The sequence below is a fragment of the Mycoplana rhizolycopersici genome (assembly GCF_013378445.1).
GTDB lineage: Bacteria > Pseudomonadota > Alphaproteobacteria > Rhizobiales > Rhizobiaceae > Mycoplana > Mycoplana rhizolycopersici.
This window is the reverse complement of the sequence record NZ_JABXYK010000011.1, coordinates 57,672-114,507: the sequence shown is the minus strand read 5'-3', so window position 1 is coordinate 114,507 and position 56,836 is coordinate 57,672. Positions and strand designations below refer to the sequence as shown.

53 protein-coding genes and 1 riboswitch (2 of these 54 only partly in view) are annotated in these 56,836 nt (G+C 64.9%); of the genes, 37 read left to right on the top strand and 16 right to left on the bottom strand.

Annotated elements, in window-relative coordinates; translation table 11 throughout:
• From HV823_RS17965 to HV823_RS17955, 3 genes are all read left to right on the top strand, one after another.
• Positions 1-456: the end of a trimethylamine methyltransferase family protein gene (locus HV823_RS17965; protein ID WP_176951115.1), read on the top strand. Its footprint begins 1,119 nt before the window's first position; the window shows 456 of its 1,575 coding nt (coding positions 1,120-1,575); the start codon falls outside the window, past its left edge; it ends in the stop codon at positions 454-456.
• Between the two features lie 107 nt (positions 457-563).
• Complete coding sequence (locus HV823_RS17960; protein WP_176951114.1) at positions 564-1,256, top strand: 4Fe-4S dicluster domain-containing protein; 693 nt, start codon at positions 564-566, stop codon at positions 1,254-1,256.
• 275 nt (positions 1,257-1,531) lie between these two features.
• A complete protein-coding gene (locus tag HV823_RS17955) occupies positions 1,532-2,275 on the top strand; it encodes a phosphodiester glycosidase family protein (RefSeq protein ID WP_176951113.1) in 744 nt (247 codons plus the stop codon).
• A 64-nt stretch (positions 2,276-2,339) separates the two neighbouring features.
• Here the strand turns inward: HV823_RS17955 and HV823_RS17950 are convergent, their stop codons facing one another.
• The 7 genes from HV823_RS17950 to HV823_RS17920 form a co-directional block, all read right to left on the bottom strand.
• Entirely contained in the window at positions 2,340-2,681 is a 342-nt protein-coding gene (locus HV823_RS17950) for a hypothetical protein (RefSeq protein ID WP_176951112.1), read from the bottom strand.
• 126 nt (positions 2,682-2,807) lie between these two features.
• On the bottom strand, positions 2,808-3,686 hold the full coding sequence (locus tag HV823_RS17945) for an amino acid ABC transporter substrate-binding protein (protein WP_176951111.1): 879 nt from the start codon (positions 3,684-3,686) through the stop codon (positions 2,808-2,810).
• A gap of 344 nt (positions 3,687-4,030) precedes the next feature.
• Positions 4,031-5,050, bottom strand: a complete 1,020-nt coding sequence (gene bmt / locus HV823_RS17940) for a betaine--homocysteine S-methyltransferase (RefSeq protein WP_176951110.1) — start codon at positions 5,048-5,050, stop codon at positions 4,031-4,033.
• Positions 5,051-5,345: 295 nt separating this feature from the next.
• Entirely contained in the window at positions 5,346-6,398 is a 1,053-nt protein-coding gene (locus HV823_RS17935) for a quaternary amine ABC transporter ATP-binding protein (RefSeq protein ID WP_176951109.1), read from the bottom strand.
• Complete coding sequence (locus HV823_RS17930) at positions 6,391-7,299, bottom strand: ABC transporter permease (RefSeq protein ID WP_176951108.1); 909 nt, start codon at positions 7,297-7,299, stop codon at positions 6,391-6,393. The genes HV823_RS17935 and HV823_RS17930 overlap by 8 nt, the downstream gene beginning before the upstream one ends.
• 254 nt (positions 7,300-7,553) lie before the next feature.
• Complete coding sequence (locus tag HV823_RS17925) at positions 7,554-8,552, bottom strand: glycine betaine ABC transporter substrate-binding protein (protein ID WP_176951107.1); 999 nt, start codon at positions 8,550-8,552, stop codon at positions 7,554-7,556.
• Positions 8,553-9,287: 735 nt separating this feature from the next.
• Positions 9,288-9,431, bottom strand: a complete 144-nt coding sequence (locus tag HV823_RS17920; protein ID WP_097141042.1) for a hypothetical protein — start codon at positions 9,429-9,431, stop codon at positions 9,288-9,290.
• A 226-nt stretch (positions 9,432-9,657) separates the two neighbouring features.
• Between HV823_RS17920 and HV823_RS17915 the strand changes: the two genes are divergently transcribed.
• The 9 genes from HV823_RS17915 (at position 9,658) to cobO (ending at position 21,464) form a co-directional block, all read left to right on the top strand.
• Entirely contained in the window at positions 9,658-11,118 is a 1,461-nt protein-coding gene (locus HV823_RS17915) for a cobyric acid synthase (protein WP_176951106.1), read from the top strand.
• Between the two features lie 193 nt (positions 11,119-11,311).
• A complete protein-coding gene (locus tag HV823_RS17910; protein ID WP_176951105.1) occupies positions 11,312-13,123 on the top strand; it encodes a peptidoglycan-binding domain-containing protein in 1,812 nt (603 codons plus the stop codon).
• 93 nt (positions 13,124-13,216) lie between these two features.
• Positions 13,217-13,533: riboswitch (cobalamin riboswitch) on the top strand.
• Between the two features lie 44 nt (positions 13,534-13,577).
• On the top strand, positions 13,578-13,754 hold the full coding sequence (locus tag HV823_RS17905; RefSeq protein WP_097141039.1) for a CbtB domain-containing protein: 177 nt from the start codon (positions 13,578-13,580) through the stop codon (positions 13,752-13,754).
• Positions 13,755-13,766: 12 nt separating this feature from the next.
• Positions 13,767-14,546, top strand: a complete 780-nt coding sequence (locus HV823_RS17900) for a CbtA family protein (protein ID WP_176951104.1) — start codon at positions 13,767-13,769, stop codon at positions 14,544-14,546.
• On the top strand, positions 14,543-15,070 hold the full coding sequence (gene cobU, locus HV823_RS17895; RefSeq protein WP_176951103.1) for a bifunctional adenosylcobinamide kinase/adenosylcobinamide-phosphate guanylyltransferase: 528 nt from the start codon (positions 14,543-14,545) through the stop codon (positions 15,068-15,070). Before HV823_RS17900 ends, cobU begins: the two co-directional genes overlap by 4 nt.
• 4 nt (positions 15,071-15,074) lie before the next feature.
• Complete coding sequence (gene cobW, locus HV823_RS17890) at positions 15,075-16,124, top strand: cobalamin biosynthesis protein CobW (RefSeq protein WP_176951102.1); 1,050 nt, start codon at positions 15,075-15,077, stop codon at positions 16,122-16,124.
• A gap of 228 nt (positions 16,125-16,352) precedes the next feature.
• Positions 16,353-20,426, top strand: a complete 4,074-nt coding sequence (gene cobN / locus HV823_RS17885; RefSeq protein WP_176951101.1) for a cobaltochelatase subunit CobN — start codon at positions 16,353-16,355, stop codon at positions 20,424-20,426.
• Positions 20,423-20,812 carry a GFA family protein gene (locus HV823_RS17880; RefSeq protein ID WP_176951100.1) on the top strand — a complete coding sequence of 130 codons (390 nt, stop codon included), beginning with the start codon at positions 20,423-20,425 and terminating at the stop codon, positions 20,810-20,812. Before cobN ends, HV823_RS17880 begins: the two co-directional genes overlap by 4 nt.
• 10 nt (positions 20,813-20,822) lie before the next feature.
• Positions 20,823-21,464, top strand: a complete 642-nt coding sequence (cobO, locus tag HV823_RS17875) for a cob(I)yrinic acid a,c-diamide adenosyltransferase (protein ID WP_176951099.1) — start codon at positions 20,823-20,825, stop codon at positions 21,462-21,464.
• A gap of 24 nt (positions 21,465-21,488) precedes the next feature.
• On the opposite strand, the gene HV823_RS17870 is transcribed toward cobO, so the two are convergent.
• The 3 genes from HV823_RS17870 to HV823_RS17860 all read right to left on the bottom strand — a co-directional run bounded on the left by HV823_RS17870 (position 21,489) and on the right by HV823_RS17860 (position 24,838).
• Positions 21,489-22,274 (bottom strand): TSUP family transporter, encoded by a 786-nt coding sequence (locus HV823_RS17870; RefSeq protein ID WP_176951098.1) that lies wholly within the window; start codon positions 22,272-22,274, stop codon positions 21,489-21,491.
• Positions 22,275-22,350: 76 nt separating this feature from the next.
• Positions 22,351-23,799 carry a GntP family permease gene (locus tag HV823_RS17865; RefSeq protein ID WP_176951097.1) on the bottom strand — a complete coding sequence of 483 codons (1,449 nt, stop codon included), beginning with the start codon at positions 23,797-23,799 and terminating at the stop codon, positions 22,351-22,353.
• 1 nt (position 23,800) lies between these two features.
• Positions 23,801-24,838: a patatin-like phospholipase family protein gene (locus HV823_RS17860; protein WP_176951096.1), complete on the bottom strand. Its 1,038-nt coding sequence runs from the start codon at positions 24,836-24,838 to the stop codon at positions 23,801-23,803.
• A gap of 317 nt (positions 24,839-25,155) precedes the next feature.
• On the opposite strand from HV823_RS17860, the gene HV823_RS17855 reads away from it, so the two are divergent.
• The 5 genes from HV823_RS17855 to cbiB are packed head-to-tail and all read left to right on the top strand — an operon-like array spanning position 25,156 to position 29,784.
• Positions 25,156-25,653, top strand: a complete 498-nt coding sequence (locus tag HV823_RS17855) for a cobalamin biosynthesis protein (RefSeq protein ID WP_176951095.1) — start codon at positions 25,156-25,158, stop codon at positions 25,651-25,653.
• Positions 25,653-26,495, top strand: coding sequence for a uroporphyrinogen-III C-methyltransferase (gene cobA / locus HV823_RS17850; protein WP_176951094.1), 843 nt, complete (start codon positions 25,653-25,655; stop codon positions 26,493-26,495). Before HV823_RS17855 ends, cobA begins: the two co-directional genes overlap by 1 nt.
• On the top strand, positions 26,492-27,799 hold the full coding sequence (locus HV823_RS17845; RefSeq protein ID WP_176951093.1) for a cobyrinic acid a,c-diamide synthase CobB: 1,308 nt from the start codon (positions 26,492-26,494) through the stop codon (positions 27,797-27,799). The genes cobA and HV823_RS17845 overlap by 4 nt, the downstream gene beginning before the upstream one ends.
• Complete coding sequence (gene cobD / locus HV823_RS17840; protein WP_176951092.1) at positions 27,796-28,800, top strand: threonine-phosphate decarboxylase CobD; 1,005 nt, start codon at positions 27,796-27,798, stop codon at positions 28,798-28,800. Before HV823_RS17845 ends, cobD begins: the two co-directional genes overlap by 4 nt.
• A gap of 3 nt (positions 28,801-28,803) precedes the next feature.
• Positions 28,804-29,784: an adenosylcobinamide-phosphate synthase CbiB gene (gene cbiB, locus HV823_RS17835; RefSeq protein ID WP_176951091.1), complete on the top strand. Its 981-nt coding sequence runs from the start codon at positions 28,804-28,806 to the stop codon at positions 29,782-29,784.
• A gap of 145 nt (positions 29,785-29,929) precedes the next feature.
• On the opposite strand, the gene HV823_RS17830 is transcribed toward cbiB, so the two are convergent.
• Together HV823_RS17830 and HV823_RS17825 are read right to left on the bottom strand one after the other, a co-directional pair.
• Complete coding sequence (locus tag HV823_RS17830; protein ID WP_176951090.1) at positions 29,930-30,655, bottom strand: Crp/Fnr family transcriptional regulator; 726 nt, start codon at positions 30,653-30,655, stop codon at positions 29,930-29,932.
• A 123-nt stretch (positions 30,656-30,778) separates the two neighbouring features.
• Positions 30,779-30,985 carry a hypothetical protein gene (locus tag HV823_RS17825; RefSeq protein ID WP_176951089.1) on the bottom strand — a complete coding sequence of 69 codons (207 nt, stop codon included), beginning with the start codon at positions 30,983-30,985 and terminating at the stop codon, positions 30,779-30,781.
• A gap of 69 nt (positions 30,986-31,054) precedes the next feature.
• Here HV823_RS17825 and HV823_RS17820 point away from each other — a divergent pair, with 69 nt between their 5' ends.
• The 6 genes from HV823_RS17820 to HV823_RS17795 all read left to right on the top strand — a co-directional run bounded on the left by HV823_RS17820 (position 31,055) and on the right by HV823_RS17795 (position 36,777).
• The gene (locus HV823_RS17820; RefSeq protein ID WP_097141023.1) at positions 31,055-31,333 is read left to right on the top strand and encodes an acyl carrier protein; all 279 of its coding nucleotides are present in this window, start codon (positions 31,055-31,057) and stop codon (positions 31,331-31,333) included.
• 130 nt (positions 31,334-31,463) lie between these two features.
• Entirely contained in the window at positions 31,464-31,940 is a 477-nt protein-coding gene (locus HV823_RS17815; protein ID WP_176951088.1) for a 3-hydroxyacyl-ACP dehydratase FabZ family protein, read from the top strand.
• A gap of 14 nt (positions 31,941-31,954) precedes the next feature.
• Positions 31,955-33,157, top strand: coding sequence for a beta-ketoacyl-ACP synthase (locus HV823_RS17810; RefSeq protein WP_176951087.1), 1,203 nt, complete (start codon positions 31,955-31,957; stop codon positions 33,155-33,157).
• A gap of 10 nt (positions 33,158-33,167) precedes the next feature.
• Entirely contained in the window at positions 33,168-34,454 is a 1,287-nt protein-coding gene (locus tag HV823_RS17805) for a beta-ketoacyl-ACP synthase (protein ID WP_176951086.1), read from the top strand.
• Positions 34,455-34,798: 344 nt separating this feature from the next.
• Complete coding sequence (locus tag HV823_RS17800) at positions 34,799-35,827, top strand: zinc-binding dehydrogenase (protein WP_176951085.1); 1,029 nt, start codon at positions 34,799-34,801, stop codon at positions 35,825-35,827.
• 5 nt (positions 35,828-35,832) lie between these two features.
• Positions 35,833-36,777 (top strand): lipid A biosynthesis lauroyl acyltransferase, encoded by a 945-nt coding sequence (locus tag HV823_RS17795; protein WP_425487675.1) that lies wholly within the window; start codon positions 35,833-35,835, stop codon positions 36,775-36,777.
• A gap of 49 nt (positions 36,778-36,826) precedes the next feature.
• On the opposite strand, the gene HV823_RS17790 is transcribed toward HV823_RS17795, so the two are convergent.
• Complete coding sequence (locus HV823_RS17790; RefSeq protein WP_176951084.1) at positions 36,827-37,318, bottom strand: hemerythrin domain-containing protein; 492 nt, start codon at positions 37,316-37,318, stop codon at positions 36,827-36,829.
• 197 nt (positions 37,319-37,515) lie between these two features.
• Here HV823_RS17790 and ccoN point away from each other — a divergent pair, with 197 nt between their 5' ends.
• The 4 genes from ccoN to ccoP are packed head-to-tail and all read left to right on the top strand — an operon-like array spanning position 37,516 to position 40,937.
• On the top strand, positions 37,516-39,147 hold the full coding sequence (gene ccoN / locus HV823_RS17785; RefSeq protein WP_176951083.1) for a cytochrome-c oxidase, cbb3-type subunit I: 1,632 nt from the start codon (positions 37,516-37,518) through the stop codon (positions 39,145-39,147).
• 10 nt (positions 39,148-39,157) lie between these two features.
• Complete coding sequence (ccoO, locus tag HV823_RS17780; protein ID WP_176951082.1) at positions 39,158-39,889, top strand: cytochrome-c oxidase, cbb3-type subunit II; 732 nt, start codon at positions 39,158-39,160, stop codon at positions 39,887-39,889.
• Positions 39,890-39,901: 12 nt separating this feature from the next.
• Positions 39,902-40,054, top strand: a complete 153-nt coding sequence (locus tag HV823_RS17775) for a cbb3-type cytochrome c oxidase subunit 3 (protein ID WP_097141014.1) — start codon at positions 39,902-39,904, stop codon at positions 40,052-40,054.
• Between the two features lie 4 nt (positions 40,055-40,058).
• A complete protein-coding gene (gene ccoP, locus HV823_RS17770) occupies positions 40,059-40,937 on the top strand; it encodes a cytochrome-c oxidase, cbb3-type subunit III (RefSeq protein ID WP_176951081.1) in 879 nt (292 codons plus the stop codon).
• Positions 40,938-41,006: 69 nt separating this feature from the next.
• Here the strand turns inward: ccoP and HV823_RS17765 are convergent, their stop codons facing one another.
• The gene (locus tag HV823_RS17765; protein ID WP_176951080.1) at positions 41,007-41,363 is read right to left on the bottom strand and encodes a VOC family protein; all 357 of its coding nucleotides are present in this window, start codon (positions 41,361-41,363) and stop codon (positions 41,007-41,009) included.
• Entirely contained in the window at positions 41,363-41,776 is a 414-nt protein-coding gene (locus HV823_RS17760; RefSeq protein WP_176951079.1) for an SRPBCC family protein, read from the bottom strand. Before HV823_RS17760 ends, HV823_RS17765 begins: the two co-directional genes overlap by 1 nt.
• Positions 41,777-41,953: 177 nt before the next feature.
• On the opposite strand from HV823_RS17760, the gene ccoG reads away from it, so the two are divergent.
• From ccoG to gndA, 5 genes are all read left to right on the top strand, one after another.
• The gene (gene ccoG / locus HV823_RS17755; protein WP_176951078.1) at positions 41,954-43,537 is read left to right on the top strand and encodes a cytochrome c oxidase accessory protein CcoG; all 1,584 of its coding nucleotides are present in this window, start codon (positions 41,954-41,956) and stop codon (positions 43,535-43,537) included.
• A complete protein-coding gene (locus HV823_RS17750) occupies positions 43,534-44,037 on the top strand; it encodes a FixH family protein (protein WP_176951077.1) in 504 nt (167 codons plus the stop codon). The genes ccoG and HV823_RS17750 overlap by 4 nt, the downstream gene beginning before the upstream one ends.
• Positions 44,034-46,340, top strand: a complete 2,307-nt coding sequence (locus tag HV823_RS17745; RefSeq protein WP_176951076.1) for a heavy metal translocating P-type ATPase — start codon at positions 44,034-44,036, stop codon at positions 46,338-46,340. The genes HV823_RS17750 and HV823_RS17745 overlap by 4 nt, the downstream gene beginning before the upstream one ends.
• Complete coding sequence (gene ccoS / locus HV823_RS17740; RefSeq protein ID WP_176951075.1) at positions 46,337-46,525, top strand: cbb3-type cytochrome oxidase assembly protein CcoS; 189 nt, start codon at positions 46,337-46,339, stop codon at positions 46,523-46,525. The genes HV823_RS17745 and ccoS overlap by 4 nt, the downstream gene beginning before the upstream one ends.
• A 178-nt stretch (positions 46,526-46,703) precedes the next feature.
• Positions 46,704-48,140: an NADP-dependent phosphogluconate dehydrogenase gene (gene gndA / locus HV823_RS17735; RefSeq protein ID WP_176951074.1), complete on the top strand. Its 1,437-nt coding sequence runs from the start codon at positions 46,704-46,706 to the stop codon at positions 48,138-48,140.
• Positions 48,141-48,460: 320 nt separating this feature from the next.
• Here gndA and HV823_RS17730 read toward each other — a convergent pair whose 3' ends face one another.
• Positions 48,461-49,492 carry a LacI family transcriptional regulator gene (locus HV823_RS17730; protein ID WP_176951186.1) on the bottom strand — a complete coding sequence of 344 codons (1,032 nt, stop codon included), beginning with the start codon at positions 49,490-49,492 and terminating at the stop codon, positions 48,461-48,463.
• Between the two features lie 421 nt (positions 49,493-49,913).
• Here HV823_RS17730 and HV823_RS17725 point away from each other — a divergent pair, with 421 nt between their 5' ends.
• From HV823_RS17725 to HV823_RS17705, 5 genes are all read left to right on the top strand, one after another.
• Entirely contained in the window at positions 49,914-51,149 is a 1,236-nt protein-coding gene (locus tag HV823_RS17725) for an ABC transporter substrate-binding protein (RefSeq protein WP_176951073.1), read from the top strand.
• A 114-nt stretch (positions 51,150-51,263) separates the two neighbouring features.
• Complete coding sequence (locus HV823_RS17720; protein WP_176951072.1) at positions 51,264-52,169, top strand: carbohydrate ABC transporter permease; 906 nt, start codon at positions 51,264-51,266, stop codon at positions 52,167-52,169.
• Positions 52,162-53,103, top strand: coding sequence for a carbohydrate ABC transporter permease (locus HV823_RS17715; protein WP_425487674.1), 942 nt, complete (start codon positions 52,162-52,164; stop codon positions 53,101-53,103). Before HV823_RS17720 ends, HV823_RS17715 begins: the two co-directional genes overlap by 8 nt.
• Before the next feature lie 4 nt (positions 53,104-53,107).
• Complete coding sequence (locus HV823_RS17710) at positions 53,108-54,199, top strand: ABC transporter ATP-binding protein (RefSeq protein WP_176951071.1); 1,092 nt, start codon at positions 53,108-53,110, stop codon at positions 54,197-54,199.
• 249 nt (positions 54,200-54,448) lie between these two features.
• Positions 54,449-56,836, top strand: the 5' portion of a protein-coding gene (locus HV823_RS17705; RefSeq protein WP_176951070.1) for a beta-mannosidase. The gene runs 93 nt beyond the window's last position; only the first 2,388 of its 2,481 coding nucleotides appear in the window; it begins with the start codon at positions 54,449-54,451; its stop codon lies off the right edge, out of view.

Genomic DNA, 56,836 nt, shown 5'->3' with positions numbered 1-56,836 from the left:
GCCAACACGCTGAACATGACGCTGCTCGCCGGCACAAACTTCGTGCTGCATGCGGCCGGCTGGCTGGAGGGCGGCCTGGTCAGCTCCTACGAGAAGTTCATGATCGACCAGGACCAGCTCGGCATGATGCAGAAGATGGCCGAGGGCATCGACCTGTCTGCGGACGCGCAGGCGCTCGACGCGATCCGCGAAGTCGGCCCCGGCAGCCACTATCTCGGCTGCGCGCATACGCAGGCGAACTTCCAGACCGCGTTCTACCGCTCGCCGCTTGCCGACAACAACTCGTTCGAGCAGTGGGAAATCGAGGGCAGCAAGCGCATCGAGGAGCGTGCCAATGCGCTCTGCCGCACCTGGCTTGACCAGTACGAGGCGCCCTATCTCGACCCGGCGATCGACGAGGCGCTTTTGGAATACATGGCCAAGCGCAAGGATTCCATGCCCGACGCCTTCACCTGAAAGGCTCCCGAACGCGCCAGGGAGCAAGGCGGAGCATCGGCAGTGGCGGACATGATCCAGAAGGAAGTCTGGCGTCCGCACTACGAACTGCAGGGACCGAAGCCGAAATGACGGCGGAACGCCCCTCAAGCGAAACGATCCGTGCGGCCTTGCGGCCGCACGGTCTTTTTTTGCGCGGCGTCGTGAATTTTACCGCGGACGAGGCCGCACCAGCGCTCGGCGACGGCCGGCCGGCCGCATGCGTGGCGCTCATAGGCAATGTCGGAAGCTCGATCTGGCCGCACTTCCGTGCCTGGCAGGACGGGGCGCCGGACCGCGGCGGCGCCGATCCGCTGGACGCCTGGTCCAAGTCGGTGATCGGACCGATTTCGGTTGCGCTCGGTGCTACCGCCTACTTTCCCTCCGACCCGCCATGGCAGCCGTTCCAGCAGTGGGCGATGCGGACAGAGGGCCTGCGCGCCTCGCCGCTCGGCATTTTAATCCATCCCGTCTACGGCCTCTGGCACGGCTATCGCGGCGCGCTCGCTTTCGCCGATGCGATCGAGACCGAGGGGGAGGTGGCCGGCCCGCATCCCTGTGACGGCTGTCGCGATCGGCCCTGCCTCAACCGGTGTCCGGCCGGTGCCGTGACGGCCGCAGGCTTCGACGTCGCGGGTTGCCGGGGGTACCTGGGCACGGAGGCCGGTCGCGAAGCCTGCATGATAGCGGGTTGCCTCGCTCGAAATGCCTGTCCGGTCGGTGCCGTACACCGCTACTGCGACGATCAGTTGCGCTTCCACATGGCGGCACTCCGCCTCTGATTGCGGCGGAGGTTTGAAGATGCGAGGCTGGCGGGCCATCTGGAACTTCTCATCGGGAGAGATGTCATGAAGAGCATAGGGCCAGACCCACGGGAGAAGGCGGAACGGCACCGCCGGCCGCCTGACGCAGCGATCTTAAAGGATCCCGCAGGCGCAGACGCCCCCTCGCCATTGTTCGCGATTGAGGCGCGTCGCCAGTCGGAAGCGCTGCGGGACAGCAGCTATGCGGGCGACGACCAGGCCTTCGTCGCGCCGATCTTGGAGTTAGGCACCCCATGAAGCGCCGTCTGCTCGGCCTCGCGCTCGCCGCCTCGTCGCTCGTTGCAGGCCCGGCGTCCGCCGCCTGCGAGGAAATCCTCCATCTCGCCGACCGCTACATCGTCTGCACCTATGATCCGGCGCGCGAGACGATCCGCGTCTACGGCGTACCGGACGGTTCGAGCGAGGCACTGACCTATGGCGCGGTGCGCGACCTTCTGCGGCAGGACCGCGAGTTCCTCGTCTTCGGGATGAACGGCGGCATGTATCATCCGGGCTATGGTCCGGTCGGGCTGCTGGTCGAATACGGGCGCGAGCGCCATCCCTTGAACCGGGACGCGGGCGAGGGGAACTTCTTCCTCAAGCCGAACGGCGTTTTCTACGTCGGAAAGGGCACGGCAGGCGTGATGGAAACGGAGGCCTTCGCAAAGGCGCGGCCGGAGGTGCAGTTCGCCAGCCAGTCGGGGCCGATGCTGGTGGTCGACGGCCGCATCCATCCGCGGTTCCTGGCCAATAGCGACAGCCTCTATGTCCGCAATGGCGTCGGCATCCTGCCGGACGGGCGTGTGGCGTTTGCGATCTCCCGCGGGGTGGTGCGGTTCCACGACTTCGCCACCCTGTTTCGCGATGCGCTCGGCTGCCGCAACGCGCTGTTCCTCGACGGCAGCATCTCCAGCCTCTATGCGCCGGAGGTGCGGCGAAACGACCGCTTCGCCCACATGGGTACGGTGATTGCGGTCGCGGGCGGACTGCCCTACTGAGGCGTTTCCCCTTTTGGGCCCGGGTCGCGGGAACCGCTGGCGAGGGCTTTAGGCCCGCAAAGTCTCAGACCTTGGGAAATGCCCGCTCCAGGCCGCCGGAACGGGTGAGCCCGGCGCGAAAGGCCTGATGGGCGGCATGCTGGCTGGAGCGCGCGGCCTCCATCAGCCGCATCTGCAGGCGCGCCGGCGCCGTGTTGCCAAGCCACTCGCCAAGCCGTTCCAGCTTCAGTGAATTCAGGAACTTGCCTTCCGCCGCACGTGCCAGATGGAGGTCGAGCCCGGCCAGCAGGCTCTCATCCTGCGATGGGTTCTCCATCAGCAAGAGCAGAAATGGCTGCTCGGCTTCCCCATGGGTTGCAAGCTTCTCGGCGATCTTCTCCCGATCGGGAAAGGCGGCTGCGTTCATGCGCGCGGCTCCAGCGAATCTGTGTGGGAGTCCCGGATAGTGGAGGGCGAGGGGGTGTGCAAGCGCAGAAAGCAAGGGATGGGGGACGATGTCGCCCGCTGCCCTCTCTCTTTCTCCGCGGTGAACCTATGGCACGTGCTGCATGATGATCTGCGTATGCAGCATCGGGGCCTCGGCTCCGAAATAGCTCTCCAGCAGTGGCAGGAAATCGTCCGACATGTAGAAATCCGTCAGCGCGCGGTCCGCCAGCAAGCGGAAGTCGGCGTCGTTGCGACGCAACGCGATGGCATAGGGTTCATGCGTGAACATGCGATCGCCGACCGTAAGCGAGGACGGATCGCGCGCCCGCTTCGCCAGGCTGATGAGCAGCGCCTGGTCTGCGATGTAGGCATCGATCTTGCGGCCCTCCAGCGCCTTGAGGCCGTCCTCGTGCGTGCTGAAATCGGTTAGCTTCGTCTCCGATTCCTGGATCGCCAGTGCCTCGCGAAGCGTCGCCGCCGTCGTTGTGTTTGCGCGCATACCGATGACGTTTGTGGCAACGCGCTCGCTGACGGCGTGGACGGCGGGGCCGTCGAAAAAGAGCGTCTGGAGGTAGCCGGGCGAATCCTTGCGCAGCAGGGCGCTCGCCCCGGTCAGGAAGATCGGTTGTGAGAAGTCGACAGCTTCCCGCCTCGTCAAATTCACGGTGATGGAACCGCAAAGCAGGTCGAGCTCTTCATTCTTCACAGCATCGAAGCCATTGGCGAGCGTGGTCTCGACATATACGCGCTTCAGTTCCGGAAACTGATGTTCGATCTCGTCGACGATTTCGCCGCACAGGTCGATGGCATATCCCACCGGTTCGGCCCCCGGCTGGCTCGATGAGAATGGCGCCTGGCCCGAGATGTAGCCGATGCGCACCGTTCCACGCGAGGCAATCGTATCGAGCGTTGCGGCGGCGGCCGCGAAAGCAGAAAGACAAAGGGCAAGGTTTGCCAGCAGAAGCCGCCTCATGCGCTTGGCCATATGTGTCTGCGGGGCACCTGCATGATCCTTGTCTCCGCATAGGGTGTAGGTCTCAAAGGCGTGCACGCAGATTATGGGCCGATCCCCATTTGTCAACCGACAAGGCTCGGCGGAGAGTCAACATGGCATTGTGGATCGCGCATCCTCAAGCCTGGGGAGCAATCGAGTTGCTGCGCGTGAACATCACGCAGACTTGGTGACGATGGACCGATTGCGGAGCGGACGGACAACCGCTGCAGGGCGTACACGCCTGCCACAAGCGCGCTAACGTCCAACTCGATGAGGAGATGGCGCGCCGGGCCGGCGCGGCGGCCCGGTTGTCTCCCGCCGGGAATGTGGAAGGCTCAGCCCCTGCCGCGGCGGCCACGTTCGCGGGCGGGGGCGGGGGCGCCCTCGTTTGCGGTCTTGTTGCGCAACGGACCGATCACCTCGACGATCGTCTCCAGCGTCGGGCGCTGGCGCGGTTCGTGGGCGTCGAGCGCTTCGCGCATGGCAGCGAGGTGTTCGCAGGAGGTGCCGCAGCAGCCACCGATGATGCGGGCGCCGGCGTCGCGGGCAAGTCTTGCATATTCGGCCATCAGCGGCGGCGTGCCGGAATAGTGGATCTCGGCACCGCGGTACTCAGGGATGCCGCAATTGCCCTTGACGACGATCGTCGCGGCCGGGTCGGCGCCGGTCATGTCGAGCAGCGAGGAAAGGATGTCGGAGGCGCCGACGCCGCAATTGGCGCCGACGGCGAGCGGACCGGCACCGATGTCGCCGGCGACGCCGTGGATGTCCTTCGGGTGCAGGCCCATCATCGTCTTGCCGGCGGTATCGAAGGAGCCGGTGTAGACGAAGGGCAGGCCGACCTTCACGGCGGCCTCGGCGGCAGCGCGGATTTCTTCGGCCGAGGACATGGTCTCGATCCACGCTACGTCGGCGCCGCCGGCCTTCAGGCCCTCGATCTGCTCGGCGAAGGCGGCGACGGCATCCTCATAGGTCAGTGCGCCGAGCGGAACCAGCAGTTCGCCGGTCGGGCCGACGGAACCGGCGACGATTACCTTGCGCTGTGCCTTGTCGGCGACGGCGCGGGCGATCTCGGCTGCGCGCTTGTTCAGCGCGAAGACGCGGTCCTGCGCATGGTGCAGTTTCAGCCGGTGGCGGGTGCCGCCGAAGGTGTTGGTCAGGATGATGTCGGCACCGGCATCGACGAAGTCCTGGTGCAGCTTGGTGATGTTCTCCGGCTTCGCCTCGTTCCAAAGCTCCGGCGCCTCGCCGGCTTCCAGCCCCATGGCGAACAGCGACGTGCCGGTGGCGCCGTCGGCGAGCAGGAACGGCTTCTCGGCAAGAAGGGCGGCAAGCGCATTGGTGTTTGTCGTCATCGGGTCAACTTTCCTGTCACGCGGTCCAACCGGCAGGCGGTCGAAGGCAGAGGTCCTCATTGGGAACGAGGATATAAAGATTTCTTTATGTCCATGCAAGGCCAGTGGTGATCCGGCGGAATGCAGAGGGCGGTGGCGCAGGAGGCGAGCCTGTTTCCATGCAGCGGAAGCCAGCGATCCATTTCCGTGCAACAGTGATTCCGTTGGCGCCGCAGACGCGGCGCGGCTGGATCGCGGATCAGGTCCGCGATGACGGCAGCGGGGCCGGCCGGGCCGACCCCGGCCTAACGAAACCTTACGCTGCCTGCTGCGTCTCGGCACCGTGACCGGTCGGGGTCACCATGGCGGCGATGATCGTATCGAGCGAGACCGTGCCGACCGGCCGGCTCGCCTCGTCGAGCACATGGGCGGTCGACTGGCCTGCTGCCGTCATCGCGCGGGCCGCGGCTTCGAGAACCGTGCCCTTGGCGACGGGCATGCCTTCCGGATTGCCGGCCAGCGGCTTCATGATCGTCTCGACATTGATGACACGGCCGCGGTTCACCTCCTTGACGAAGGCGGTAATGTAGTCGTCGGCGGGGTGGAGCACGATCTCCTGACCCGTGCCCTGCTGGACGACGCCGCCGTCGCGCAGGATGGCGATCTTGTCGCCCAGTCGCAGCGCCTCGTCGAGGTCGTGCGTGATGAAGACCACGGTCTTCTTCAATTCCTTCTGCAGGTCGAGCAGGACCGTCTGCATGTCGACGCGGATCAGCGGGTCGAGCGCCGAATAGGCCTCGTCCATCAGAAGGATTTCGGCATCGTTGGTCAGCGCCCGGGCCAGGCCGACACGCTGCTGCATGCCGCCGGAAAGCTGGTTCGGATAATGGTTCTCGAAGCCGGTAAGCCCGACGCGCTCGATCCAGTAGCGGGCGCGCTTCTCGCTTTCGGCTGCCGGAACGCCCTGGATCTCCAGCCCGTAGACGGTGTTTTCGACCACAGTCCGGTGCGGCAGCAGCGCGAATTTCTGGAACACCATCGCCGTCTTGTGCCTGCGGAATTCGCGCAGATCGCGGTCGTTCATGCGACAGACGTCGACGCCGTCGTAGAGCACCTCGCCGGAGGTTGGTTCGATCAGCCGGTTGATGTGGCGGATCAGCGTAGACTTGCCCGAGCCGGAAAGCCCCATGACCACCATGACGCCGCCGGCCGGCATGGAGATGTTGATGTCCTGCAGGCCGAGGACATGGCCGTACTTCGCATTCAGTTCGGTCTTGGAAAGTCCGGATTTCACCTGGTCGATATAGTCGGCGCCGCGCGGGCCGAAGATCTTGTACAGGCTTTTGATTTCGATGGCGTGACTAGCCATGGACTACCTCCGAATGCTTCTGCAGGCGCTTGCCAAAGGCCTGGCTGGTACGGTCGAAAATGATGGCGATGGCGACGAGCGCAAAGCCGTTGAGAAACCCGACGGTGAAGAACTGGTTGTTGATCGCGCCGAGCACGTTCTTGCCGAGCCCCCCGACGCCGACCATCGAGGCGACGACCACCATTGCCAGCGACATCATGATCGTCTGGTTGATGCCGGCCATGATGGTGGGGAGCGCCAGCGGGATCTGGACGTTCTTCAATTTCTGCCAGCCGGACGAGCCGAAGGCGTCGGCGGCCTCCAGAACTTCCTTGTCAACGAGGCGAATGCCGAGATTGGTCAGGCGGATCATCGGTGGAACGGCGTAGATGACGACGGCGATCATGCCCGGCACCTTGCCGATGCCGAAGATCATCACGACGGGGATCAGGTAGACGAAGCTCGGCATGGTCTGCATCACGTCGAGGGTCGGATTGACCACGGCCTGAACCCGGTCGAAGCGCGCCATCAGGATCCCGATCGGGATGCCGAGCACCACGGCGACGATCGTACAGACGGTGGTGATCGCGAGCGTCACCATTGCGTCGTTCCACAATCCGAACAGGCCGATGAAATACATGGCGACGGCGGTGCCGATCGTGACCTTCACGCTGCGGCTGCCGAGATAGACGATGACCAGCATCGCAACCAGGATGATCGGCCAGGGCGAGGTGACGAATAGGCGCTCGATGAAGTTCAGGAACACCTGGAGCGGCTGGACCACAGCGTCGATGATCGTGCCGTAGGAGCGGACGAAGCCGCGGAAACCGTCGTCGATCGTCTTGCGGCCTGCGCGAATGGTAGCGTCGCTCAGCGCGGGAAACTTGCAGAGCAGTGCCGGCAAGCTGTCGCACAATGCCATATCAATCCCCTTTGTCTGCCGATTGTCGACTCCGGATCGCTTCCGCCGCCTTGTGCGCGCTTTCACCTCCGGGCCGTTGTTCTTGTTTTCGTTCCGGCCTTTTTTATATTCTTCACATGAAGCCGGCGGCATTCATGTGCTGTTTGCGACCTTGCTTTCTCTATTAGCAAATCGAAGCGGAAACCCGTTCCTGCCTTCGTCGCGTCACAATGAAAAAGGGCCGGCGGGTTATCGCCGGCCCTCGATCAGACCTGTCAGAGAGACGCCTTGACCTTCTCGGCGACTTCGGGCGAAACCCATTTCGTCCACAAGTCGGGATTGTTTTCGAGGAAGTACTTGGCGCCGTCCTCGTTGGTGCCCTGGTTATCGATCATCCAGGCCAGAACCTTGCCGACCGTCTGGTTGTCCCACTGGCGCGTATTCATGTAGTCCATCGCCACGCCCGCCTTGTCGGCGAAGGCTTTTGTGACGACCGTGTAGACGTCGGAGACCGGATAAGCGTTCACCTTCGGGCTCGGGCAATCCGGGATCGCCGTGCAGGCGTCCCATTCCTTCTTGTCGTGCTCGACGCCGAAGGAGAGCTTGGTCATCTCGTACTTGCCGAGAATGGCGGTCGGCGCCCAGTAGTAGCCGAGCCAACCGGTCTTCTTTTCGAAGGCGTTGGCGATCGAGCCGTCAAGGCCGGCGGCGGAGCCGGTGTCGACCAGGTCGAAGCCGGCCGCTTCGGCGTTCAGCGCATTGTAGAGATTGGCGGTGGAAACCTGGCAGTTCCAACCCGACGGGCAGTTGTGGACGGCGGCACGAGAAGCGTCTTCCGGTGCGGGGAAAAGCTCGGGATGTTTCAGTGCATCCTGAACGGTCTTGATTTCCGGGTGGGCGTCGGCGAGGAACTTCGGAATCCACCAGCCTTCGACGCCGCCTTCCGACAGCAGGGGGGCCGCCTGGATGAGGCTTCCGTCCTTGACCGCCGCGTCAAGCGCTGTGCGGAACGAGTTCACCCACAGTTCCGGCGCTACGTCCGGCTCGGCTTTTTCCGACATCGAGGTGAAGGTGGGCATGGTGTCGCCGGTGACGAGCGTCACCGTGCAGCCGTAGCCGTTTTCGAGAATGATCTTGTCGACATAGGCCGCGACGCCGGCCGAAGCCCAGTTCATCTCGGCGATGGATACACTGCCGCAATCGGCAGCCTGTGCGGAACCTGCCCCGGCATAGAGGCCGACGGCGAGGACGGTAGAAGCGAGCAGCGTCTTCATGGTTGTGCGATCTCCCAGTCTTGATGCGGTTATCTGTTCCGGACGGTGAAGAAGCCGTACGCCTTCCTTGCTGCCCGATCGATACGTTCGGCAGGCTGGGGTCGAAGAACCGGGTCGGGCAAGTCGAAACCCTGCTTGCAGCGACGTGAGTTATTGTCGGCCGGCAGCGGAACCCTGTCACCGCCTCGCCTGTTTCATCGCTGGGGGCAGCGTAAGGATTCCCGCAAAGAAATCAACCGTGCAGCGCTGCAGCAACGAATTTGGGTGCCGCCAGCAGGAGGGCAGGCGCCGGTAATTCAGGCACCAGCTCGATCAAAAAATGAGCTTTTGCTCACAGATGGGCGTTGCGGAGCAGGTTGAAGGCGCGGTGTCGCCGGCGGGTTTTCGGATCGGGACATTTGCTGTCCTGAAAGCGGCGGTTGTGCCGATGGCGGATTTTTCGAAGATCGCGCGAAAAAAATCACAATTCATCTTTGTTTAAGGTCTTAATAACGATCCGGTAACGATGTGCAGCTATCACTTTCGTCGTGGCAGGTGATCCCTGCCCATCCCCGGAAAAGGTAGTGCGTACCGGGGCCGATTTTCGACGATGCGCGATTTTGCATCCGAGAGGCCGTGGAACGCCCGTGCGGGTGCCCGCGGCTTTTTTGTTTCCGCTGCCAACATCTTTTTCGCCGGCAGAAACAGCAACGCCCCCGCAATGCGAGGGCGCTCGAAGACGGCATTTCCGTTCGCTCAGCCGACGTTGCGCGTGCGGATCAGGCTGATCGGGCCTAGCGGCGCATCGTCGACGACATTGCGGACGCGCGAGTGATGGCGGGGAGCCAGACCGTTCCATGCGATCTGGACGAAGTTGGGCTTGCTGAAGATGAACAGCATGGTGTTTTTCCCTGGTTGGGCGGCGACGGTTCGGCCCGTGGCTCACATGCCGGCGATATAGGCCCGGCCCGCGGTGAAATCGCATTCGCCAACGCCATGGCGTGTCGCAAATGGAATATGTGTACTGGTGCTCTTGTCGATCCCCTCCTGAACGGCTGCGCATTGCGGCGGCATCACGGCGCTTTCAGGGCTTTGCGGTGTACGGGCGCGATGCTAATTGAGGCGCATGACTCGGAAAATCATGCTGCAGGGAACCGGCTCGGATGTCGGAAAAACGGTACTGGTGGCCGGACTGTGCCGCATTGCCGCGAACCGTGGCCTGAAGGTCCGCCCTTTCAAGCCGCAGAACATGTCCAACAATGCCGCCGTATCCGACGATGGCGGCGAGATCGGGCGGGCGCAGTGGTTGCAGGCCATGGCTGCGCGCGTACCGTCTTCCGTCCACATGAACCCCGTGCTGCTGAAGCCGCAATCCGACACCGGCAGCCAGATCGTGGTGCAGGGGGAGGTCTACGGCCAGGCGCGGGGCCGCGATTATCAGGCGCTCAAGCCGAAGCTGCTCGGCGCGGTGATGGAGAGCTTCGAAATGGTCTGTTCCGACGCGGACCTCGTGGTGGTGGAGGGGGCCGGATCGCCGGCCGAGATCAACCTGCGCGCCGGCGACATTGCCAACATGGGATTTGCGACGCGTGCCGGCGTGCCGGTCGTGCTCGTGGGCGACATCGATCGCGGCGGCGTCATCGCTTCTCTCGTCGGTACGAAGGCAATCCTTCCGGGCGAGGACCTGGCAATGGTCAGCGGCTACATCATCAACAAGTTCCGCGGTGACGTCACGCTTTTCGACGACGGCATTCGCGCTATCGGCCAGCATACCGGCTGGCCCTGCTTCGGGGTCGTGCCGTGGCTTAAGGACGCGCGGCGGCTGCCGGCGGAGGACTCTGTCGTGCTGGAGCGCCTGGCGGCCGGAAAGGCCGGCGCCCTGCGCGTGGCGGTGCCGGTACTGCCGCGGATTGCCAATTTTGACGATCTCGACCCGTTGCGCCAGGAGGGCGACATTGACCTGGTCTTTGTGCGGCCCGGTGAGCGGATTCCCGCCGATGCCGGCCTCGTCATCCTGCCGGGCTCGAAATCGACCATCGCCGACCTGAAGGATTTCCGGGCGCAGGGATGGGACCGCGACCTTGCCGCCCATCATCGCCGTGGCGGGCGCGTCATCGGCATTTGCGGCGGCTACCAGATGCTGGGACGGACGGTGCGCGATCCGCTCGGCATCGAGGGTAGCGACCGCGAGATCGAAGGGCTGGGCCTGCTCGAGGTCGAGACCGAGATGGCGCCGGAGAAGACGGTGCGCAACAGTCGGGCGCATTCGCTCGCCTACGACGTGCCGCTGGAGGGCTACGAGATCCATCTCGGCGTGACGGCAGGGCCGGACTGCGCCCGGCCGAGCGTCATCATCGACGGCAGGCCGGACGGTGCGACTTCGCCGGACGGCCGGGTGTTCGGCACCTATCTGCACGGGCTGATGTCCAGCGATCCGTTCCGGGGCAGGCTGCTTGCCGAGTTCGGCATCGCTGGCGGCGGCTTCGATTACCGCAAGGCGGTCGACGAGGCGCTGGACGGTGTTGCGGCCGAACTCGAGGCGGTGCTCGATCCGGCCTGGCTCGAGGGGCTGATGGAACGGGACTGAACAGGCCGGCCCATGCGGTGCAGATGTCCGGGCGCTGCCATCGGCGTGTTCCGGCACGATTTTTTCGTCATCTTGCCGCGGTAAGGTTACCATCAAACTTGCGTCAGAATCCCATGCAAAGCCTTGAGGGCTCTGGAATTGCCGCTATCTATCTGCCCAGGTCCGGCATGCGATCGAAAAGGGAAGTTCTCGAATGACCACTGCGCGTTTGGCGAAACTTGGATTGGCCGGACTTGTCGGGTTTGCGCTCGCCGGAGTTCCGGCGGTGCAGGCGGACGAGACGAAGCCGCCCGTCAGCGCAAGCAAGCGCTGGGAGAGCGAGTTCTCGATGTGGCAGAAGGTTTCTTCCAGCAGCGACCCGGCGGGCTATGAGGATTACCTCAAGCAGTTTCCGAACGGCACCTTTGCATCGATGGCGCGGCTGCGGCTTGCCGAGTTGAACGCTGCCGGCGCGTCCAAGCCGTCGAGCGGTGCGGCGTCCGCGGGCACGGCAGTCGGCGAGAAGGAAAGAAACGAGGAAGCGCGCAAGGCCGCCGAGGCCGAGCGGCTGAAGGCCGAGCAGGAGGCGAAGGTCGCAGCCGAAAGGGCGCAGGCCGAACAGGACCGGCTGGCAGCGGAAGCGGAGCGCAAGCGGATCGCCGAAGAAGAGCGGCTGCGCGAAGAAGAGCAGGCGCGCGCGCAAGCCGAAGCCAAGCGCGCCGCCGAGGCCAGGGCCGAGGCGGAGCGTCAGGCAGCCGAAGCTGAGCGCAAACGCGCGCAGGAAGCCGAAAGGCTGCGGGCGGAGCAGGAGGCGAAGGCCGAGCAGGCGCGCCTGAAGGCCGAGCAAGAGGCAAAGGCTGCAGCCGAAGCCCAGGCCAAGGCAGAAGCCGAACAGGCTGCCGCCGAGGCGGAGCGCGAGCGCGCGCAAGCTGCCGCAGAAGCCGATCGCCTGAAGGCTGCAGAGGAAGCCAAGGCTGCGGCAGAGGCGCGGGCGCGGGCGGACGAGGCGGCTGCGGACAAGGCCAAGGCCGAAGCGGAAAAGGCGCAAGCCGAGGCCGAGCGTCTACGTGCGGCGGAAGCCGTAGCGGATGAAGGCGAAAAGGGCGCAGACTCTGCCCGGCCGGCAGAGGAAAGCCGTCCGGCGGGGGCTACGGCCGATGCGCTCGATACGGAAGCGCTTCCGACAGGCCCTGGGCCGGGCACTGAACCGGACGCCGGGTCGCAGGCCGCCACAACGGACGATGCCGGCGCGGGAAATGGCGCGGGCAATGCGGAGACCGAGCGCCAGGCGCGTCGGGAAGACAATGCCTGGAGCCGTGCGGTGCTCAACGGCCGCGCACAGGCATTCGAGGGATATCTGAGGGTCTATCCGGACGGACGCTTCGCCGATCAGGCGCGCGAACGGCTGTCGGCGATCGAGAAGCAGGGTGGCACCGCGCAGCAGGACGCCGGGCAGCCGTCCGAGGACAATGCGGGCCTTGGCGGTTCGGGCGCGGGGAGTGCCGGTGCAGGCGGTGCGGACCAGGGCAGCGTCGTTTCTGCGAGGCCGATCGCGCCGGGATCGCGCGAGGTGCTGGCCGATCCGCGCCAACCGACGATCTACAGGACGCCCGGAGTTGCCCGCGAGGCCTACCTGGAGCCCGCGACGCGGGCGCAGTCACAGCAATGGTTGAGCATGCTCGGCTACAACACCGGCGGCGTCGATGGCGTCTTCGGTTCGCGCACGCGTGGCGCGATTGCCGCATGGCAGCGCTCGGCCGGGTACGCCGCGGACGGCTACCTGACGCGCAAGCAGTTTCGCCAGCTGGGCGAGGCGGCTCGCTATGCCCAGCGCCGGGATCGCCAATATGTCGCAAGGCAGCGCGCCCAGCGCGACCGCTATTACAATGACGGCTACGGCGTCTATGAAGGCCCTGTGGGTGGCGGCTATCTCGAAGGGCCGGTCGGCGGCTACTACGAGGGACCTGTCGACGGTTACTATGGCGGGCCGAGCGGGGATCTCACGATCAGCGGCCCTGGCTATTGAGCCATCCCGTTTCCCGATCTGCGCTTCGAACGCCGCTTTCAGGGCGGCGGACGGCGCTTCCGGTCGATTGACTTCCGGGCCGGCCGGGCATAATCATCGCCAGTATTGGATGGTGCGCCGGTCCAGCGATGGACGGGCGCTTAAATGGGAACGTGACGGGGTGGACCCAATCAGGGCGCTCCAATCACGGCCGACCCCGCGACTGTAGAGTAGCGAGGCCTATCCGACCGGTTCGTGCGAACCGGTAAAGCCACTGGGTGGCGGCATGATGAACCGGGGTCTGGACGCCTCTATTTCTACGAATCGTCCGCCTTTCATGCTGCGAACCGCCCGGGAAGGCGAGGAGGGCTGCCGGCGCAAGAGCGCCCGACGCTGCGAGCCAGGAGACCTGCCGGCCAATAAGGGCATTCTGCCCGATTCTGGGGATGTTCCCCGTGCCAGCACGGAGGTTGTCATGGCTGTTTCTAACGTTTCTTCTGTTTCCCTTTCTCTGAGCGATCGTCTCGTCGCCGGGCTCGTGGCGCTTCTGCTCGGCGGATTTTTGGTGTTTGGCGCAGGCCTCGCCAACTCGTCCGTCCTGCACGACACCGCGCACGACACCCGTCACTCCTACGGCTTTCCCTGCCACTAAGGAGCTGATGCCATGATCGTCAAATATCTCCTGGCCGCTCTGGTGGCCGGGCTGTTCTCCGGTGTGGTGATGACGGCCGCCCAGGAGGCGCGTGTGATTCCGCTGATCCTCCACGCCGAAGAGTTCGAGGGCGAGGAGGGTGACCCTGCCGCCACCGGAACCGAAGCCCCGCAAACGACGCACGAGCACTCCTCGCTCCGCAGCGCTCCTTCGCTGGCCGACATTACGGCCTATTTCTCGCCGATCTCGGTCGCCCATGCCCATGAGGGCGAGCATGAGGACGGTGGCATCATGTTCGGCATGAGCCGGTTCTCCGGCACGCTGCTCGCCAACCTCGTGACCGGCACAGGCTTCGCATTGCTCCTGGCGGGTGTGAGCCTGCTGACGGGCAACGCGATCACCGTGGCCAACGGGGCGTTGTGGGGTGCCGCCGGCTGGCTGGCCGTGCACCTTTTGCCGGCAATCGGGCTGCCGCCGGAACTGCCGGGCTTCCCGGCCGCCGACCTTGGCGCCCGACAGGCCTGGTGGATCGTCACAGTGGTTCTCTCGGGGGCAGGGCTCTACCTGCTGATCCTGAAGAGCGGCATCGCGGCGAAGGTCGCCGGCATCGGTCTGATTGCGGCCCCGCAGGTCTATGGCGCCCCGCAGCCGTCCGATCTTTCCAGCAATGTTCCGGCCGTCCTCGGTGCCGAGTTTGCCGTGGCGGCACTTGCCACCACGCTGTTCTTCTGGATCGTGCTCGGCCTTTCGCTGGGATTCGCCAACGAAAAGATCGCAAAGGCAGCTAGATGAAAACGACATCGCCCGGAGCCGTCCTGGTTCTGGGCGGTGCGCGTTCCGGAAAATCCGCGTTTGCCGAAAGGCTGGCGGCGGAGACCGGCCTTTCCAAGCACTATATCGCCACCGGCCGGTCATGGGACGACGAAATGCGTGCCCGGATCGAGCAGCACAGGGCGCAGCGCGGCGGTCATGGCTGGACCACGCATGAGGATCCGCTGGCGCTCGCCGAACGCATCAACGACACCGCGCGCGACGATCGGGTTTTGCTCGTTGACTGCCTGACGCTCTGGGTCACGAACCTGATGATGGAAAGCCACGACATGGCGGCCTCCTTCGACGATCTCGCAGCGGCCATCGTGACCGCGCCCGGGCGACTGGTCTTCGTCTCCAACGAGGTCGGCCTCGGTATAGTCCCCGAAAACCAGATGGCGCGAGAATTCCGCGACCACGCCGGCAGGCTGCACCAGCAGGTGGCGCAGCTCGCCTCCGAAGTCTATTTTGTCGCGGCAGGCCTGCCGCTGAAAATGAAGGGTTGAGCCCATGCTCCAGCAAAAGATCCCCGCCACCGTCATCACCGGCTTTCTCGGCGCGGGCAAGACGACGATGATCCGCAACCTCCTGCAGAACGCGAACGGCAAGCGCATCGCACTTATCATCAACGAATTCGGCGACCTCGGCGTCGACGGCGACGTGCTGAAGGGCTGCGGTGCGGAAACCTGCAGCGAGGACGACATCATCGAACTGACCAACGGCTGCATCTGCTGCACCGTCGCCGACGACTTCATCCCGACCATGTCGAAGCTTCTGGAGCGTGAGAACCGGCCCGACCATATCGTCATCGAGACCTCCGGCCTGGCGCTGCCGCAGCCGCTGGTGGCCGCCTTCAACTGGCCGGAGATCAAGACGCAGGTGACGGTCGACGGCGTCATCACCGTGGTCGACAGCGCCGCCGTCGCCGCTGGCCGCTTCGCCGACGACCATGATCGCGTCGATGCTCTGCGCGTGGAGGACGACAACCTCGATCACGAGAGCCCGCTGGAGGAGCTCTTCGAGGACCAGTTGACTGCGGCCGACCTGATCGTGCTCAACAAGACCGACCTGATCGATGCCGCCGGCCTGAAAATCGTCCGCGACGAGGTCGCTTCCCGCATTGCGCGCAAGCCGGCGATGATCGAGGCGAGGAACGGCGACGTCGCAGCCGCGGTGCTGCTGGGGCTCGGCATCGGCACCGAGGACGACATTGCCAACCGCAAGTCGCATCACGAGCTGGAACACGAGAACGGCGAGGAGCACGACCACGACGAATTCCACAGCTTCGTCGTCGAGTTCGGTCCGGTTGCCGATCCTGCCGGCTTCATCGAGCGCCTGAAGGGCGTGATCGGCGAGCATGACGTGCTGCGGGTGAAGGGGTTCGCCGACGTTCCGGGCAAGCCGATGCGGCTGTTGATTCAGGCTGTCGGCAGCCGCATCGACCAGTATTTCGAACGCGCCTGGGGCCCAGGCGAGACCCGCGGTACCCGCCTCGTCGTCATTGGCCTGCACGACATGGACGAGCAGGCCGTCCGCGCGGCGATCGCCGCTGCGGTTTAATCCGGGCATGGGCGCGCGGCTGCTCCTTGTGTCGGGACGTCGGTCAGCTATCCGGCCGGACCGAATCGGGCGGGCTGCGTGCGCGGATCGTCGGGACAAGCCCGAGGATCACGGAAGGTGGCCGGTGCGGGCTCGACTTCGTACGCATCGCCCTCGTCGCCCAATGCCGTCATCCCCGGGCTTGTCCCGAGGATCTGAACACCTAGCCGGACAGAGGAAGGGCGCGGTATGCACCTGCTCCTAGCCCAGAAGGGAACGATCGCCGACGGCAAGGAGGCGATCGACCTCGGCCAGACGCCGGGGGACGTGATTTTTCTCTCTGCGGCTGACACCGAACTGGCATCGCTTGCCACCGCGCATCGCGGCCGCAGGACGGATACCCGGCTGCGGCTTGCAAGCCTCGCCTCGCTGGCGCATCCTATGTCGGTCGATACCTATGTGGAGCGGACGGCGCGGCACGCGAAGCTGATCGTCGTGCGCGCGCTCGGCGGCGCCAGCTATTTCCGCTACGTGCTCGAGGCGCTGCATGCCACGGCGGTTGCAAACGACATCGCCATGGTGGCGCTGCCGGGCGACGACCGGCCTGACGAGGGGATTGCGTCGTTCAACCGCATCGCCGAGGACGACCGGCTGCGGCTCTGGGCCTATCTCAATGAAGGGGGCGCAGAGAATGCGGGCCGCTTCCTCGCCTATGCGGACGCGCTGGTCTTTGGCGGCGAGAAGCCGCAGCCGGCGGCGGTACTGGAAAAGGCCGGCATCTGGTGGCCGGGGCGGGGTGTGAACGACGTCGCGATGTGGAGCGAGATTTGCCAGCCCTCTCACCGTGAACGGGGAGAGGGGGCAGCGAAGGCTGAGACAGAGGTAGAGGCGGCGGCAGAGGTAGAGTTAGAAGAAGAGGGGGCCTCTACTTCGCCGCGGTTCCGCCGAGAGAGCGAGGCCGCGGCCGGCGCAGGCTCCCCTTCGCCCCGCTTGCGGGGAGAAGGTGCCCGAAGGGCGGATGAGGGGCTTTTGCCCGCAGGTGCTCCGGCTCTAACGCTCACCTCTGTCCTGCCGCATGACCAGGGGGGCGATGACGCGGTCGCGATCGCGACCGAGGCATCCACTCCCCGCACCGTCGCCATCTGCTTCTACCGCGCCTATGTGCAGAGCGGCGAGACGCGGCCGGTGGAGCTTCTGATCGAAGCGCTTGCGGCGGAGGGCGTCCGCGCCCTGCCGGTCTTCGTCTCCAGCCTGAAGGACCCCGCATCTGTCGAGACCGTCCGCGCCGCCTTTGCGGCTGTCCATCCCGATGTGGTGCTGAACGCCACCAGCTTCGCCGTCTCCGCGCCGGGCGCGAACCGCAAGCCGACGGTGCTCGACGAGGCTGGTGCTCAGGTGTTGCAGGTGATCTTTTCCGGCTCGTCGCGGGAGGCCTGGGAGAAATCCGGGCAGGGCCTGACGGCGCGCGACCTCGGCATGAACGTTTCGCTGCCGGAGGTGGACGGACGTGTGCTGGCGCGGGCGGTGTCGTTCAAGGCGGCGGCGCGCTGGGATCCGGCGGTAGAGACCGACATCGTCAGCCTCGAGCCGGTGGAGGATCGCATACGCTTCTCCGCAAGGCTTGCCGCCAACTGGGCGCGGTTGCGCCGCACGCAGGCGAGCGACCGGCGCGTGGCGCTGGTGATGGCCAACTACCCGAACCGCGATGGCCGGCTCGGCAACGGCGTCGGGCTGGACACGCCGGCGGGCACTCTGGAGATCCTGCGGGCGATGCAGGGCGAGGGCTATGTAACCGGCGAGCTGCCGGTCGACGGCGACACGCTGATTGCACACCTGATGGCGGGTCCGACCAATGCGGCCAGCGACGGGCGGGAGATCCGCGAAACGCTTTCGCTGAATCAATACAGGCGCTTCTTCGAAGGTCTTCCCAGGCTGGTTCAGGAGGCTGTTACCGAGCGCTGGGGTCAGCCCGAGGCCGATCCGTTCGTCACAGGCGACGTCTTCGCGCTGCCACTTTGCCGTTTCGGCGAAACGCTGGTCGGCATCCAGCCAGCGCGCGGCTATAACATCGATCCGAAGGACACCTACCACTCGCCGGACCTCGTTCCGCCGCACGGCTACTTCGCCTTCTATGCCTATCTGCGCGAGGTCTGCGACGTTCACGCCGTCGTCCATGTCGGCAAGCATGGCAATCTCGAATGGCTGCCGGGCAAGGCGCTGGCGCTCTCGGAGGCGTGCTATCCGGAGGCCGTGCTCGGTCCGATGCCGCATCTCTATCCCTTCATCGTCAACGATCCGGGCGAGGGCACGCAGGCCAAGCGCCGGTCCTCCGCCGTCATCATCGACCACCTGACGCCGCCGCTGACGCGGGCGGAGATCTACGGGCCGCTGAAGGATCTGGAGGCGCTGGTCGACGAGTATTACGACGCCTCCGGCGGTGATCCGCGGCGGTTGCGGCTCTTGAGCCGGCAGATCCTCGATCTCGTCCGCGACATCGGGCTCGATCAGGACGCGGGAATCGCCAAGTCCGACGGCGAGGCGGCGGCGCTCGAGAAGCTCGATGCCTATCTCTGCGACCTGAAGGAGATGCAGATCCGCGACGGCTTGCACGTCTTCGGTGTCTCGCCCTCGGGGCGGTTGCTCACCGACCTGACGCTGGCGCTCGCGCGGGTGCCGCGCGGCCTCGGCGAGGGCGGCGACGCCAGTCTTCAGCGGGCGATCGCGGCGGATGCGTTTGGGGGCGCGGCTGGTGGCATCGTGACGGTGGACGACCTTCCCGCTGGAAGTCATGCCTTCGACCCGCTCGACTGCACCCCGTCCGATCCCTGGACCGGCCCGCGTCCCGACATTCTTGCCATCCAGACCGACGCGCCCTGGCGCTCCGCCGGCGATACGGTCGAGCGCATCGAGCTGCTGGCGGGAAAACTCGTGTCGGGCGAGGTGCCGTGCCCGGAAGGTTGGGACGCGACCCACACCGTGCTGGCACAGGTCGATGCGGTCATTCGTCCATCGATCGATGCCTGTGGGGCAGCGGAGATGGCTGCGCTGCTGCGTGGGCTTTCGGGGCGCTTCGTCGAGCCCGGACCTTCCGGCGCACCGACGCGGGGGCGACCTGACGTGCTGCCGACGGGCCGCAACTTCTATTCCGTCGACAGCCGTGCGGTGCCAACGCCGGCGGCGTGGGAGCTCGGGAAGAAGTCGGCGGAACTGCTGGTGGCTCGCTACGCACAGGACCACGGCGAGTGGCCGACTTCGTTCGGCATTACGGCCTGGGGGACCTCGAACATGCGCACCGGCGGTGACGACATCGCCCAGGCGCTGGCGCTGATCGGTGCGAAGCCCGTGTGGGACACGGTGTCGCGAAGGGTGACCGGCTACGAGATCATCCCCCCAGCGATGCTTCGCCGGCCGCGGGTGGACGTGACGCTGCGCATCTCCGGCTTCTTCCGCGACGCCTTTCCCGAGCAGATCGCGCTCTTCGACCGGGCGGTGCGGGCGATCGGGGGGCTCGACGAGGACGAGGAGGATAACCCGATCGCCGCCCGCATGCGCGCCGAGGCGTCCGCCCTCGCCGGTGACGGCATGCAGGTGGCCGACGCGCAGGCCATGGCGGGTTACCGCGTGTTCGGCGCAAAGCCCGGTGCCTACGGCGCCGGCCTGCAGACGATGATGGACGAGGGCCTGTGGAAGGACCGCGGCGACCTTGCCGAGGCCTGGCTCACCTGGGGCGCGCATGCCTATGCCGGCGAGGGCGAGGACGTCTCCAGCCGCGACCGGCTGGAGGTGCGGATGAAAAGCCTGCAGGCGATCGTCCAGAACCAGGACAATCGCGAGCACGATCTTCTGGACAGCGACGAATACTACCAGTTCGAGGGCGGCATGGCGGCTGCGGCGGCCCACTTGAGCGGGGCACAGCCGACTGTCTACCACAACGACCATTCGCGGCCGGAAAAGCCGGTGGTGCGCACGCTGGAGGACGAGATCGGGCGCGTCGTGCGCGCCCGCGTCGTCAACCCCAAGTGGATCGATGGGGTGATGCGGCATGGTTACAAGGGCGCCTTCGAGCTGGCCGCGACAGTCGACTTGATGTTCGCCTTCGCTGCGACGACGGGAGCGGTAAAGGACCACCATTTCGAGGCCGTCTATCAGGCGTATATTCTGGATGAGCGCGTGCGCGACTTCATGGCCGAGAAGAATCCCGCGGCGTTGAAGGAAATGTCCGACCGCCTGGTGGAGGCGATCGACCGCCGGCTGTGGTCGCCCCGCTCCAATTCGGCGCGGTTCGAACTGGAGGATATCGGTGCGAGGAGGAGGGCGTCATGACCGGACTTTCCGGAGGCTGCCTGTGCAGGTCGGTGCGGTTTTCCGTCACGGGCCCGATCATCCGCACCGGCCATTGCCATTGCGAGAGCTGCCGCCGGGCGACGTCGTCGCCGGTGACGAGCTTCTTCTGCGTGGCAAGGGCCGACGCGAGCTTCGAGGGAGAGGCGCTTCGCCATTACGCATCGTCGCCGGGTGTGAGACGCGGCTTCTGCGGAAACTGCGGCTCGCCGATGAGCTACGAGACGGCGGAGCGCCCCGCCGAGATCGACCTCTACGTCGCATCGCTGGACGATGCGACGAGCGTCTCGGTGACACAGCACTGGTACTGGAAGGAGCGGGTCGCATGGTTTTCCTGCGATGACGACCTGCCGAAACACGAGAATTGAGGAGCAAGCGATGAGCGACAGCGAGACCGAAACCGCCGGCATGAGCGAGGCCGAGCTTGCGCGCCACTCGGAGAAGATGGCGAAGAAGAAGCAGGCCCGCGAAAAGATCATGGCGACCAAGACCGACGAGAAGGGCCTGGTCATCGTCCATACCGGCAAGGGCAAGGGCAAGTCGACAGCCGGTTTCGGCATGATCTTCCGCCATATTGCCCACGGCAAACCCTGCGCGGTGGTGCAGTTCATCAAGGGTGCGATGCTGACGGGCGAGCGCGAACTGATCGAGAAGCATTTCTCCGATCTCTGCCAGTTCCATACACTCGGCGAGGGCTTCACCTGGGAAACGCAGGATCGCGCCCGCGACGTGGCGATGGCGCAGAAGGCCTGGGAAAAAGCGAAGGAACTGATCCGCGACGAGCGCAATTCCATGGTGCTGCTCGACGAGATCAACATCGCGCTTCGCTACGACTACATCGACGTCGCCGAGGTGATCGACTTCCTGCGGACGGAAAAGCCCTACATGACGCATGTCGTCCTGACCGGGCGCAACGCCAAGGAGGAGCTGATCGAGATCGCCGATCTTGCAACCGAGATGGAGCTTCTGAAGCACCCGTTCCGTTCGGGGATCAAGGCGCAGATCGGCGTGGAATTCTGAGGAAAGGGCGGCGCAATCCGTCCCCTACCAGCCGAGCCAGACGCGGATCGGCTGGCTCGGATCGGCCATCAGGCGAACGGCAAGCCCAAGGCTCGTGACGATCAGCAGCGGCTTGATGATCCGTGCACCCTTCTTCATCGCGAAGCGGGAGCCGACCTGGGCGCCGAGGAATTGGCCGATCCCCATCGTGATGCCGACCTTCCACAGCACGACGCCATAGGCGAGGAAGAAGGCGAAGGCGCCGACATTGGAGCCGAAGTTGAGCATCTTGGTGTTGGCTGTCGCTTTGAGCACCCCGAAGCCCGCCAGCGAAACGAAGGCCAGCATGAAGAACGAGCCGGTACCCGGCCCGAACAGGCCGTCGTAGAAGCCGATCAGCGGGACGACCGTAAAGCCGAAGGCTGCTTCCGAGAGCCGCCGGTGCTTGTCGACGTCGCCGATGCTCGGCTTGAGCGCAAAGTAAAGGGCGATGCCGACCAGAAGGCACGGCAGGGCGGCGCGCAGCGCATCCGCCGGGATCACGGTGGCGAGGGCCGCACCGAAGACGGCGCCTGCCGCCGCAAGTGCGGCCATCGGCAGTTGCCGGCGAACGTCCACATGGCCGGCGCTCGCATAGGCGGCTGTGGCCGACCCGGAGCCGAACAGCGACTGCAGCTTGTTTGTGCCCAGCGTTTCCAGCGGTGGAATCCCCGCCAGCAGCATGGCGGGAATGGTGATCATCCCGCCGCCGCCGGCGATGGAATCGATGAAACCGGCAATGAAGGCAGCAATGAAAAGAAGAAGAAGGGCATGCAGGGCGAGATCGGCCACGGAATTTACTACCGGCTCAGGAGACTGCGACACTCTTTGTCAGATGAGCCGCTGAATTGCAAAGCCGAAACGGATTTCAGAAGCTGCCGAACATTCCGCCGATCAGGAGGATGGCGATGAGCGCGAGGATCGCGCCGCCGATGCTGACGATCGCAATATCGCGGTAGCTCTCCCTGTGCCCGGTTCCGCAGACGGCGAGCAGCGTGATGACAGCGCCGTTGTGCGGCAGGGTGTCGAGTGTACCGGACGAGATGACGGCGACGCGGTGCAGCAGCGATAGGTCGATGCCCGCTTCAGACGCGCGGGCAATGAAGGTCGGGCCGAGCGCTTCGAGGGCGATCGTCAGGCCGCCCGAGGCCGATCCGGTCAGGGCCGAGAGGATGTTGGTGGCGACGGCCAGCGAGACGGCCGGTCCGCCGCCTATTCCGAGCACCCAGTCGCGGACGGCATCGAAAGCGGGCAGGCTGGCGATGACGGCGCCGAAGCCGACGAGGCTGGATACGCTGATCGACGGCATGACCGAGGCGTTCACGCCGGCATCGATCGTGTCGCGCAACAGCGGCAGGCGGCGAAAATTGAGGGCCAGTGCAAGTATGATGCCGGCAGCCAATGCAGCGACCACCGCCCATACGCCGATGACGGCCGACAAGGTGGTGGCACCCCAGCGCGGTTCGGAGAGGAACGCGGCGTCCATGGAGGGGAGGAGGACGAGCGAGAGCAGCATGTTGCCGGCGATGACGGTGACGAGCGGGGCGATCGAAGCGATAAAGGAGGGCTCGACGGCCGCAGCCTTGCCGCGGGCAAGCTCCGCGGGGTCGAATTCGCGTGCGGCGTTGGCATGCTCGCGCAGCTTCGGATCTTCGGTAACGTTGCGCGGCGGACGGTCGTCCCCGAAGCCTTCGCCCGCATTTCGTGCGGCACGCTCCACCCGCCCCAGCCACCAAAGACCGAAGGCCACCATGATTGCGGACGCGATCAACCCCAGTCCCGGGGCGGCAAACGGCGTGGTGCCGAAGATCGGCATCGGGATGGCGTTCTGGATCGACGGCGTACCGGGCATGGCCGACATCGTGAAGGTGGATGTGCCGAGTACGATTGCGGCCGGCATCAGCCGCCGCGGAACGCCCGCCCGCCGGAACAGGTCCTCGGCCATCGGCGCGATCACGAAGAAGGCAACGAACAGGCTCACACCGCCATAGGTGACAAGCGCACCGGCCAGCACGACGGACACGATCGCCCGGCGTATGCCGAGCTTGTCCATCAGAACGCGCGAGATCACCCTGATCGATCCCGTATCCTCCATCAGCTTGCCGAACAGCGCGCCAAGCAGGAAGAGCGGGAAATACTGGGCAAAGAAACCTGCCGCGTTGGGCATGAAGATCTGCGTCCAGCTGGCCAGCAGCGGCTCGCGGGAAAGCGCGGCGGCAAGCAGCGCTGCAAGCGGGGCCAGAAGCAGGATGCTCCAGCCGCGGTAGGCGAGTGCAATCAGCAGCGCGAGGCCGGCAGCTATTCCCAGAAGCCCCATCTCAATTCCCCTGGACCAGTTCGTCGATGTCGAAGGTGGGACGATGGCCGATGTCGTCGGCATGTTGCCGGATAAATTCGTCGGCCGCCTCGCGTCCCTTGTCGCGCAGCATCGTCAGGAAGGGCCATTCGGCATTCAGCTTGGAGGAGTAGCCGAGATCGAGCATCACGTCGCCGGCGATCCGGTGCAGCCGCATCGCGCCCCAGCGCGATCCTTCCGCGTGACCGGAATCGGCGATCTTGCGCATGATTGCCGCCATGCGCAGTTCCTTCAGCAGAACGGCGTTGAAGGAGACCTCGTTCAGGCGACTTTGGATTTCTCTGGCTGTGCGGGGCGTTTCCGGGCGCTCGATCGGATTGATCTGGACGAGGATGGTGTCCTCGGCGGCGCAGTCCTCGATCAGTGGCGTCAGCGTCGGATTGCCCGAGAAGCCGCCATCCCAATAGGGCACGCCGTCGATCTCGACTGCCTGGTAGAGGGTCGGCAGGCAGGCGGAGGCGAGAAGAACGTCCGGCGTCAGTTCGGCGTTGCGGAACACGCGCCCGCGCCCCGTATGCACGTTGGTCGCCGTGATGAAAAGCCGGACCGGGGAAGCGACCAGCCTGTCGAAATCGACGCAGGCCTCCAGGATCTCCGTCAGCGGGTTCTTGCCGCTCGGGTTCATCTGGTAGGGAGAAACCATGCGCGCCATCATGTCCATCACGACGAAGGCGGGCGAGAAGTCGAGCGCCCAGCGGCCGAGCATGATATCGAGCGGGGTGCGCTGGAACGGGCTGAAGCGGGCCGCGTCGGACACCTTTTTCCAGAAGGTTTCGAGCGATTCACGGGCGCCTTCGGGGCCGCCGTGTTCGTAGCCGTCGGCCAGAACCACCGCGTTCATCGCGCCGGCCGACGTGCCCGAAATCGCTTCCAGCTTCAGCCAGTCTTCTTCGAGGAGGCGGTCGAGGACACCCCAGGTGAACGCGCCATGCGAGCCGCCGCCCTGCAGGGCGAGGTCGATCGGTCTGGTGTTGCGGGACTTCGCATGCGGCATCGACATCAGCGCGACCTCCGTGCGTGGCAGTGTTTTCCCGCACTGCAACAAAGCTGCTGCTATGCATAATCCATGTTTTACAGTCCGTCACCACTTATGATCGAAATGCAAGGACTGATGGCGCTGCCGTTTCATCCCACGCCGCAATCCGGTTTGACCGGCAATGGCCGCTTCGCTAAACAGGTTCGACATGCGGCGGTGCTCCATGCGGAGCCGGAAAGGTGCCCGATGCGGCCGACCCACTAAGGGGGCCAAATCCGGGACTGCCGGAACGGACGGCTCGCGCCGCGCATGTGCATTTGCATGGGAGCGAGGGCGGCCGGATGAATGACGCTGCACAAGAGGTCGTAGATAAGCCTGCACCGGCACTGGTGCTGGGTCTTGGCTGCGAGCGCGGCACACCGCCTTCGGAGGTCATCGCGCTGGCGGAAGAGGTGCTGGATGCTGCCGGTCGCGGCGCCTCGGAAAGACTTCGCCTCATCGCCTCTCTCGATACCCGCTCGGACGAGCCGGCGATGATTGCAGCCGCGCGCCATTTCTCCGTACCCTTGCGCACCTTTGCTGCCGCGAGGCTGGAGGCGGAGACGCCGCGGCTGTCCGAGCCCTCGGACATCGTCTTTCGCCATACCGGCTGCCACGGCGTTGCCGAGGGCGCGGCGCTCGCCGCAGCGGGGCCTGATGGACGGCTCGTCGTGACGAAGCGCAGGTCAGCGCATGCTACGGCCGCAATCGTCGAATCATTTCAGGCTGTTGTCGGTGCTTTTTCGCAGGGCGGTTCTGCTCGTTCGGAAATCGAATCAAGCCTCGGGGGCGCTGCCTGATGGACGCGGTCTTTTCCAACCTGCCGGAACTGGAGGCCGGGAACGTCTGGCTGGTCGGCGCCGGTCCGGGCGATCCGGGATTGTTGACGCTGCTTGCCGTGCAGGGACTGCGCCAGGCCGACGTGATCGTGCACGACGCGCTGGTCAATGCCGACTGCCTCAAGCTCGCCCGCCCGGGTGCCATGCTGGAATTCGCCGGCAAGCGCGGCGGCAAACCGTCGCCGAAGCAGCGCGACATCTCGCTGCGGCTGGTGGAACTGGCGCGTGCGGGCAAGCGCGTGCTGCGGCTGAAGGGCGGGGATCCGTTCGTGTTCGGCCGCGGTGGCGAAGAGGCGTTGACGCTTGTCGAGCACAACGTTCCGTTCCGCGTGGTGCCGGGCATTACGGCCGGTATCGGCGGCCTTGCCTATGCCGGCATTCCCGTAACGCACCGCGAGCTCAACCATGCCGTCACCTTCCTGACGGGGCATGATTCCTCCGGCGTCGTTCCCGATCGCATCAACTGGCAGGGCATTGCCGCAGGCTCACCGGTCATCGTCATGTACATGGCGATGAAGCACATCGGCCAGATCGCTTCGAACCTTATGGCCGCCGGTCGCGCGCCGGACGAACCCGTAGCCTTCGTCTGCAACGCCGCGACCGCCGCCCAGACGGTGCTGGAGACGACGCTTGCCAAGGCGGAGGCCGATGCCATGGCTGCCGGGCTGGAACCGCCGGCGATCGTCGTGGTCGGCCAGGTGGTGCGGCTACGCGGCGCGCTGGACTGGCTGGGCGCCTTGCGGGACGGCAAGGTGTTGCTTGCTGATCCGTTCGGATCCCGGAGCATGAAGGATCCCGCATGAGCGGGTTGATGATCGCAGCGCCCGCCTCCGGGTCGGGTAAGACCACGGTGACGCTCGGCCTGCTTCGGGCACTGGCCGACGAGGGGGTCGCGCTGTCGCCGGGCAAGGCGGGGCCGGACTATATCGACCCGGCGTTCCATGCCGCGGCCAGCCGCTCGGACTGCCTCAACTATGATCCATGGGCGATGCGGCCGGAGCTGCTTGCGGCCCACGCATCGGAGCAACGGCACGGCGGCAGGCTGCTGCTCATCGAGGCGATGATGGGCCTCTTCGACGGGGCGGCCGACGGAAGCGGGTCTCCCGCCGATCTCGCCGCCATGCTCGGACTGCCGGTCGTCCTCGTCGTCGATTGCAGCCGCCTGTCACACTCGGTCGCAGCGATGGTGAGCGGCTTTGCGGATTTCCGAAACGACGTCTCCGTTCGCGGCGTGATCCTGAACAAGGTGGGCAGCGCCCGCCACGAGGCGATGCTGCGGGATGCGCTCGGCAAGGCGGGTGTGTCCGTGCTGGGCGCGCTTCCACGTGACGGTCTTCTGGCCCTGCCGGAACGCCACCTCGGTCTCGTGCAGGCCGGCGAGCATGGGGCACTGGAAGACTTCATCCGCCATGCCGCCGAAACCATGCGCAGTCTTCTCGACTTTCGGCAGCTGCTTTCGATCGCCGGCGAGGCTGACGTCTGCGGAGACACGCAGCGGTCGGTACGCCTGCCGCCACTCGGGCAGAGGATTGCGATCGCCCGCGACAACGCGTTTGCCTTTCTCTATCCGCATCTGCTCCAGGGCTGGCAGCACCAGGGAGCCCAGCTCGATTTCTTCTCGCCGCTGCGGGACGAGGCGCCGCAGGCAGACTGCGACGCGGTCTTCCTGCCCGGCGGATATCCCGAACTGCACGGCGATGCGCTTGCCAATGCCGGCAATTTCCGCAATGGCATGCTGGCGGCTGCGGCACGTGGGGCGCGCATCTATGGCGAATGCGGGGGATACATGACCTTGGGCGAGGGGCTGGTCGCGGCGGATGGGGAGCGGCATCGCATGCTGGGCCTGCTGCCGCTCGTCACGAGCTTTGCCGAACGGCGCCGCCATCTCGGCTACCGCCGCGTCGTGCCGTTCGCAGGTTCCGGGTTCGAGGCGCCGATGACGGCGCATGAGTTTCACTATTCCACGGTGGTGGAGGAGGGTGTTGCCGACCGGCTGTTCCGGGCGAGGGATGCGGCGGGGCAGGACCTCGGCATGGTCGGGCTGCGGCACGGCAGCGTCTGCGGGTCTTACATGCACCTGATCGATCTTGCGGCAGGTGTGCCATGAGCACGGCGCCTATTCAGCACGGCGGCGGGATATCGGCGGCGGCAAGCCGCTATGGCGGCCGCCTCGAGGACTGGCTCGACCTTTCGACCGGTATCAATCCGCGTCCGGTCGATCTTCCTGCGATCGAGGAAGCCGCATGGCACCGGCTGCCCGATGCCCATCGCGTCCAGAACACCCGGCAGGCCGCCGCCCGCTACTATGGCACCCGGACGGGCCTGCCCCTGCCGGTGCCGGGCACGCAGGCGGCCATCCAGCTTCTGCCGCGACTGGTGCCGGCCGGGCGGCGGGTCGCGGTCGTATCGCCGACCTATGGAGAATATGCGCGTGTGCTGCGGGCCGCCGGTCATCCCGTGGACGCGGTGAACGATGTGCGAGAACTGAGCCCGGAGCACGGGCTTGCCGTCGTCGTCAATCCGAACAATCCGGACGGCCGTCTCCATCGCCCGGAGGATCTGCTTGAGGCGAGGGATCGTCTCGTGTCAGTGGGCGGCACCCTCATCGTCGACGAGGCGTTTGCAGACATGGTGCCGGAAGCCTCGCTTGCGGGGCATGCCGGCAGCCTGCCGGGCCTTCTGGTCTTTCGCTCCTTCGGCAAGTTCTTCGGGCTTGCCGGGCTGCGGCTGGGCTTCGTCCTCGGTCCCGAGGACATTCTTGCCGATTTCACCGAATGGCTCGGTCCCTGGTGTGTTTCCGGGCCCGCACTCTCGATCGCTGCCGGCCTGATGAACGGCGACTGCGCGCCGATCCGGCATTCGATCCTGAAGCGCAAGGCGGCGCTCGACGAAGTGCTGGGCGGCGCCGGCCTGGAGATCGTCGGCGGCACGCCGCTCTTTTCGCTGGTGGCTGATCGGCATGCTGCGGAAATCCATGAATGGCTGTGCATGAAGCATGTACTCGTGCGGGCATTCGACTATGATCGCAACTGGCTGCGTTTCGGCCTGACGCCGGACGAAGCCTGTGACCGGCGCCTTGCCGAGGCGCTCAGCCATTTTTCCGCCTGACCCATGACCGTTACACTGCTCGTCCTCGCCATCGCCCTGCTGCTCGACCGCCTCGTCGGCGATCCGCCGAGGCTCTGGAACCGCGTACCTCATCCGGTCGTCCTGTTCGGCTGGGCCATTTCGGCGCTGGACCGGATGTTCAACGGCAAGCGGATGCGCGCGGACACGCGCCGTTTCAACGGCGTGGTCGCGATCGGCGCTCTGCTGTCGATGGCGCTCATCGTCGGCTATGTCATCCATATGCTGCTATTGCTGCTTGGATGGGCCGGCCTTGCGGTCGAGGCGGTCGTCGTGGCGCTGTTCCTTGCGCAGAAGAGCCTCGCCGACCATGTGGGCGCCGTTGCGGAGGGCCTGAAAACGAGCGGCCTGGAGGGCGGACGGCAGGCGGTGTCGATGATCGTCGGCCGCGATCCGGCGACGCTCGACGAGCCGGCCATCTGCAGGGCGGCGATCGAGAGCCTGGCGGAGAACTTTTCCGATGGCGTCGTCGCGCCGGCGCTCTGGTACGCATTGCTCGGCCTGCCGGGACTGCTCGCCTACAAGATGCTGAATACTGCCGATTCGATGATCGGGCACAAGAACGCGAAGTATCTCGAATTCGGCTGGGCCGCCGCACGGCTGGACGACCTCGCCAACTGGCCGGCGGCGCGCCTCTCGATCCTGCTGATCGCCTTCGGCGCCTGGCGGACGGAGGGAAAGCGCGCGGCACGCACGGCACTGGACGTCGGGCTTCGCGACAGCGGCCTGCACCGTTCGCCCAATTCCGGCTGGCCGGAAGCGGCAATGGCGGGCGCGCTGGGCATCGGCCTAGCCGGTCCGCGCATCTATGGCGGCGTGCGGGTGGACGAACCGATGATCAATGCGGGCGGCCGCACGGTCGCAACGACCGCCGATATCCGCCGCGGGCTCTCAGTCTTTGGCCGCGCCTGCGATGGCCTGGCATCGCTCGCCGTGACGGGCGCGCTGCTGGCTGCGGTGATCTGATACCAAGTCTCGATGATAGGACGATATAGGATGGCTTATGGCTGATCGCCGGCTAGGCGCGGCGCGCAGGGCGATGCTGCCGCATCGGAAAAACCCGATCGAGCCGGTCCTATCGGTTCCTATCATCGAGACTTGGTATGAGACGTCAATCGATGCCGGCGAACTGCTGGAGGCGATCGATATCGGGCACGATCACGTGGCGGTTGTTCTCGATCTGGATGACGCCGTCCTTGCGGAGACGGGTGAACTGGCGGCTGACCGTCTCGATCGTCAGGCCGAGGAAATCGGCGATGTCGGCGCGCGAGAGTGGCAGGTCGAAGACGGAGCCTTCCACCGTCTCGGGATCGTAGTGCGTGGCAATGAGGAAGAGGAAGCTCGCCACCTTTTCCTGCGCATTCTTGCGGCCGAGCGTCAGCATCCAGTCGCGCGCCTCGTCCAGTTCCTTGAGCGACTGCTGGTACAGCTTGTGCTCCAGGTCGGGCGTGCGGCTGACCAGGCGCTCGAGCATCTGACGCGGAAAGGTACAGATCTCCGTGTCGGTCGCAGTCTCGGCGCTGTGCGGGCTTTCCTCCACGAACGGCCGGCCCAAAAAGTCCGGCGCGAACTGCAGGCCGACGATCTGCTGGCGGCCGTCCGGCATCATGCGGGTCAGCTTGACGACGCCGCGCATGATGTTGGCGAAGGCGCCCATGTCCTCGCCCTGACCGACGACTTCCGTGCCGGCCTCAAGACGCTTGCGTGTCGAGTGCTTGCTCAGATCCACGAGCTGTTCGGGAGACAATGCGCCGCACACGCCGCCGTGGCGCGCTTCGCAGGCTCGGCATACGACCGGTATCTCGGAGCTGTGGATGTCCTTGCGCTGCATATCCATGTATGTGCCCCCGACTTGTCTGCCGCTGCGCGATCCCTGAACGAGATCGGGCATTGTTGCAATGCGACATTGTCGCCCCGGACCCATCCGCGGCAGAATATCGCGACCTCTGATTGACAATTGTTAATTCCAGACCGGGCGCGCCGATTTGATCGAAATCAATTCGCGGAAAGATTGTGAGGGAATATCCAGGGTGGCGCGGACTATCTGATCGCGGTCTTCTTGCAACTTTCGATGCGTCGGATAGGCTTGCGACAATCGATGCGCATCGGAAATCGGCAGTTGATGTTTGCGCAACACCATGTCGCCAAATCGCAGCAGCGCCGACACTGCCCCATTGGCATTTCCGCCGCATTTACTTATAGGATCGGCCGACCAAAGAATTCATGAGGTACTGGCGTGACAGCTACATTTGACAAGGTTGCCGACATCATCGCGGAAACCAGCGAGATCGATCGCGAAACGATCAAGCCCGAGAGCCACACGATCGACGATCTCGGCATCGACAGCCTGGACTTCCTCGACATCGTTTTTGCGATCGACAAGGAGTTCGGCATCAAGATCCCGCTCGAGCAGTGGACGCAGGATGTCAACGAAGGCAAGGTGGCGACCGAAGAGTATTTCGTTCTGCAGAACCTCTGTGCCAAGATCGACGAGTTGCGCGCCGCAAAGGCGTAAATGCCCAGTGCTGCCATGCGCGGCCTCCCGCATTCCGTTGTCGGGCGCTGACGGCCTGCCGAACATGGCAGGCCTTTGACGTTCCGGGCTCCGGTAACAAAGCGGTAACTTGCGGCTATATGGGATTGCGATGCTGCTTGAATATTTCCAGATGATCGACCGGGTCGAAACCGTGGACGCCGAGCGCAAGACGCTCACGGCGCGTTCGGTGGTCCCGTCGAAAAGCCCCGTCTTTGAAGGGCATTTCCCGGGTATGCCGCTCGTGCCTGGCGTCCTTCTGATCGAAACGATGGCGCAGGCATCCGGCTTTCTGGTGCTGGCCGCCACGAATTTCAACGCGATGCCGTTCCTGATGTCGGTCGACGGCGCCAAGATGCGCGCGTTCGTCGAACCGGACGCCGTGCTCGACATCGAGGCGGTGCTGGAGCACGACGGTTCGGGTTTCGCCGTGACCAAGGCAAAGATCACCTCCGACGGCAAGAAGATCTGCGACGCCCAGCTGAAGCTGCGTACCATGCCGTTCAGCGAAGTGCCGTTGGCCGACATCGTGCGCCGCCGGGCCGGCGAAGTCGGCCTTACGGACGCGCTTGCCGCAACGGCCCAATAAAGAGGAACTGACGCATGACGAAGGCGCCGAACGACGTCGTCATCACCGGCATCGGTATCGTCACCTGCCAGGGTGTCGGGACCGAGCCGCACATCGCGCTGCTGAAGGCTGCGACCGCACCGGAACTGAAGATCGAGGCAGAGCGGTTTGCGCCTTATCCGGTGCACCCGATGCCGGAGATCGACTGGTCCCAGCAGATCGCCAAGCGCGGCGACCAGCGGCAGATGGAGAACTGGCAGCGTCTCGGCGTCTTCACAGCCGGACTGGCGCTGGACGATGCCGGACTGAAGGATGATGCCGAAGCCTGCGGCACGATGGACATGATCGTCGCCGCCGGCGGCGGTGAACGCGACATCAACGTCGATTCGCTGATCGTGGACGAGGGGCTGAAGCGCAACGACCGCGAGCAGTTGCTGAACGAGAAGCTGACGACGGAGCTGCGTCCCACGCTCTTTCTGGCCCAGCTCTCCAACCTGATGGCCGGCAATATCTCGATCGTCCACAAGGTGACAGGATCCTCGCGTACCTTCATGGGCGAAGAGGCTGCGGGCATCAGCGCCATCGAGACCGCCTTCGCCCGTATCCGTGCAGGCCAGTCGACGCACACCCTGGTCGGCGGCGGCTTCGTCGCGGAGCGGCCGGACGTGATCCTTCTCTACGAGGCGCTCGGCGCCCATGCGACGGGTGGCTGGACGCCGCTCTGGTCGCGCGACGAGAATGCCGGCGGGGGTATCATCTCCGGCTCCGCCGGTGCCTTCCTGGTGCTGGAATCGCGCGCGCACGCCGAAGGCCGCGGTGCCCGCATCTATGCGACCATCGACGAAATCGGCGGCGACCGCGGTCGCCGCGAGGATGGGCGGCTGGAAAGCCGACTGGATGCGCTGGTGGACGGCCTCGCGGCCAAGGCCGAATCCGCGATCATTTTCTCCGGCGCTTCGGGCATGCACGTGCTTGCCGATCGCGAGAAGACCTGGCTCGATACGCGCTTTGCCGGCGTTCCGGTGCGCGCTTATGGCGGCGTGACCGGCCATGCGCTGGAAAGCCAGTTCCCGCTCGGGCTGGCGCTTGCCGGACTTGCGCTTGCCAACGAGGCGAAGGTTCCTGCCTTCGACCCCTCAAGCGAAGGGACGATGGACGGCGCGGCAGATACGGCGATCGTCACCACGATCGGTCATGCGCGTGGCGAAGGCATTGCAATCCTGAAGGCAGAGAAGTGAGGACAGGCGCATGACCAAGGCAGCCTTTAGGGATCATCTCGGACGCCCGATCGTCGCCGTGACTGGCATGGGCGTCATCACCTCGCTCGGGCAGGGCCTGAAGGACAACTGGGCAGCGCTTTCGGGCGGTGTTTCCGGTATCCATGGCATCACCCGTTTTCCCGTCGATGGGCTGAACACCCGTATCGCCGGCACCGTGGACTTCGTGGAACTGCCGGCGGAAAACCCGGTGGAGCGTTCCTATTTCTATGCGCGCGAAACGACCGACGAGGCCTTGGCGCAGGCCGGCCTGTCCGGCGATTTCGGCGGACCGCTGTTTCTCGCCGCACCGCCGATCGAGCCGGAATGGAGCGCGCGCTTCGCACTTGCCGATCGCGCACCGCCGTCGCAGCGGCCGGGCGACGCCTATGACCGCTTCCTGGCGGTGCTGCGCGACAAGCCCGATCCGGCACTGCACGAGGCCTGGCTGTTCGGCGCGATTTCCGAGCGTCTGGCCGATCGCTTCGGCACGCGCGGCCTGCCGGTGACGCTGTCGACGGCCTGCGCTTCGGGTGCGACCGCGATCCAGCTCGGCGTCGAGGCTATCCGCCAGGGTCGCACCGACCGGGCGCTGACCGTGGGCACCGACGGCTCGGTCACGGCCGAAGCGCTGATCCGCTTCGCGCTGCTGTCGGCACTCTCTACCCAGAACGACCCGCCGCAGAAGGCCTCGAAGCCGTTTACCAAGGACCGAGACGGCTTCGTGATCGCCGAGGGTGCTGCGACGCTCGTTCTGGAATCGCTGGAATCGGCAGTCGCCCGCGGCGCGCGCGTGCTGGGCATCATGAAGGGCTGCGGCGAGAAGGCCGACCATTTCCACCGCACCCGGTCCTCGCCGGATGGCGCACCTGCGATCGCGACGATCCGCGCAGCGCTGGAAGACGCCGGCATCGCCGAGGACGGCATCGGCTACATCAACGCGCACGGCACCTCGACGCCGGAAAACGACAAGATGGAGTATCTCTCCATGTCGACGGTGTTCGGGGAGGGGCTTTCGAAGATCCCGGTGTCCTCCAACAAGTCGATGATCGGCCATACGCTGACGGCGGCCGGCGCAATCGAGGCGGTGTTCTCGCTGCAGACGATGCTGACCGGCACGCTGCCGCCGACGATCAACTACCAGAACCCGGATCCGACGATCGTTCTCGATGTTGTGCCGAACGTGAAGCGCGACAAGCAGGTTTCGGCCGTATTGTCGAACTCGTTCGGCTTCGGCGGGCAGAACGCCAGCCTGGTGATGACGGCGGAACCTGCCTGACGGAACTGTAGTGAAGGGGCGATAAAGTCTGCCTCAGCCGATAATATGCATCGCTGCCGTCATCCTCGGCCTTGTGCCGAGGATCCGGTGTCGCTGGTCAACTCTTTGACGAAAATGGCTTACCCTGCGCCACGGGCGACGTGGCCAGATGCTCGGGACAAGCCCGAGCATGACGATCGACCACCGGCCCGTGACAGGCGTATGCCGCCTGCGACCCTCTTGCGAAAGATGTTTCGATTTTCCGGGGCATGCGCTAGAGGAACGATCCGAAACGTGGCGCGCCTTAGGCGCCAGCCGACGCCGCCCATAAACATCATGCCGCCAGCGCGGCAAAGGACCGAAAAATGCGCGCACTGCAGCTTCTCGATGATCGCAAGCTCGAACTGACCGACATTCCCGAGCCTCCGGCGCCGGCACCCGGCGAGGTGACGCTGCGGGTCAAGGCGGTGGCGCTGAACCATATTGACGTCTGGGGCTGGCGCGGCATGGCGTTTGCCAAGCGCAAGATGCCGCTGGTGATCGGCGCGGAAGCCGCCGGTGTCGTCGACCAGATCGGCCCGGGCGTTGCAAACGTGCTGCCGGGGCAGCTCGTATCGGTCTACGGCGCGCGCGTCTGCGGCCTGTGCAAGCCCTGCCGCGAGGGGCGCGATAACCTGTGCGAGCATGTCGGCGGCGTGCATGGGTTCCATCTCGACGGTTTCGCGCAGGAAAAGATCAACATTCCCGCCCGCCAGCTCGTTCCGGCACCTCCCGGCATCGACGCGGTCGCAGCCGCGCTTGCGCCCGTCACCTTCGGCACCGTCGAGCACATGCTGTTCGACAATGCCAAGCTTGAGCCCGGCGAGACGATCCTCGTCCATGCCGGCGGATCGGGCATCGGCACGGCTGCAATCCAGCTGGCCAAGAAGATCGGCTGCACCGTCATCACCACGGTCGGCTCCAACGACAAGATCGAGAAGGCCAAGGCGCTCGGTGCCGACCACGTCATCAACTACCGCGAGGACCGCTTCGAGGGCGTCGTGCGCAAGCTGACGAAGAAGAAGGGCGTGGACGTGGTGTTCGAGCATGTCGGCAAGGACACCTGGGCCGGCTCGATGCTGTGCCTGAAGCGCGGCGGTCGCCTCGTCACATGTGGCTCGACCTCGGGCGTTTCGACCGAGATGAACCTGATGATGCTGTTCCAGCAGCAATTGAAGCTGCTCGGTTCGTTCGGCTGCCGCATGGAGAACATGGCAAACGCCATGCAGAAGATGGCGCGCGGCGTCGTTCACCCGGTGATCGACACCGAGGTCACTTTCGACGGGATCGCGACCGCGCTGGAGCGGATGGAATCGCGCCAGATCTTCGGCAAGATCGTCCTGCGGCTGGACTGACGATCGTGCGTCGTTTCATCACTCGCGTCGTTCTGGCGCTGCGCAATTTCGAACAGTGGCTGATCGCGCAGCTCGTGTTCGGCCTTCTGAACGTCCTGAAGCTGTTTCCGGCGGACGGGGCGATGAACTTCGCCGACCGCGTCGCCCGCTTTATCGGGCCGAAGACGGGCAGGCACGCGCTGATGATGACGAACCTGCGCAACGCCTTTCCCGAAAAGTCTGATGCCGAGCTTTCCGCCATTGCCATGGAGAGCTGGGGCAACATGGGCCGGATGGCCGCCGAATACGTCTTCCTGGATCGACTGTTCGATTTCGATCCGTTCAGCGACAAGGTCGGTAGGGTCGAGGTGGAGGGCATCCCGATCTTCATCGACCTCTACGAGAACCGCCGGCCCTTCATCGTCTTTACCGGCCACACCGGCAATTTCGAGATGTTGCCGGTCGCAGGCGCTGCTTTCGGCATCGAGGTGACGGTGCTGTTCCGGCCGCCCAACAATCCCTACATCGCCGAGAAGGTCTTCGAGTTCCGCCGCGCGCGCATGGGCAACCTCGTGCCGTCGCATGCAGGCTCGTCGTTCACGCTGGCCCGCAAGCTCGACAGCGGCCAGCCCGTCGGCGTTCTGGTCGACCAGAAGTACCGGAAGGGATTGCCCACAAGCTTCTTCGATCAGCCCGTCCATACAAATCCGTTGCTGGCCAAGCTGGTGCGCCAGTTCGACTGCGAGGTCTATCCGGCCCGCTGCATCCGGCTGCCGAACAACCGCTTCCGGCTGGAACTGGAACCGGCAATGGAGATCCCGCGCAAGGCGGACGGTTCGATCGATGTCGATGCCACGGCACAGAAGCTGAACGACAAGGTCGAGCAATGGGTTCGTGAATATCCGAGCCAATGGCTCTGGTATCACGACCGCTGGGACATCAAGCATACGCTGAAGGCCAAGAAGGCCTGACGGGGAGCTTGCGCAGCGGCTCCGGGAACTCTGCTTCGGAATGACCGTATCAGGCGGCGTTGATGCCGCGCAGGAGGTGCTCGCGCTCGAACGCGATGTGGCGGCGGATCGTCTCGAAGAAGCCGCGCAGCATGTAGCCGGCCGCCTCGGCATTCACGTCCGGCGTGCCGCTGCCAAGCTTGAGAAGGGTATCGACCAACTCCTCTGCAAAACATTCGTCTTCGCAGTGCTCGAACTTCAGCCGGTTCAGCGTCCGGCCCAGGTCGCCGTCGCTCGCAGCCTCAGCGGCGAGGTGAGGAAACAGCACCTGTTCCTCGTAGCGATGCAGGCCGTGGATCAGCGGTCCCAAGACCTTTGCCGCATAAATGCACTTTTGCCGGTTCACGGCTGCCGGCAGGCTGTCGGCGATTTCCTCCAGCGCGTCGCACAGCAGCAGTTGTTCGCGATGGGCGCCCGCCAGCCAGTCGAGCGACACGGTGTCGCGGGGCATGGCGGAGAGCAGGTGCTCGACCCTGTCGTGTTCCTGGTTTGCCAGCGTCATTGGCACGTTCCTCGTCCTGAGACCTCAATCTGCCGACATTGATGTCTGCGCGGTCAAAACCTCGCGTTGATCTGCATCAAGGCTGAGCCTTCACGCTTCTGCGAGCACTGCGCTGACTGCCGCGATGGGTTTCGAGCGAATCCCCTCCGGCACGCAACACTCGCTGAGTTGGGCACGTTGAGTTGGGGATGCCAACGATGAAATATGGATTTGAAACCGCGCTGCTTGCCGTGGGGGCGTTCTTCGCGCTTCTCGGCGCGGCTTTTGCACATGACAATTTATTCCAGGCCCATATGTGGGTGCTGTTCTTCGTGCTGCTGGGCGGCACGGTGGTAATGCTGCGCCGCGTGTCATTTGCGCCTTATCCCGTTCCCGGCGACAGCGGCAACAAGGCGGACGCGAACCCGTACTTCGACGACGTCATCAAGTACGGTGTCATCGCCACGGTCTTCTGGGGCGTCGTCGGCTTTCTCGTCGGCGTGGTCGTGGCGCTGCAATTGGCGTTTCCCGATCTCAACATCGAACCCTGGCTCAACTTCGGCCGCATGCGTCCGCTGCATACGTCCGCAGTGATCTTCGCCTTCGGCGGAAACGCCCTGATCGCGACGTCGTTCTACGTCGTCCAGCGCACCTCGCGCGCGCGCCTGTTCGGCGGCAATCTCGGCTGGTTCGTGTTCTGGGGCTACCAGCTGTTCATCGTCATGGCCGCGACCGGCTATCTGCTGGGCATCACCCAGGGGCGCGAATATGCTGAACCCGAATGGTATGTGGATCTCTGGCTCACCGTCGTCTGGGTCGCCTATCTGATCGCCTTCCTCGGGACGATCCTGAAGCGCAAGGAGCCGCACATCTACGTGGCAAACTGGTTCTTCCTGTCGTTCATCGTCACGGTCGCGATGCTGCACATCGTCAACAACCTGGCGGTGCCGGTCTCCTTCCTCGGCGTAAAGAGCTATTCGGCCTTCTCGGGCGTGCAGGATGCGCTGACCCAGTGGTGGTACGGCCACAACGCCGTGGGCTTCTTCCTCACCGCCGGCTTCCTGGGCATGATGTACTACTTCGTGCCCAAGCAGGTGAACCGTCCGGTCTATTCCTACCGTCTTTCGATCATCCACTTCTGGGCGCTGATCTTCCTCTATATCTGGGCTGGTCCGCACCATCTGCACTATACCGCGCTGCCCGACTGGGCGCAGACGCTCGGCATGGTGTTCTCGATCATGCTGTGGATGCCCTCCTGGGGCGGGATGATCAACGGCCTGATGACGCTTTCCGGCGCCTGGGACAAGATCCGCACCGATCCGATCGTGCGCATGATGGTCATGGCCATCGCCTTCTACGGAATGGCGACCTTCGAGGGGCCGATGATGTCGATCCGTGCGGTCAACTCGCTCAGCCACTACACCGACTGGACCATCGGCCACGTGCATTCCGGCGCGCTCGGCTGGAACGGCCTGATCACCTTCGGCGCAATCTACTTCCTCGTGCCGAAGCTTTGGAACCGCGAGCGGCTCTATTCGATCCGCATGGTCAACTGGCACTTCTGGCTCGCCACCCTCGGCATCGTCGTCTACGCCGCGGTGATGTGGGTCGCCGGCATCCAGCAGGGCCTGATGTGGCGCGAGTACGACGGCCAGGGCTTCCTCGTCTACTCGTTCGCGGAAACCGTGGCAGCGATGATCCCCTACTACGTCCTGCGTGCCATCGGCGGCGGCCTGTTCCTCGCCGGCGCGTTGATCATGGCCTTCAACGTCACCATGACCATCCTCGGCTACCAGCGCGACGAGGCGCCGATCCCCGGCGTAGCACCCGCACTGCAGCCCGCCGAATAGGAGCACGAACATGTCGATCCTCGACAAACACGCACTCATCGAACGCAACGCGACCCTGCTTCTGGTCGGCTCGCTGCTCGTCGTTACCGTCGGCGGCATCGTGGAGATCGCACCGCTCTTCTACCTCGAGAACACGATCGAGAAGGTGGAAGGCATGCGTCCCTACTCGCCGCTGGAACTTGCAGGACGCGACATCTACGTCCGGGAAGGCTGCTACGTCTGTCACAGCCAGATGATCCGTCCGTTCCGCGACGAGGTCGAGCGCTACGGCCACTACAGCCTCGCCGCCGAGAGCATGTACGACCATCCGTTCCAGTGGGGCTCGAAGCGCACGGGGCCGGACCTCGCCCGCGTCGGCGACCGCTATTCGAACGAATGGCACGTGCAGCACCTGATCGAGCCGCGCTCGGTCGTGCCGGAATCGATCATGCCCAGCTATGCCTTCCTGAAGGAGACGCCCTTGAAGGTGACCGACGTCACCATGAACCTCAAGGCGAACCGGGCCGTGGGCGTGCCCTATGACGATGCGATGCTGGAAAACGCTGTCGCCGACCTCAAGGCGCAGGCGGATCCGAACGGCGACACCGCCGGTCTCCTTGAGCGCTATCCGAAGGCGAAGGTCGGCGATTTCGACGGTGATCCGCAGAAGCTGACGGAGATGGATGCTCTTGTCGCCTATCTGCAGATGCTCGGCACGCTGGTAGACTTCTCCACCTACGATAACGCCAGCGGCTATCGCTGAGGAGGGCGCGAGATGGAAACCTATACCGCCATGCGCCACTTCGCCGACAGCTGGGGGCTGCTCGCCATGACGATCTTTTTCGTCGGCGTCGTTCTCTTCACCTTCCGGCCCGGCGCGCGCAAAGCCGCCGAAAACGCCGCCGAAATCCCTCTCAAGGAGGACTGATATCATGCTCGATAGACCAAGTGCCGAAAAGCACGTCGACGAGATCTCGGGCGTCGAGACCACCGGCCACGAGTGGGACGGGATCCGTGAGCTGAACAATCCGATGCCGCGCTGGTGGGTCTGGACCTTCTACGCGACCATCGTCTGGGCGATCGGCTATACGATCGCGTATCCGGCATGGCCGTTGTTGACGGGGGCCACGCAGGGAGTGCTCGGCTATTCGAGCCGGGTGAACGTCGCCAGGGACCTCGAGGCCGCCCGCACCGCGCAGAACGTCTATGTCGAGCGGATCGCCGCAGCGCCGCTGACCGAGATCGTCGCCGATCCGGAGCTGGCGCAGTTCGCCATCGCCGGCGGTGCGTCGGCCTTCAAGGTCAACTGCGCCCAGTGCCACGGCTCCGGTGCGGCCGGCTCGCAGGGCTTTCCGAACCTGAACGACGACGACTGGATCTGGGGGGGCAGCATCGACGAGATCTACAAGACGATCGCACACGGCATTCGCTTTGAAAGCGATCCGGACACGCACGTCTCCGAAATGCCTGCCTTCGGCGACATGCTGCAGCCCGACGAGATCAGGCAGGTGGCCGCCTATGTGGTCAGCCTCACCGGCACGCCTGCCGACCAGGGCATGGTCGAGCCCGGCAAGCAGCTCTTTGCGGACAATTGCGCCTCCTGCCACGGCGAAGATGCGAAGGGCAATCGCGAGCTTGGCGCGCCGAACCTTGCCGACGCCATCTGGCTGAAGGGAGAGGCCGAGGTGGCCATCGCCACCCAGATCCGGTCGCCGAAGCATGGCGTTATGCCCGCCTGGCTGCCCCGCCTCGGCGAGCCGACCGTCAAGCAATTGGCCGTCTTCGTCCACTCGCTGGGCGGCGGCGAGTAGACGTTCGCAAAATCGGAGCTTTCGGGACCGGCCGGGGAGGCAATGCCCCGGCCGTCATTCGTCCGCCAGCTAGCGGTCGGACCAGACCGCAAGCTCGTATCCATCCGGATCGGCAAAGTGGAAGCGCCTGCCGCCGGGAAACGGGAAGATGGGCCTGGCGATCCTGCCGCCCGCCGTCTCCACACGAGTGAGCGCGTCCTCCAGGTCGTCGGCGAACAGGATCACCAGCGGTCCGCCGGCGGCATTCACCGGCGCGAGCGTGGTGAAACCGCCGGACAGGCGGCCGTCCTGGAATTCGCAGTATTCCGGCCCGTAGTCGGTGAAGGTCCAGCCGAAGGCGGAACCGTAGAATGCCTTCGACCGGGCGATATCGGCCACGTTGAACTCGATATAGTCGATCTTGCGATCCTTGCCGGCCGTACCCATCAAAACATCTCCGTCGTTTCCAGAATGACCTTCAATGCCTCCAGGTCGCGGGCGATATGGGCGGCATCGGCTTCGAACGCTTCATCGCTTACGCCGGGCAGGCGGTAAAGGGTGAACATGACCTCGGCCCCATCCGCATTCGGTATGATCCGCAGCGCATTGTAGATACGGGTGCCGTCCGGCAGCGTCACCGTATGGTCGATGACTCCGAACTCGTTGGCGGGCGCAAAGCGCACGCGAAGCTTGCCGATCGGGCCACCGTCGCCGATCCAGTCTTCCCCGTCCGGCGTCAGTCCGGCGGCGAGTCCGGATGCCCATTGCCGGATGTTTTCCGGCTGCGCGGCAAAGGAATAAACCGCGCGCCAGTCGCGGGCGATCGACCGGTGGATGAACCGGGCGGGATAAGTCGTCATTCCTGTCTCCTCCTGCGCTGGAATGGACCGACAGCGGCTCGGTCAACGCCGTGCCACGATTGCGGCCGGCGCATTTGTCGCATCCTCCGATGGCGTCTCCAAGTGCCGATGTTGACTTAAGTCAAGGAGCATGGGGCCGCCGGGGCGCACAAACGGGTCACTGAAACGGTGCCCGTCATGAACATATACAACGCCTTGGAACCCCGGAAAGATGCAGTGGTCGAACGGCTCGACGCTGAAGCCGTCAATTCGGCGAAGCTGCGCAAGCCGCTCTATGAGAAGCGCAGGAAGATCTTTCCGAAGCGCGCCGAGGGGCGGTTTCGGCAGTTCAAGTGGATCGTGATGCTGATCACGCTCGGCATCTACTATCTGACGCCCTGGATCCGCTGGGACCGCGGCGCCCATGCGCCGGACCAGGCGGTGCTGGTGGACCTTGCGGCACGGCGCTTCTACTTCTTCTTCATCGAGATCTGGCCGCAGGAGTTCTTCTTCGTGGCGGGGCTACTCGTCATGGCCGGATTCGGGCTCTTCCTCGTGACCTCTGCGGTGGGGCGGGCCTGGTGCGGCTACGCCTGTCCGCAGACGGTCTGGGTGGACCTGTTCCTCGTGGTCGAGCGCGCGATCGAAGGCGACCGGAATGCGCGAATGAAATTGGATGCCGGCCCGTGGAGCTTCGACAAGCTGCGCAAGCGCGTTGCGAAACATGCCATCTGGCTTGCGATCGCGATCGCTACCGGCGGCGCGTGGATCTTCTACTTTGCCGACGCGCCGAAGCTTCTGATGAGCTTCGTCACCTTCGACGCGCCGCCCGTCGCCTACATTACCGTGGCAATCCTGACCGCCACTACCTATGTCTTCGGCGGCCTGATGCGCGAGCAGGTCTGCACCTACATGTGCCCCTGGCCGCGCATCCAGGGCGCGATGGTGGACGAGAACTCGCTCGTCGTGACGTATAACGACTGGCGCGGCGAGCCGCGCTCGCGGCACGCGAAGAAGGCTGCCGCGGCGGGCGAAAGTGTCGGCGATTGCGTGGATTGCAATGCGTGCGTCGCGGTCTGTCCCATGGGCATCGATATCCGCGACGGGCAGCAGCTCGAGTGCATCACCTGCGCCCTTTGCATCGACGCCTGCGATGGCGTGATGGACAAGCTCGGCAAGGAGCGTGGCCTGATCGCCTATGCGACGCTGTCGGACTACACAGAGAACATGGCGCTTGCGACCGATGGCGGGATGCGCCCGATCGACCCGGCGCGCGTGCGTGCGGCCGATGGCAGCCTGTCGCCCGAGCTGCGCCATTTCGACTGGCGGGTGATCTTCCGCATGCGGACGATCTTCTACATGCTCGTGTGGACCGCCGCCGGTCTTGGTCTCGTCTTCGCGCTGGTCTCACGTGACCGGCTGGGGCTGAACGTGATCCACGACCGCAATCCCCAATACGTCATCGAATCGGACGGCTCGATCCGCAACGGCTACGAGGTCAAGCTTCTCAACATGATCCCCGAGCCGCGCATCATCACGCTTTCGATCGAGGGGCTGCCCAATGCCACCCTGCGCATCGCCGGCCATGACAGCGCTGACGGCCGCAGCTTCAACATTCCGGTTCCGCCCGACAAGGTGACCGCCATGAAGGTGTTCGTGACGCTGCCCAAGGACTTCCGCAGCGAGGCGGGCGAGGGCTTCCGCCTGATAGCCGAGGACCGGCCGGGCAACGAGCGCAGCACCTATGATGCCAACTTCAATGCCCCCGGAGGCGCGAAATGAGCCCGTTCGCCACGCGTGAAAAACTACCTTTCCGCTTTACCGGCTGGCACATGCTGGGGGTGATGGTGCTGTTCTTCGGCACGATCATCTCGGTCAACGTGTTCATGGCGTGGAACGCCGTGAGCAGCTGGAGCGGGCTCGTGGTGCAGAACACCTACGTTGCCAGCCAGCAGTTCAACGACAAGGTCGAAAAGGCCAAGGCCTTTGCGGCGAGCGGGATGAACGGCGAGCTCGTCATTGCCGACGGGCGCGTGACCTATACGTTGCATGACGTGGATGGGGTGGGGGTCGCAGCCGACAACGTTTCGATCACCTTCAAGCGGCCCGTCGACGAGCGGGACGATTTCCATCTGGCGCTTGCCGCCGACGGCGGCGGCAACTACTCTGCCGTGCGGGAAATGGAGCCCGGTCAGTGGATTGCCGACATCGGCACGACGCGCGGCGGGGAGGTTCTCTTCCACCAGACGATCCGGCTGATCGTTGCAGGAGACAGGCCATGAGCTGCTGCGCACCCGGCACGGAAGGCGCGCTCGACGTTGCGTCGGGCACCGGGTCCGTGCCTTCGGCCGAGGAGTTGCTTTTGGCCAGCAAGGACCTCGGCGGCGGTCTCCATCAGACCGACCTCAGCGTCCCCGGCGTCCACTGCGGCGCCTGCATCACCACGCTCGAAGGTGCGCTTGCGGCGGTTCCCGGCATCGAGGATGCCCGCGTCAACCTGACGGCCAGGCGCGTGGCGGTGCGGTGGCGTGAAGGCGACGGCTTTGACCCGCGCTCGATCGTGACGGCAGTGACGTCGCGCGGCTATGCCGCCCATCTCTATGCCGCACCCCTTGCGCCGGACGACGAGCTTCGCAACGACCTGATCCGCGCCGTCGCCGTCTCCGGTTTTGCGGCGATGAACATCATGCTCTTGTCGGTTTCGGTCTGGTCGGGCGCCGAGGCATCGACGCGTGACCTGTTCCACTGGATCTCGGCGCTGATTGCCGGGCCGGTGCTGATCTATGCCGGGCGATTCTTCTTCCGCTCGGCCTGGAGCGCCCTGAAGCACGGCCGTACCAACATGGATGTGCCGATCTCGCTTGCCGTGATGCTGTCCTACTGCGTCTCGCTTTGGGAGACGATCCACAGCGCCGAGCATGCCTGGTTCGACGCGACCGTGACGCTTTTGTTCTTCCTCCTCATCGGCCGGACCCTGGACCACGTGATGCGCGACCGTGCGCGTTCGGCGATCACCGGGCTTGCAAGGCTTTCGCCGCGTGGCGCCATGGTCGTCCAGGCGGACGGAACCCGGCTCTTTCGCCCGGTGGAGGAGATCGCGGTCGGCGACCGGCTTTCGATTGCGGCGGGTGAGCGCTTCGCCGTCGACGCTCGGGTCATCTCCGGTGTCAGCGACGTCGACCGCTCGCTCGTCAGCGGCGAAAGCGTGCCGGTGACGGCGCGGCCGGGCACCGTTCTGGAGGCCGGCGTGATGAACCTGACGGGGGCGCTGCAGGTGGAGGCGACCGCCGTGGCCAAGGCGTCGTTCCTGGCGGAGGTCATCGGCCTGATGGAGGCGGCCGAAGGCGGGCGGGCCCGCTATCGCCGGATTGCCGACCGCGCCGCCGCCTACTACTCGCCCGCCGTGCACCTGCTGGCGCTGGTCTCCTTCATGGGCTGGGGCTTCTACGACGGAGACTGGAAGCATGCGCTGCTCGTCGCGGTCGCGGTCCTGATCATTACCTGCCCCTGCGCGCTGGGGCTTGCCGTGCCGGTGGTTCAGGTGGTCGCGGCCGGGCGGCTGTTCGGCAACGGCATCATGGTCAAGGACGGCTCGGCGATGGAGCGGCTTGCCGAGATCGACACGGCGCTGTTCGACAAGACCGGCACGCTGACCATGGGAACACCGCGCCTGATCGGCCGTGAACCGGCGCAAGCGCAGCATGGGACGCTTCCACCCGATCGCGCTTTTGCTGTGGCCGCGGCACTTGCCGCCCATTCCCGCCACCCGCTGTCGGCAGCACTTGCTGCTGCCCATTCCGGTTCGTTGCCGGAATTCGAAACGGTGACTGAAATTCCCGGATGCGGGCTTGAGGCCGTGACTGCGGAGGGTGTCTGGCGTCTGGGCAACCGCGCCTTCGCATCCGGCAACGCGGCAATGGACGATGACGGGTCGGCGGCTTCGGAAGTGGTGCTGTCCCTCGATTGGCACCTTCTGCAGACCTTCCGCTTCGAGGACCGGCTGCGGCCTGCCGCGCAAGCGGCGATCGACAGGTTGCGAAAGGGCGGGGTGCAGCTTGGCATTCTTTCCGGCGACCGCCCGGCGGCCGTTTCGCGGGTTGCGTCGAAGCTCGGTGTGGAGCGCTGGATGGCAGGGCTTGCCCCGCGGCAGAAGACCGAGGCCGTCGGCAGGGATGCGGCATCGGGGGCGAAGGTGCTGATGGTCGGCGACGGCATCAACGATGCGCCGGCGCTGTCGGCAGCACATGTCTCGATGGCGCCGGCGACGGCGGCCGACATCGGCCGCCAGGCGGCCGACCTCGTCTTCCTGCATGACGGGCTGGATTCGGTTTCCTTCGCCCTTGATACCGCACGCACGGCCGACCGGCTGATACGGCAGAACTTCGCGCTCGCCATCGGCTACAACATCATCGCCGTGCCGATCGCCATCCTCGGTCACGCGACGCCGCTGATCGCTGCGATCGCGATGTCGACCTCGTCGATCGTCGTCGTGGCGAATTCGCTGCGGCTGAAGGGAGCGGCGCCCGCCGGTGCGGCACGGCAGGCCGAACGGCACGAGGCAACCGGAATGGTGCGCCCCGCATGAACACGCTGATCTACCTCATCCCGATCGCCCTCTTTCTCGGCGGTCTCGGGCTTGCCGCCTTCCTCTGGTCCATCCGCAGCGGCCAGTATGAGGATCTCGACGGTGCGGCCTGGCGCGTGCTTGACGACGGAGAGGCTGGCAGCGACGCGAAGGTGAGCGTCGGGGGAGGCGCCAAACGCGGATAGCAGCCATGCGTGTTTGAGGCCAAACAACGGCTTGTCCCTAATCGATTTAAATGCCAAAACAGCCGCCTGACCGCAGCCGGGGCACTATCATGTCCCGGCTGCGGGGAAGTATCTTTGCGCAGTCCCTGCCGCGCGCTGCCGTCGGCCGGGTTGCACCATTCCATACGGAGGTAAGAACGTGGCACAGGCGGAAATCGGGTTGATCGGTCTCGGCGTCATGGGATCGAATCTGGCGCTCAACATCGCCGAAAAGGGCAACAAGATCGCGGTCTTCAACCGCACCGTCGAACGTACCCACGAATTCGTCGAGGAAGCGGGCGCGCTGAAGGACAATATCGTGCCCTGCGAGACGATCGAGGAGTTCGTTGCGGCGATCCGCCCGCCGCGGCCGATCATCATCATGATCAAGGCCGGCGACCCCGTCGACCAGCAGATGGAATTGCTGCGGCCGCACCTCGAAAAGAACGACATCATGATCGATGCCGGAAACGCCAATTTCCGCGACACGATGCGCCGCTTCGACGCGCTGAAGGACAGCGGCCTGACCTTCATCGGCATGGGCGTTTCGGGTGGCGAGGAAGGCGCGCGCCACGGCCCGTCGATCATGGTCGGCGGCACGGAAGACAGCTGGAAACGCGTCGAGAAGGTGCTGACCTCGATCGCCGCGAAGTACAACGGCGAACCCTGCGTCGCATGGCTCGGCGAAAACGGCGCCGGCCATTTCGTCAAGACCATCCACAACGGCATCGAATATGCCGACATGCAGATGATCGCGGAGATCTACGGCATCCTGCGCGACGGCCTCAAGATGAGCGCCACGGAGATCGGCGAGGTCTTTGCGACCTGGAACATGGGGCGGCTCAATTCCTACCTGATCGAGATCACCGCCAAGGTGCTCGAAGCGGCCGATCCGATCGGCGGCAAGCCGATCGTCGACATGATCCTCGACAAGGCCGGCCAGAAGGGCACCGGCAAATGGTCGGTGATCGAGGCGCAGAACATGGGCGTTCCGGCGACCGCGATCGAGGCAGCCGTTGCCGCGCGCAGCCTGTCCTCGCTCAAGGGCGAGCGCGAAGCGGCAGAAAAGATCCTGGGCCTTCCCGCGGTGGCACCGCTTTCGGTTTCCGACAAGACCGCCTTCATCAAGGACCTGGAAAGCGCGCTGCTGGCCGCAAAGATCGGTGCCTATGCGCAGGGCTTCGCGGTGATGGCGGCAGCCTCCAAGGAGTTCAACTGGAACCTGCCGATGCCGACCATCGCCAAGATCTGGCGCGCAGGTTGCATCATCCGTTCGCAGTTCCTGGACGAGATCACTTCCGCCTTCACCAAGGCTCCGGATGCGGCCAACCTGATCGTCACGCCGGCCTTCGCCGACATGGTCAAGGAGACAGACGGTTCGCTTCGCCGCGTTGTCTCGGCGGCCGTCCTGGCAGGCCTGCCGGTTCCGGCACTGGCATCCGCGCTCGGCTACTTCGACAGCTACCGTCGCGGCCGCGGCACGGCCAACATCATCCAGGCCCAGCGCGACTTTTTTGGCGCGCATGGCTTCGACAGGATCGATGGCACCGACAGCCATCACGGCCCCTGGGGCAGCGGCCTCGGCGCCGGCGCCTGATCGGGAAACGATGGCAGGCGAGCGCCACCGGTCGTGAGACCGGAGGCATGAAAGACTGGGAGGGCCGGCGTTCGCGCCGGCCCTTTCTTTTGCAGGGCGCGATCTGGCATCATCGCGTATGCACAGTTCGCTGCGACGTCGCTGTCGATGTGGGCAATTAAGCGACGCAACTATTCCGCTCCGTCATGCCGGATCAAGTCCGGCATGACGGTGGAGGGGATGTTCGTTGGCGTACTGCTATGACCCTGGCGTGGAAGGCTTATTTGTCGAGGCAGGGTGTCGTTGGACACGGCCGAGAACGAAATTTTTTGGCCGGCCGTTCAATCCGTGGGGATCGGGTAGCTCAGCGTCTGCAGTTCGCTCGCCGGGCGGCCGTCGATGCGGCCGATGACGGCTTTTGCGAGCTCGCGGCCTGCAAGGCGGATGTCTTCGCGCATCGTCGACACCTCGGGCCTCAGCCATTGCAGGAAGGTGCTGGGTTCCTTGGAGACGATGTCAATCTCGTGACCGATGCGTCGCCCGCTGCCTTCGACGGCGGCGATCAGCGCGACGGCGCCGGAGCCGCTGCCGGAGACGATGCCGTCAGGCGTATCGGAAGATTGCATGACCCTTTCGCAGGCCGCGCGAATGTCCGGAAGGCTCGAATCGAGATTGACCTGGCTGAAGGGGATGATCGTGCCGCCGAAATCGCGCACGCCGCGTTCGAAGCCGGTGCGCATGTGGACGTTGAACGTCAGGTGCGGCGGCGGTTCAAGCAGCATCAGCCTGCGGCGCCCACGCTCGGCCAGCTTGCGCACGGCCTCGTAGGCGAAGCGTTCGTTGTCGAAGTCGTGGAAGGGATGTTCCAGCCCCATGACGGTGCGGCCGTGGGTGACGAAGGGGAAATTGCGCTCCATCATCAGCGCCACCCTGGCGTCGCGCGGCTCGGTGCGCGAGATGATGACGCCGTCGGCAGCACCGGTCTCGAGAATGTAGCGGATCGGATCCAGCGGATTGTTCGCGGTGCGATAGGGCGTCACGACCAGGTGATAGGGCGTGCCGGCCAGTATCTCGGAGATGCCCATGACGAGGGGGCTCGTCAGGCCCATGATCTCCTCTTCCAGGCTGAGGACGAGGCTGATGACGTTGGTCTTGCCGGTCCGGAGGCGGACGCCGGCGCGGTTCGGCTGGTAGCCGATCTGCCGGGCCACGAGGCGGACGCGTTCCTTCGTCTCATGCCCGATGTCCGGCGCATCCTTCAGCGCGCGCGAAACGGTGGTGATGCCGAGCCCGGTCATGAAGGCGATCGTCTTCAGCGTTGGCCGCTCCGCGGACGATGCGGCTGTATCGAAATCTTTGTCGGGCTTGTCCATCATCTCGTGCGCCCCTTTCGCGCTCCGGCGTTATCACGCTTCTTGCCGGCCCGCCAATATGCCCGTCATCAGGACGATTATACTGAAACGATACAGCCGGTTTGTCGAGGCCATTTAGTCAAGGGTCTTGTTGTCGTTCGGCTTTTTCGCGGTTGCGGCCCAAACTGGAATTCTCTCCGCTAGGGCGTCGTGCGGGGAAGCTGGTTCCAGCTTCTTTGTTACGCATTTTTTCATTAATATATTGAAATTACCAATATAATTTGAAGCCATCCGTTGATGGGAGACGCCGTGGTGGCCGGCTTTCCCTCAGCCCGTGAGGGCTCCAAAATCGTTTCCCCATAATTCCAACTTTCAGCGGGTTGCGCGAATGGCACTCTTGCTCTACCTTTTTACTGCAACGTTTCAGTGAGGGAGGAGACTCATGAAATTTCGTTCGGTCATCGCAGTCCTGGCTGCAACCGTCGCGCTGCCCGTAGCTGCCGGGCATGCGACGGACCTGGAAGTGACGCATTGGTGGACGTCCGGCGGCGAGGCGGCGGCGGTCGCCGAACTGGCCAAGGCCTTCGACGCGACCGGCAACAAATGGGTGGACGGCGCCATTGCCGGGGCCGGCGGCACGGCGAGGCCGATCATGGTCAGCCGCATCACCGGCGGCGACCCGATGGGGGCGACGCAGTTCAACCACGGCCGTCAGGCGGAGGAGCTTGTGCAGGAAGGCCTGATGCGCGACCTGACCGATGTCGCCGAGCGCGGCAAGTGGAAGGAGATCATCCGGCCGGCGAGCCTGCTCGATTCCTGCACGATCGACGGCAAGATTTATTGTGCGCCGGTGAACATCCACTCCTGGCAGTGGTTGTGGCTGTCGAATGCGGCCTTCGAGAAGGCCGGCGTGCCGGTTCCGAAAAACTGGGACGAACTCGTCGCTGCGGCGCCGGCACTGGAGAAGGCCGGTATCGTGCCGCTCGCCGTCGGCGGCCAGCCCTGGCAGGCAAGCAACGCCTTCGACGTGCTGATGCTTTCGCTTGCCGGCAAGGACACCTTCCTCAAGGTGTTTGGCGACAAGGACACGGAAGCTGCGGCCGGTCCCGATATGGCCAAGGTCTTCAAGGCTGCCGACGATGCGCGGCGGATGTCGAAGGGGACGAACGTCCAGGATTGGAACCAGGCCACCAACATGGTCATCACCGGCAAGGCCGGCGGCCAGATCATGGGCGACTGGGCGCAGGGCGAGTTCCAGCTGGCGGGCCTCAAGGCGGGCGAGGACTACAGCTGCCTGCCGGGGCTCGGCGTCAACGAGGTGATCGCGACCGGCGGCGATGCCTTCTATTTTCCGCTGCTCGAGGACGAGGAGAAGTCCAGGGCGCAGGACGCGCTGGCCGAGACGCTCGTCGACCCGAAAGTGCAGGTCGCCTTCAACCTGAAGAAGGGTTCGGTGCCGGTGCGCGGTGACGTCGATCTTGCGGCCGCCAATGACTGCATGAAGAAGGGTCTCGACATCCTGGCCAAGGGCAATGTCGTCCAGTGGACGGACCAGCTGCTCTCGGCCGACAGCCAGAAGCAGAAGGAGGACCTGTTCTCCGAATTCTTCGCCAATCCCTCGATGACCCCGGAAGATGCGCAGAAGCGCTTCGTCCAGATCATCGCAACGGCCGAGTGATCGGTGCATCTGCGATGATGCCGCCGGCTCCGGTCTCCGGACGGAGCCGGCGGTTCGGGGTGGCTTCCGCCGGAAGCCCTTTCAGCGGAGACGACAGCAGGGGGAGGAGAACCCATGTCGAGCAATGCGCGCGCCGGGCGGCCGAGCCGTCTCACGCGCAACCTCAGCGCCAAGATCGCATCCGTTCCAATGATGCTCACCGCCGTCGTGATCTTTCTCGGCGGCACGCTTTGGACGGTGATCTATTCGTTCACCAGTTCCAAATTGCTGCCGCGGCTGAAATTCGTCGGCCTCGACCAGTACGAGCGCCTCTGGTCGGCGCCGCGCTGGCTGGTCTCGATCGAGAACCTGGCGATCTACGGCATTTTCTCGCTGATCTTCAGCATGGTGATCGGCTTCGTGCTCGCAGCCCTGATGGACCAGAAGATCCGCTTCGAGAACACGTTCCGGACGATCTTCCTTTATCCCTTCGCGCTCTCCTTCATCGTCACCGGGCTTGTCTGGCAATGGTTGCTCAACCCGGAGCACGGTATCCAGTCGGTGGTGCGGGCGATGGGCTGGGCCGGCTTCGAATTCGATCCGCTCTATAATTCCAGCATCGTCATCTACGGCATCCTGATCGCGGCCCTCTGGCAGGGCACGGGGCTCGTCATGTGCCTGATGCTGGCAGGCCTGCGCGGCATCGACGAGGACATCTGGAAGGCTTCGCGGGTGGACGGGATCCCGATGTGGAAGACCTATCTCTTCGTCGTCATCCCGATGATGCGGCCGGTGTTCGTCACAACGCTTGTCATCATCGCCAGCGGCATCGTGCGCGTCTACGACCTTGTCGTCGCCCAGACCAGCGGCGGGCCGGGCATCGCCTCGGAGGTGCCGGCGAAATACGTCTACGACTACATGTTCCAGGCGCAGAACCTCGGCCAGGGGTTCGCCGCCTCCACCATGATGCTGATCACGGTCGCGATCATCATCGTGCCCTGGGCCTATCTGGAATTCGGGGGAGGGCGCAAGCGTGTCTGATCGTGGCCATCTGAAGAAGACCGCCCACCTGGCGGAAGTCCCTGCGAGCTGGGAGGCCGGGCCGAGAGGCGCAAGGCCGCGCCGCCTGCTGTCGACGCGCACCATCGTCGTCTACGGCACGTTGTTCGTAGCCGCCGCCTACTATCTCTTGCCGCTCTACGTGATGATCGTGACCTCGCTGAAGGGCATGCCGGAGATCCGGCTCGGCAACATCTTCGCCCCGCCGCTGGAAATCACCTTCGAGCCGTGGGTGAAGGCGTGGTCGAGCGCCTGCACGGGGCTGAACTGCGACGGGCTGTCGCGCGGCTTCTGGAATTCCGTGATGATCACCGTGCCCTCGACGATCATCTCGATCGCGATCGCCTCGATCAACGGCTACGCCCTGTCGAACTGGCGCTTCAAGGGCGCCGACATCTTCTTCACGATCCTGATCGTCGGGGCCTTCATTCCCTACCAGGTGATGCTCTACCCGATTGTGATCGTGCTTCGCGAGATCGGCCTCTACGGCTCGCTGTCCGGCCTCGTCATTGTGCACACGATCTTCGGCATGCCGATCCTGACGCTGCTCTTCCGCAACTATTTCGCCGGGCTGCCGGAGGAACTGTTCAAGGCTGCGCGCGTCGATGGCGCCGGCTTCTGGGGCATCTACTTCAAGATCATGGTGCCGATGTCGCTGCCGATCTTCGTGGTGGCGATGATCCTGCAGGTCACCGGCATCTGGAACGACTTCCTGTTCGGCGTCGTGTTCACGCGGCCCGAATACTACCCGATGACGGTGCAGCTCAACAACATCGTCAACTCCGTCCAGGGGGTGAAGGAATACAACGTCAACATGGCCGCAACGATCCTGACGGGGGCCGTGCCGCTCCTCGTCTACTTCGTCTCCGGCCGGCTGTTCGTCCGCGGCATCGCCGCCGGCGCCGTGAAAGGCTAAGCGCATGACCAGCGTTTCCGTCAAAGACCTCCGCCTCAGCTTCGGCCAGGTCACCGTCCTCGACCAGTTGAACCTCGACATCCAGGAGGGCGAGTTCCTCGTGCTGCTCGGCTCGTCCGGCTGCGGCAAGTCGACCTTGCTCAACTGCATCGCCGGACTGCTCGACATCACCGACGGGCAGATCTTCATCAACGGCCGCAACGTCACCTGGGACGAGCCGAAGGACCGGGGCATCGGCATGGTGTTCCAGTCCTATGCGCTCTATCCGCAGATGACGGTGGAGAAGAACCTGTCCTTCGGCCTGAAGGTGGCGAAGATGCCAAAGGGCGAGATCGACAAGCGGGTGGCGCGCGCCGCCGAGATCCTGCAGATCGGGCCGCTTCTGAAACGAAAACCGTCTGAGCTTTCCGGCGGCCAGCGCCAGCGCGTGGCAATCGGCCGGGCGCTGGTCCGCGACGTCGACGTCTTCCTGTTCGACGAGCCTCTGTCCAACCTCGACGCCAAGCTGCGCTCGGAGCTTCGGGTGGAGATCAAGCGGCTGCACCAGTCGCTGAAGAACACCATGATCTATGTGACGCACGACCAGATCGAGGCGCTGACGCTCGCCGACCGGATCGCCATCATGAAGGGCGGAGTGATCCAGCAGCTTGCCGATCCGAACACGATCTACAACGCGCCGAGGAACATGTTCGTCGCCGGCTTCATCGGCTCGCCGTCGATGAATTTCTTGAAGGGCGAGATCGCTCTGGGAGCTGGCGGCAGACCGGTATTCGTTACCGAGGGCGTAAGCTTCTCGCTCGATGGGTACAATGCCGGCGAGGTGCTGGCGCCGGGCCGAAAGGTGGTGCTCGGCGTCCGTCCGGAGCATGTGAAGGTGGACGAGCCGGCTGGTGCATCGGGCGAGGTGCACAAGGCCGTCGTCGACATCGAGGAGCCGATGGGGGCGGACAATCTGCTCTGGCTCAAGCATGCCGGCCACACCATGGCCGTGCGCACCGCCGGATCGCGGCGCTTCAGCCCGGGCACGACGGTGCGACTGTCGTTCGATATGACGCTCGCCTCGCTGTTCGACGCGGAGACGGAGGAGCGGATCTGAGGGGTGGCCGGAAGCCCCCCTCTGGCCTGCCGGCCATCTCCCCCACAAGGGGGAGAAACCTTCCCGCTGCCGGTTGCCAAAAGCGGGCGTTGACGGGGCGGCCGGTTAAGCCCTCCCCTTGTGGGGAGGGTGGGGAGGGGCTTTTTCACCGAGCGATGGCCCCTGAGGTGCGATTGCTCTCCCACCTGCTGGGCAGGGCTAGGGGCAGTGGCGCAATCCTCAAGAAATCAAGACGGCGAGACCAAGAGAATGACAGCAAGACCGGACATCACATCCATCGACCTTTCCGGCACCTGGCGCCTTTCGACGCTGGAGGGCGACCACGCTGCGCCCATGACCGTCCCCGGTGATGTGCACTCGGCGCTCCTGGGAGCGGGGATCATCGCCGACCCCTATGCCGGTCGCAACGAACTTGCCGTGCGTTGGGTCGCCGAGGCCGACTGGGCGATGGAGCGGACGTTCCTCGTTCAGCCGGAGATGCTGGAGGCGGGCTGGTATCTCGACATTGGCAGCATCGACACCGTTGCCTCTGTCTACGTGAACGGCATTCTGGTGCAGGACACGGACAACTGCTTCCGCCGCTACCGGCCGGACGTGACCGGGGCGCTCAAGGTCGGCGAAAACACCATCCGCGTCGTCATCCATTCGGCGATCGCGGCAGGTCGCGCGCGACAGGCTGAGCAGCCCTTCTTCGTGCCCTGGCACGAAGGCAATTCACCGATCCCCAACGGCAACATGCTGCGCAAGCCGCAGTGCCATTTCGGCTGGGACTGGAACCTCGCCATCGCGCCGCTCGGCATCTATGCGCCGCTCGTGCTGCGCAAGCTCGAGATCGCCCGGATCGAGCACGTCACCACCCGGCAGTTCCACCACGCTGACGGTTCGGTCGATCTCTACGTGACCGCGACCTTCCACGCCGAGGAGCCGGGCATCCTGCCGGTGCATTTCTCGCTCGACGGCGAGCGCGTGCGGCTCGACATTGGCGTCAATGCCGGCGAGACAGTGCTGACGCATCTCTTCCATGTCGAGACGCCGCAGCTGTGGTGGCCGGCCGGCCATGGCGTGCAGGCGGTGTCACAGGTGACGGTGGAGACGCCGACGGAAACCGCGACGCGCACCCTCGGATTCCGGCAGGTCGAGCTTCTCACCGACCACGACGAGGCCGGAAGCCGCTTCGCGCTCCGTGTCAACGGTCGCGAGATCTTCTGCCGCGGCGCCAACTGGATCCCCGCCGATGCGCTGTTCTCGCGGGTGACGCAGGAGGGCGTGCGCGACCTGCTGCAATCGGCGGCCGACGCCAACATGAACATGATCCGCGTCTGGGGCGGCGGGTTCTATGAGCCGGACTGGTTCTACGATCTCTGCGACGAAATGGGGCTGATGGTCTGGCAGGACTTCATGTTCGCTTGCAACCTCTATCCCTCGACGCCCGATTTCCTCGACAACGTCACCGCCGAGGTCGACTACCAGGTACGGCGACTGGCTTCGCATCCCTCAATCGTGCTGTGGTGCGGCGACAACGAACTCGTCGGCGCGCTGACGTGGTTCGACGTCTCGCGTAAGGACCGGGACCGCTACCTCGTCTCCTACGACCGACTGAACCGGACCATCGAGCTTGCGATGAAGAGGGCGGCGCCCGGTGCGATCTGGTGGCCGTCGAGCCCGGCGTCGGGCTATCTCGACTTTGGCGACGCCTGGCATGCGGACGGCTCCGGCGACATGCACTACTGGTCGGTCTGGCACGAGAACAAGCCGTTCGAGGATTATCGCAGCGTCCGGCCGCGTTTCTGCTCGGAGTTCGGCTTCCAGTCCTACACCTCGATGCCGGTGATCCGCCGCTTCGCGGACGAAAAGGACATGAACATCGCCTCACCGGTGATGGAATGGCACCAGAAGAACGTCGGCGGCAACGAGCGGATCGCGGCCACCATGTTCCGCACGTTCCGCTTTCCCGGCGATTTTCCGAACTTCGTCTATCTCAGCCAGATCCAGCAGGGGCTCGCGATCCGCACCGCCGTCGAATACTGGCGATCGCTCAAGCCCCATTGCATGGGTACCCTCTACTGGCAGCTGAATGACACCTGGCCGGTCGCCTCCTGGTCGAGCCTCGACCATGGCGGTGGCTGGAAGGCGATGCACTACATGGTGCGGCGGTTCTTCCAGCCGGTCGCGGTCGCAGCCATCCCTTCTAAGGACGGGCTGCGGATCGATCTCTCTGTCGTGAACGACACGCCAGAGGCGGTCGAGGTTGCGCTCGTGACGTATGTCGTCAGCCTTTCCGGGGAGCGCCGTATTCTGCGAAAGGTTGCCGGCGCCTGCGGGACGGAACGGGCCGAGATGCTGTTGTCGATCGATGCCGCCGACCTGCCGGAAGGGACGCTGCTCTTCTGGAGCTTCGAGGCCTCGAACGGCATGCGTGGCGAGGGCCACCATGCACAGGCGGCCTACAAGACCCTCGACCTCACGGCATCGGGGCTTAACGTGAAGGCAACGCCGCGCAGCGATGGCAGTTTCGATGTGTTAGCGGCTGCCCACGGGCTGGCGCTCTACGTGATGGTGGAGGCCGGCATCGCGGGGCGCTGGTCCGACAATGCCTTCGACCTGACCGCCGGCGAGCGGAAGGCGCTCGTCTTCACC

Coding starts and splice junctions, on each gene's coding strand:
- HV823_RS17960 (WP_176951114.1), top strand. CDS start 564: ATGACGGCGGAACGCCCCTCAAGCGAAACGATCCGTGCGGCCTTGCGG.
- HV823_RS17955 (WP_176951113.1), top strand. CDS start 1,532: ATGAAGCGCCGTCTGCTCGGCCTCGCGCTCGCCGCCTCGTCGCTCGTT.
- HV823_RS17950 (WP_176951112.1), bottom strand. CDS start 2,681: ATGAACGCAGCCGCCTTTCCCGATCGGGAGAAGATCGCCGAGAAGCTT.
- HV823_RS17945 (WP_176951111.1), bottom strand. CDS start 3,686: ATGGCCAAGCGCATGAGGCGGCTTCTGCTGGCAAACCTTGCCCTTTGT.
- bmt (WP_176951110.1), bottom strand. CDS start 5,050: ATGACGACAAACACCAATGCGCTTGCCGCCCTTCTTGCCGAGAAGCCG.
- HV823_RS17935 (WP_176951109.1), bottom strand. CDS start 6,398: ATGGCTAGTCACGCCATCGAAATCAAAAGCCTGTACAAGATCTTCGGC.
- HV823_RS17930 (WP_176951108.1), bottom strand. CDS start 7,299: ATGGCATTGTGCGACAGCTTGCCGGCACTGCTCTGCAAGTTTCCCGCG.
- HV823_RS17925 (WP_176951107.1), bottom strand. CDS start 8,552: ATGAAGACGCTGCTCGCTTCTACCGTCCTCGCCGTCGGCCTCTATGCC.
- HV823_RS17920 (WP_097141042.1), bottom strand. CDS start 9,431: ATGCTGTTCATCTTCAGCAAGCCCAACTTCGTCCAGATCGCATGGAAC.
- HV823_RS17915 (WP_176951106.1), top strand. CDS start 9,658: ATGACTCGGAAAATCATGCTGCAGGGAACCGGCTCGGATGTCGGAAAA.
- HV823_RS17910 (WP_176951105.1), top strand. CDS start 11,312: ATGACCACTGCGCGTTTGGCGAAACTTGGATTGGCCGGACTTGTCGGG.
- HV823_RS17905 (WP_097141039.1), top strand. CDS start 13,578: ATGGCTGTTTCTAACGTTTCTTCTGTTTCCCTTTCTCTGAGCGATCGT.
- HV823_RS17900 (WP_176951104.1), top strand. CDS start 13,767: ATGATCGTCAAATATCTCCTGGCCGCTCTGGTGGCCGGGCTGTTCTCC.
- cobU (WP_176951103.1), top strand. CDS start 14,543: ATGAAAACGACATCGCCCGGAGCCGTCCTGGTTCTGGGCGGTGCGCGT.
- cobW (WP_176951102.1), top strand. CDS start 15,075: ATGCTCCAGCAAAAGATCCCCGCCACCGTCATCACCGGCTTTCTCGGC.
- cobN (WP_176951101.1), top strand. CDS start 16,353: ATGCACCTGCTCCTAGCCCAGAAGGGAACGATCGCCGACGGCAAGGAG.
- HV823_RS17880 (WP_176951100.1), top strand. CDS start 20,423: ATGACCGGACTTTCCGGAGGCTGCCTGTGCAGGTCGGTGCGGTTTTCC.
- cobO (WP_176951099.1), top strand. CDS start 20,823: ATGAGCGACAGCGAGACCGAAACCGCCGGCATGAGCGAGGCCGAGCTT.
- HV823_RS17865 (WP_176951097.1), bottom strand. CDS start 23,799: ATGGGGCTTCTGGGAATAGCTGCCGGCCTCGCGCTGCTGATTGCACTC.
- HV823_RS17860 (WP_176951096.1), bottom strand. CDS start 24,838: ATGTCGATGCCGCATGCGAAGTCCCGCAACACCAGACCGATCGACCTC.
- HV823_RS17855 (WP_176951095.1), top strand. CDS start 25,156: ATGAATGACGCTGCACAAGAGGTCGTAGATAAGCCTGCACCGGCACTG.
- cobA (WP_176951094.1), top strand. CDS start 25,653: ATGGACGCGGTCTTTTCCAACCTGCCGGAACTGGAGGCCGGGAACGTC.
- HV823_RS17845 (WP_176951093.1), top strand. CDS start 26,492: ATGAGCGGGTTGATGATCGCAGCGCCCGCCTCCGGGTCGGGTAAGACC.
- cobD (WP_176951092.1), top strand. CDS start 27,796: ATGAGCACGGCGCCTATTCAGCACGGCGGCGGGATATCGGCGGCGGCA.
- cbiB (WP_176951091.1), top strand. CDS start 28,804: ATGACCGTTACACTGCTCGTCCTCGCCATCGCCCTGCTGCTCGACCGC.
- HV823_RS17830 (WP_176951090.1), bottom strand. CDS start 30,655: ATGGATATGCAGCGCAAGGACATCCACAGCTCCGAGATACCGGTCGTA.
- HV823_RS17815 (WP_176951088.1), top strand. CDS start 31,464: ATGCTGCTTGAATATTTCCAGATGATCGACCGGGTCGAAACCGTGGAC.
- HV823_RS17810 (WP_176951087.1), top strand. CDS start 31,955: ATGACGAAGGCGCCGAACGACGTCGTCATCACCGGCATCGGTATCGTC.
- HV823_RS17805 (WP_176951086.1), top strand. CDS start 33,168: ATGACCAAGGCAGCCTTTAGGGATCATCTCGGACGCCCGATCGTCGCC.
- HV823_RS17800 (WP_176951085.1), top strand. CDS start 34,799: ATGCGCGCACTGCAGCTTCTCGATGATCGCAAGCTCGAACTGACCGAC.
- HV823_RS17790 (WP_176951084.1), bottom strand. CDS start 37,318: ATGACGCTGGCAAACCAGGAACACGACAGGGTCGAGCACCTGCTCTCC.
- ccoN (WP_176951083.1), top strand. CDS start 37,516: ATGAAATATGGATTTGAAACCGCGCTGCTTGCCGTGGGGGCGTTCTTC.
- ccoO (WP_176951082.1), top strand. CDS start 39,158: ATGTCGATCCTCGACAAACACGCACTCATCGAACGCAACGCGACCCTG.
- HV823_RS17775 (WP_097141014.1), top strand. CDS start 39,902: ATGGAAACCTATACCGCCATGCGCCACTTCGCCGACAGCTGGGGGCTG.
- ccoP (WP_176951081.1), top strand. CDS start 40,059: ATGCTCGATAGACCAAGTGCCGAAAAGCACGTCGACGAGATCTCGGGC.
- HV823_RS17765 (WP_176951080.1), bottom strand. CDS start 41,363: ATGGGTACGGCCGGCAAGGATCGCAAGATCGACTATATCGAGTTCAAC.
- HV823_RS17760 (WP_176951079.1), bottom strand. CDS start 41,776: ATGACGACTTATCCCGCCCGGTTCATCCACCGGTCGATCGCCCGCGAC.
- ccoG (WP_176951078.1), top strand. CDS start 41,954: ATGAACATATACAACGCCTTGGAACCCCGGAAAGATGCAGTGGTCGAA.
- HV823_RS17750 (WP_176951077.1), top strand. CDS start 43,534: ATGAGCCCGTTCGCCACGCGTGAAAAACTACCTTTCCGCTTTACCGGC.
- HV823_RS17745 (WP_176951076.1), top strand. CDS start 44,034: ATGAGCTGCTGCGCACCCGGCACGGAAGGCGCGCTCGACGTTGCGTCG.
- ccoS (WP_176951075.1), top strand. CDS start 46,337: ATGAACACGCTGATCTACCTCATCCCGATCGCCCTCTTTCTCGGCGGT.
- HV823_RS17730 (WP_176951186.1), bottom strand. CDS start 49,492: ATGGACAAGCCCGACAAAGATTTCGATACAGCCGCATCGTCCGCGGAG.
- HV823_RS17725 (WP_176951073.1), top strand. CDS start 49,914: ATGAAATTTCGTTCGGTCATCGCAGTCCTGGCTGCAACCGTCGCGCTG.
- HV823_RS17720 (WP_176951072.1), top strand. CDS start 51,264: ATGTCGAGCAATGCGCGCGCCGGGCGGCCGAGCCGTCTCACGCGCAAC.
- HV823_RS17710 (WP_176951071.1), top strand. CDS start 53,108: ATGACCAGCGTTTCCGTCAAAGACCTCCGCCTCAGCTTCGGCCAGGTC.